This window comes from Spartobacteria bacterium UBA695 (assembly GCA_002298145.1).
GTDB lineage: Bacteria > Verrucomicrobiota > Verrucomicrobiia > Chthoniobacterales > Chthoniobacteraceae > UBA695.
The window spans coordinates 115,344-173,014 of sequence record DBMP01000025.1 but is presented as its reverse complement, the minus strand read 5'-3'; the positions used below and the strand labels follow the sequence as shown (position 1 = coordinate 173,014).

Annotated in this window: 40 protein-coding genes, 1 tRNA gene and 1 pseudogene (2 of these 42 cut by a window edge); 32 read left to right on the top strand and 10 right to left on the bottom strand. The window is 59.2% G+C overall.

Features of this window, described 5'->3' with window-relative positions:
• Together B2828_RS14740 and B2828_RS14735 are read left to right on the top strand one after the other, a co-directional pair.
• Positions 1 to 1,373, top strand: the 3' portion of a protein-coding gene (locus B2828_RS14740) for a hypothetical protein (protein ID WP_479634530.1). Its footprint begins 1,156 nt before the window's first position; the window shows 1,373 of its 2,529 coding nt (coding positions 1,157-2,529); its start codon lies off the left edge, out of view; its stop codon occupies positions 1,371 to 1,373.
• Between the two features lie 125 nt (positions 1,374 to 1,498).
• Positions 1,499 to 2,449 (top strand): glycoside hydrolase family 130 protein, encoded by a 951-nt coding sequence (locus tag B2828_RS14735; protein ID WP_479634529.1) that lies wholly within the window; start codon positions 1,499 to 1,501, stop codon positions 2,447 to 2,449.
• Positions 2,450 to 2,993: 544 nt separating this feature from the next.
• Here the strand turns inward: B2828_RS14735 and B2828_RS14730 are convergent.
• Positions 2,994 to 3,227 (bottom strand): hypothetical protein, encoded by a 234-nt coding sequence (locus tag B2828_RS14730; protein ID WP_479634528.1) that lies wholly within the window; start codon positions 3,225 to 3,227, stop codon positions 2,994 to 2,996.
• A gap of 144 nt (positions 3,228 to 3,371) precedes the next feature.
• Between B2828_RS14730 and B2828_RS14725 the strand changes: the two genes are divergently transcribed.
• From B2828_RS14725 to ligD (B2828_RS14650), 16 genes and pseudogenes are all read left to right on the top strand, one after another.
• Complete coding sequence (locus B2828_RS14725) at positions 3,372 to 4,424, top strand: LacI family DNA-binding transcriptional regulator (RefSeq protein WP_479634527.1); 1,053 nt, start codon at positions 3,372 to 3,374, stop codon at positions 4,422 to 4,424.
• Positions 4,425 to 4,710: 286 nt separating this feature from the next.
• Positions 4,711 to 8,700: a beta strand repeat-containing protein gene (locus tag B2828_RS14720; RefSeq protein ID WP_479634526.1), complete on the top strand. Its 3,990-nt coding sequence runs from the start codon at positions 4,711 to 4,713 to the stop codon at positions 8,698 to 8,700.
• 363 nt (positions 8,701 to 9,063) lie between these two features.
• Positions 9,064 to 10,506: a GDSL-type esterase/lipase family protein gene (locus B2828_RS14715; protein ID WP_479634525.1), complete on the top strand. Its 1,443-nt coding sequence runs from the start codon at positions 9,064 to 9,066 to the stop codon at positions 10,504 to 10,506.
• 17 nt (positions 10,507 to 10,523) lie between these two features.
• Positions 10,524 to 11,540, top strand: coding sequence for a glycoside hydrolase family protein (locus B2828_RS14710; protein ID WP_479634524.1), 1,017 nt, complete (start codon positions 10,524 to 10,526; stop codon positions 11,538 to 11,540).
• A 21-nt stretch (positions 11,541 to 11,561) separates the two neighbouring features.
• Complete coding sequence (locus tag B2828_RS14705; RefSeq protein WP_479634523.1) at positions 11,562 to 12,263, top strand: hypothetical protein; 702 nt, start codon at positions 11,562 to 11,564, stop codon at positions 12,261 to 12,263.
• Positions 12,260 to 12,811 carry a hypothetical protein gene (locus B2828_RS14700; protein WP_479634522.1) on the top strand — a complete coding sequence of 184 codons (552 nt, stop codon included), beginning with the start codon at positions 12,260 to 12,262 and terminating at the stop codon, positions 12,809 to 12,811. Before B2828_RS14705 ends, B2828_RS14700 begins: the two co-directional genes overlap by 4 nt.
• Complete coding sequence (locus tag B2828_RS14695) at positions 12,808 to 13,785, top strand: PulJ/GspJ family protein (RefSeq protein WP_479634521.1); 978 nt, start codon at positions 12,808 to 12,810, stop codon at positions 13,783 to 13,785. The genes B2828_RS14700 and B2828_RS14695 overlap by 4 nt, the downstream gene beginning before the upstream one ends.
• 38 nt (positions 13,786 to 13,823) lie before the next feature.
• The gene (locus B2828_RS14690) at positions 13,824 to 16,841 is read left to right on the top strand and encodes a hypothetical protein (protein ID WP_479634520.1); all 3,018 of its coding nucleotides are present in this window, start codon (positions 13,824 to 13,826) and stop codon (positions 16,839 to 16,841) included.
• On the top strand, positions 16,831 to 17,154 hold the full coding sequence (locus B2828_RS14685) for a hypothetical protein (protein WP_479634519.1): 324 nt from the start codon (positions 16,831 to 16,833) through the stop codon (positions 17,152 to 17,154). The genes B2828_RS14690 and B2828_RS14685 overlap by 11 nt, the downstream gene beginning before the upstream one ends.
• 23 nt (positions 17,155 to 17,177) lie before the next feature.
• Positions 17,178 to 21,299: a sugar-binding protein gene (locus B2828_RS14680; protein ID WP_479634518.1), complete on the top strand. Its 4,122-nt coding sequence runs from the start codon at positions 17,178 to 17,180 to the stop codon at positions 21,297 to 21,299.
• A 100-nt stretch (positions 21,300 to 21,399) separates the two neighbouring features.
• Positions 21,400 to 23,574 carry an alpha-galactosidase gene (locus tag B2828_RS14675; RefSeq protein ID WP_479634517.1) on the top strand — a complete coding sequence of 725 codons (2,175 nt, stop codon included), beginning with the start codon at positions 21,400 to 21,402 and terminating at the stop codon, positions 23,572 to 23,574.
• A gap of 179 nt (positions 23,575 to 23,753) precedes the next feature.
• Complete coding sequence (locus B2828_RS14670; RefSeq protein ID WP_479634516.1) at positions 23,754 to 23,897, top strand: DUF3309 family protein; 144 nt, start codon at positions 23,754 to 23,756, stop codon at positions 23,895 to 23,897.
• Between the two features lie 49 nt (positions 23,898 to 23,946).
• Entirely contained in the window at positions 23,947 to 24,831 is an 885-nt protein-coding gene (locus B2828_RS14665; RefSeq protein ID WP_479634515.1) for a DUF72 domain-containing protein, read from the top strand.
• Entirely contained in the window at positions 24,828 to 25,676 is an 849-nt protein-coding gene (ku, locus tag B2828_RS14660; RefSeq protein ID WP_479634514.1) for a non-homologous end joining protein Ku, read from the top strand. The genes B2828_RS14665 and ku overlap by 4 nt, the downstream gene beginning before the upstream one ends.
• An 18-nt stretch (positions 25,677 to 25,694) precedes the next feature.
• The gene (gene ligD, locus B2828_RS14655; RefSeq protein WP_479634513.1) at positions 25,695 to 27,203 is read left to right on the top strand and encodes a non-homologous end-joining DNA ligase; all 1,509 of its coding nucleotides are present in this window, start codon (positions 25,695 to 25,697) and stop codon (positions 27,201 to 27,203) included.
• A gap of 11 nt (positions 27,204 to 27,214) precedes the next feature.
• Positions 27,215 to 28,108: pseudogene (ligD, locus tag B2828_RS14650) on the top strand (non-homologous end-joining DNA ligase); the annotation flags it as partial.
• A 240-nt stretch (positions 28,109 to 28,348) separates the two neighbouring features.
• On the opposite strand, the gene B2828_RS14645 reads toward ligD (B2828_RS14650), so the two are convergent.
• On the bottom strand, positions 28,349 to 28,603 hold the full coding sequence (locus B2828_RS14645; protein WP_479634512.1) for a VF530 family protein: 255 nt from the start codon (positions 28,601 to 28,603) through the stop codon (positions 28,349 to 28,351).
• Between the two features lie 65 nt (positions 28,604 to 28,668).
• On the opposite strand from B2828_RS14645, the gene B2828_RS14640 reads away from it, so the two are divergent.
• Positions 28,669 to 28,851, top strand: a complete 183-nt coding sequence (locus B2828_RS14640; protein WP_479634511.1) for a hypothetical protein — start codon at positions 28,669 to 28,671, stop codon at positions 28,849 to 28,851.
• A gap of 111 nt (positions 28,852 to 28,962) precedes the next feature.
• Here B2828_RS14640 and B2828_RS14635 read toward each other — a convergent pair whose 3' ends face one another.
• Entirely contained in the window at positions 28,963 to 29,403 is a 441-nt protein-coding gene (locus tag B2828_RS14635) for a 23S rRNA (pseudouridine(1915)-N(3))-methyltransferase RlmH (RefSeq protein WP_479634510.1), read from the bottom strand.
• Positions 29,404 to 29,432: 29 nt separating this feature from the next.
• Positions 29,433 to 30,986: an ArnT family glycosyltransferase gene (locus B2828_RS14630; RefSeq protein ID WP_479634509.1), complete on the bottom strand. Its 1,554-nt coding sequence runs from the start codon at positions 30,984 to 30,986 to the stop codon at positions 29,433 to 29,435.
• Positions 30,987 to 31,134: 148 nt separating this feature from the next.
• On the opposite strand from B2828_RS14630, the gene B2828_RS14625 reads away from it, so the two are divergent.
• The 3 genes from B2828_RS14625 to B2828_RS14615 all read left to right on the top strand — a co-directional run bounded on the left by B2828_RS14625 (position 31,135) and on the right by B2828_RS14615 (position 34,762).
• Complete coding sequence (locus B2828_RS14625; RefSeq protein WP_479634508.1) at positions 31,135 to 33,585, top strand: tetratricopeptide repeat protein; 2,451 nt, start codon at positions 31,135 to 31,137, stop codon at positions 33,583 to 33,585.
• Between the two features lie 121 nt (positions 33,586 to 33,706).
• Positions 33,707 to 33,780: transfer RNA gene (locus B2828_RS14620), tRNA-Gln, on the top strand.
• 124 nt (positions 33,781 to 33,904) lie between these two features.
• The gene (locus tag B2828_RS14615) at positions 33,905 to 34,762 is read left to right on the top strand and encodes a toll/interleukin-1 receptor domain-containing protein (RefSeq protein ID WP_479634507.1); all 858 of its coding nucleotides are present in this window, start codon (positions 33,905 to 33,907) and stop codon (positions 34,760 to 34,762) included.
• Positions 34,763 to 34,812: 50 nt separating this feature from the next.
• Here the strand turns inward: B2828_RS14615 and dinB are convergent, their stop codons facing one another.
• Both dinB and B2828_RS14605 read right to left on the bottom strand, forming a co-directional pair.
• Positions 34,813 to 35,886 carry a DNA polymerase IV gene (dinB, locus tag B2828_RS14610; RefSeq protein ID WP_479634506.1) on the bottom strand — a complete coding sequence of 358 codons (1,074 nt, stop codon included), beginning with the start codon at positions 35,884 to 35,886 and terminating at the stop codon, positions 34,813 to 34,815.
• A 112-nt stretch (positions 35,887 to 35,998) separates the two neighbouring features.
• Positions 35,999 to 39,091 carry an alpha-mannosidase gene (locus B2828_RS14605; protein WP_479634505.1) on the bottom strand — a complete coding sequence of 1,031 codons (3,093 nt, stop codon included), beginning with the start codon at positions 39,089 to 39,091 and terminating at the stop codon, positions 35,999 to 36,001.
• Between the two features lie 271 nt (positions 39,092 to 39,362).
• On the opposite strand from B2828_RS14605, the gene B2828_RS14600 reads away from it, so the two are divergent.
• The gene (locus tag B2828_RS14600) at positions 39,363 to 40,472 is read left to right on the top strand and encodes a sensor histidine kinase (protein WP_479634504.1); all 1,110 of its coding nucleotides are present in this window, start codon (positions 39,363 to 39,365) and stop codon (positions 40,470 to 40,472) included.
• A 30-nt stretch (positions 40,473 to 40,502) separates the two neighbouring features.
• Here B2828_RS14600 and B2828_RS14595 read toward each other — a convergent pair whose 3' ends face one another.
• Positions 40,503 to 42,362 carry a penicillin-binding transpeptidase domain-containing protein gene (locus B2828_RS14595; RefSeq protein ID WP_479634503.1) on the bottom strand — a complete coding sequence of 620 codons (1,860 nt, stop codon included), beginning with the start codon at positions 42,360 to 42,362 and terminating at the stop codon, positions 40,503 to 40,505.
• 193 nt (positions 42,363 to 42,555) lie between these two features.
• On the opposite strand from B2828_RS14595, the gene B2828_RS14590 reads away from it, so the two are divergent.
• From B2828_RS14590 to sufD, 4 genes are read left to right on the top strand one after another with little or no spacing between them, the layout of a single operon-like run.
• Positions 42,556 to 42,993 (top strand): Fur family transcriptional regulator, encoded by a 438-nt coding sequence (locus tag B2828_RS14590; protein ID WP_479634502.1) that lies wholly within the window; start codon positions 42,556 to 42,558, stop codon positions 42,991 to 42,993.
• A complete protein-coding gene (gene sufC / locus B2828_RS14585) occupies positions 42,990 to 43,754 on the top strand; it encodes a Fe-S cluster assembly ATPase SufC (protein WP_479634501.1) in 765 nt (254 codons plus the stop codon). The genes B2828_RS14590 and sufC overlap by 4 nt, the downstream gene beginning before the upstream one ends.
• Before the next feature lie 24 nt (positions 43,755 to 43,778).
• Complete coding sequence (sufB, locus tag B2828_RS14580) at positions 43,779 to 45,188, top strand: Fe-S cluster assembly protein SufB (protein WP_479634500.1); 1,410 nt, start codon at positions 43,779 to 43,781, stop codon at positions 45,186 to 45,188.
• A 24-nt stretch (positions 45,189 to 45,212) separates the two neighbouring features.
• Positions 45,213 to 46,469, top strand: a complete 1,257-nt coding sequence (gene sufD, locus B2828_RS14575) for a Fe-S cluster assembly protein SufD (RefSeq protein WP_479634499.1) — start codon at positions 45,213 to 45,215, stop codon at positions 46,467 to 46,469.
• Positions 46,470 to 46,546: 77 nt separating this feature from the next.
• Here the strand turns inward: sufD and B2828_RS14570 are convergent, their stop codons facing one another.
• Entirely contained in the window at positions 46,547 to 47,467 is a 921-nt protein-coding gene (locus B2828_RS14570; RefSeq protein WP_479634498.1) for a ribonuclease E inhibitor RraB, read from the bottom strand.
• Between the two features lie 88 nt (positions 47,468 to 47,555).
• Here B2828_RS14570 and B2828_RS14565 point away from each other — a divergent pair, with 88 nt between their 5' ends.
• Positions 47,556 to 48,557: a M48 family metalloprotease gene (locus B2828_RS14565; protein ID WP_479634497.1), complete on the top strand. Its 1,002-nt coding sequence runs from the start codon at positions 47,556 to 47,558 to the stop codon at positions 48,555 to 48,557.
• On the opposite strand, the gene hrpA is transcribed toward B2828_RS14565, so the two are convergent.
• Positions 48,528 to 52,481, bottom strand: a complete 3,954-nt coding sequence (hrpA, locus tag B2828_RS14560; protein WP_479634496.1) for an ATP-dependent RNA helicase HrpA — start codon at positions 52,479 to 52,481, stop codon at positions 48,528 to 48,530. The genes B2828_RS14565 and hrpA overlap by 30 nt on opposite strands.
• A 243-nt stretch (positions 52,482 to 52,724) precedes the next feature.
• Positions 52,725 to 53,141 carry a thioesterase family protein gene (locus B2828_RS14555; RefSeq protein ID WP_479634495.1) on the bottom strand — a complete coding sequence of 139 codons (417 nt, stop codon included), beginning with the start codon at positions 53,139 to 53,141 and terminating at the stop codon, positions 52,725 to 52,727.
• A 173-nt stretch (positions 53,142 to 53,314) separates the two neighbouring features.
• Here B2828_RS14555 and B2828_RS14550 point away from each other — a divergent pair, with 173 nt between their 5' ends.
• The 4 genes from B2828_RS14550 to B2828_RS14535 all read left to right on the top strand — a co-directional run.
• Positions 53,315 to 53,926 carry a TetR/AcrR family transcriptional regulator gene (locus tag B2828_RS14550; RefSeq protein ID WP_479634494.1) on the top strand — a complete coding sequence of 204 codons (612 nt, stop codon included), beginning with the start codon at positions 53,315 to 53,317 and terminating at the stop codon, positions 53,924 to 53,926.
• Between the two features lie 14 nt (positions 53,927 to 53,940).
• Positions 53,941 to 55,992, top strand: a complete 2,052-nt coding sequence (gene shc, locus B2828_RS14545; RefSeq protein WP_479634493.1) for a squalene--hopene cyclase — start codon at positions 53,941 to 53,943, stop codon at positions 55,990 to 55,992.
• Positions 55,993 to 56,282: 290 nt separating this feature from the next.
• Positions 56,283 to 57,155 carry a carboxylating nicotinate-nucleotide diphosphorylase gene (gene nadC, locus B2828_RS14540; protein ID WP_479634492.1) on the top strand — a complete coding sequence of 291 codons (873 nt, stop codon included), beginning with the start codon at positions 56,283 to 56,285 and terminating at the stop codon, positions 57,153 to 57,155.
• 20 nt (positions 57,156 to 57,175) lie between these two features.
• Positions 57,176 to 57,671 carry the 5' portion of a biotin--[acetyl-CoA-carboxylase] ligase gene (locus B2828_RS14535; RefSeq protein WP_479634491.1) on the top strand. It continues 302 nt past the right edge of the window, so only the first 496 of its 798 coding nucleotides appear in the window; its start codon is at positions 57,176 to 57,178; its stop codon lies off the right edge, out of view.

Below are 57,671 nucleotides of genomic sequence, written 5' to 3'. Positions count from 1 at the left end.
CGGCAGGCCGATACCGCCTCCGAATTATCGTGGAACTTCACTTGCCCAAATATGCCGGACTCGCCTCAGTTGATTTGAGTAATCTGGCGCTCTCCTACAATATCATTGGCGCTGGTGGCACTCCCTATTCCAACCTTTGGGTGTACCCCTACAATACCACCTCCAACGGCGGCAGCGTCTTTCCTTCATCGCCGGTTCCAGCGTTTAACGCCACCGTAGTCGCAGGCAACCTTACCCTCAACGCAGGGGAATATCGCAAGGTTTCAATACTCTCCCCTTATGAGCTAACCTTCACTACCAACACCGTTACTCACGCCCCCTACACAACGACTGATTTGCAGTGGATTTATGCAACTCTGGCCCTTATGAATGCCGCCAATCCGACTGCGCGGCTTGAATACGTGAATTTGCCAAACTACACCGTCCTCTCCACCGGCGTCTTAGGCCCTGATACCGCGATCAATTCGCTGGCTTCTGACGACCCCTACAATCGGAGCAAAAACAACTGGACTAGTCAGGCACCGGCAAATGTTACCTGGGGTACGATTAACACACACGTCAGCACCCTGGGCAATTCCTCTGGCGTCAATCCTCAGCAAGATACCGATGCCACAGGTTCCATAACCGACGTCGGTCTGCAATTTCCCCAGCTCAAGGGACAGACAGGAAATCTGTACGGCGTCATGGAAAGTGTGGCAGAACTTGGGTTCATCCACACAGGCTACGAATCAAGCACAAGCTACCAAGGGACCCCTTGGCGGACGCTACGCTTACAGCCCAAGAGCGACGGCACCGCAACCCTGCCAGATTGGGCGCTACTGGATCTCTTCACAGTCCCTCCTGACACCAGTTTTTACGCACATCCCACCAGTGCTTCCGATGGAGGCAAAGTTAACCTTAATGCCACGGTCCTACCTTTTGTCAGCGGAACATCCGGGGCCCATTTAACCCGAAGCATTCCCATTGAGGCCGTTCTTCAGGGATCGGGGTCAGCCGCTCTATCTGCTACCAGTGCCACGGTTTTCTCCAGATCCATCACGAGCCACAGCCTTTCTACCGCTAACAGCACCAACCCCGGATGCTCTTATGGTTTATCCCATTACATCATGCCCGGCCAAATTGCAGAAATTCAGGGCATTGCAGACACAGGGGAAGCGAGTGAAAAACTACTGTGCGACATCGTGGATCATTTTACGGTGCGCAGTGGTGTCTTTACTATAATATCCGTTGGTCAATCCATCCACCAATTACCCAGCGGCACGATTCAGGTGCTTGGAGAACGCAGGGAGCGCCGAGTGGTGGAAATAACTCCGGCAGGAACCAGCGGAACATCTCCGTTTCTGAGGACAGTTTCCATCGAGCCTATCCAATAACTTGGATAAATAAGCAAACAACATAGCTATACAAAATAGCTCAGCCGACTAACTCTCCTCTAGCCCAGAAATGTGAGTCCTGTTACCTCTTAAAAAATCCCTTTGTTGATCCTTTGAAACCATTTATGCTTACTGAACCGTTCGGCCTCACGAGATACGAAAACAATCCCATCTTGGCTCCCAAAGATTTTCCCGGAGCCGATGCGATCTTCAATTGCGGACAGACGATGTATAAAGGCAAGACCATCCTCTTGGTTGCCGTTATGCTGAGAAACGACCCCTTGCCCCGCATTCATGTTGCGGAAAGCACTGATGGGCTACATTTCAAGGTTCGCCCCACCCCTTTCATTAAGAAGTCTATTCTCGCACATATTGGACCGCTTGATAACTGGCCCATCGACCCCCGCTTGACCTATTTTCCAGAGGAGGATTGTTACTATATTATGCGACCGGGAAACTCTGAACATGGTTGCGTTGCCATTCTTGGGAAAACGAAAGACTTTGAAACTTACGAGGACATCGAAGTCATTGCGCTGCCGCACAACCGGGTCCCGTGTCTTTTTCCCGAGAAAATCAATGGCTCTTATGCGCGCCTTGATCGCCCTTATTCGCTCATATCGGATCCTCATAATCATCAGCAATACGGCCACATTTGGCTTTCTTATTCCCCGGACTTGATCCACTGGGGACGGCACCGAATTCTGTTGGCGCCGTGGGCTCAATGGAACTCGACCAAAATCGGGCCAACACCTCCCATCAAAACGAAGGATGGGTGGCTTATGATGATCCATGGCGTCAGCACCTCATGCACCGGCCAACGCTATTGCCTCGGAGCCGCGCTTCTGGATTTGGAAGATCCCTCGCGGATTATTGGAAAGGCGAACGGGTATCTCCTTTCTCCTGATGCCGATTATGAATTCATGGGGCGCGTTCCCAATGTTGTCTTTACCTGTGGCGCGATTGCAGACCTCGAGGAGGATCGCCTTCGAGTTTACTATGGTGGCGCAGATACCTGCATCGCACTAGCCACCGCGAAGCTCAGCGAAATTGTCGATATCTGCAAGAAGGGATTGTAGACCAGTTTCCCTCCAGCGTCGGGATGACCTAAATAATTCGATCGCGGCCCTGCCTTTCGAGTTCGCCGTGGCGGCAAGTGACCTTACAATGTCGCAACAAGACAAGGTGGACATGGCGTGGCGGATTAAAGCAGGGATGAGGGTTCGGGATCAATGCGACGATTCTGAGTCGGCACTCCTTCTCTTGTTTCGGGGCCTCGTTGTCTTTCTCACGGCAAAACCAGGCCATAATGGTATGGAGGGGATAATTATCCATCGGCGTGAGCAGCCGTCTCCTCCCGTAGTCCCGTGATGTGGCCCGTCGCCGCGTCACCTTCAACCAAAAGCCCAGCCTTTATCGGCTGGGCTTTTGTCTTTTTACCCAAACCAACACAGAAAGGAGCCATCACCATGGCCGTCATACTAAATCTAACCTATTCAAAAAAGCTGGGACTGCCCAACTGCAGCAGCCACCAGTTCAGCGTCAGCATACAGTCGGAAATTCCCGATCTTACTTGCACAAGAATTCCGGGTTCGTCCGCGAGTTAGTCGGCAATATGGCGATCTATTCGACGGGTGACGGCATCACGCCGCAGGCCCAGTCGGGCAGCCAGGAATGGAATCGCCAGGCCGAGGTATATTTCGCCAATTGGGCCGCCTGTTGCAAAGTTACCCGGCGGTTCTCATTCGAGGAATGCCAGTCGCTCTTATGCCGGGGATCGACGTGGATGGCGAAGACTTCGTCCACAAGACTCGTGGCCGGGACAACCGGCCCGTGCTGCAACTGATCGAGACGCACCGCTTGGCCAGCCCTTGAAAGATCGGATCGAAGAGAATTACCCCAGGTTCTTCCCCGGTTTTGATCTTGTCAATAATCCTCAAAACTAGATACGCTTGCGGATGCATGACCCCTCATGATCAACCGTCTCCATCGGTCCCTACGATGGAGGATATCGCCCGCCTTGTTGGCGTTCATCAAACCACGGTTTCGCGCGCGCTTCGCAACGATCCGAGAATTACCGAAGCCGTCAAAATCCGGGTTCAAGAAGCGGCCAGGCAACTGGGTTATCGCCCCAATCCCCTTCTGTCGGCACTGGGAACACTGCGCCGACAACGCGCCTCGGCCTATTATCAAACGGTGCTTGCCTATATTGTCAAAGGAGGAGCAACGGGAGCCCACCTTTCGGGGGCCCTGGCTGCCGCGGAGCAGCGAGGCTACAAGGTGGAATGTTTCGAGATCGGCCCCCAACTCCATGAGTCCCGGCTCAACGGCATTCTGATCGCTCGCGGGATTCAGGGGATCATTCTAGGACCGTTGCCGGAAGCTCACGGGCATTTCAATCTCGATTGGGAACACTTTTCTACGGTTGTAATCGAATACTCCTTCACTCAGCCTGCCTTTGACCGGGTGATCACGAACAGTTACGACACGATGAATATCGTGCTGGCCGAGTGCCGTCGGCGCGGCTTCACGCGGCTGGGGGTGGCGCTTCATCAAATCGTGGATGAGCGCAATGAAGGGCTCTTGTGCGCCGCTTATGCGCTGGCTCGTGAACGGGATCCCGGCATGGCGCCGCTGCCGCCGCTCTTGATGCCCGATTGGGATGCCGATGCGTTCCTCGAGTGGTTTGAGCACGAAAAGCCGCAGGTCGTTATCTCGTCCAATTTCTTTCTGCCGCATATCGAGGCGTGCCTCCAGAAGCTGAATTTGCGTGTTCCGGATCAAATCAGTTTGGTTAACCTGAACGTCAGTTCCCACCGCCCCAACGACAGCGGTGTTTGCCAGGATGCCCCGGCGATTGGTGGGATCGCCGCACGCCTAGTCATCGAGAAGCTCAATCATAACGACCGGGGCATCCCTGCCTCCCGCCTGACTGTGCTGACCGAAGGCCATTGGTTTGAAGGCTCGACGCTTTTGCAACATTGCCAACCCATCCCATCCCCCCGACCGCCTACCTCGCCTCGCGATGGCGGGCAGCAGCCCCTTTCATCCTGAGCGGCTTGCATAACATGTGAGACAATGTCTCATGGAAGGCGTGCTTTGAGGGAATGCTGCATTCCCTGAAATCGTCGCCTTATGCATCGGCATGCAAGGAGCCATGATTGCCCCTGCATCAGAAGTAAATCATGTTTCGGGGCATGAGACGCAACTGTTTCCCTCTGGTGATGACCCTGGGGCACGCATCTCGTGAACTTTTCCGCTTCTCCCCCCCCATGGTCATTCACCCGGTGTAACACCAAGCGCCAGCTCTCCATTCCAACACAGTACCCTGAACTCTAAAATGAAACCCCGCATTTTGAAGATAACCTCCAGCGTCACTTCCTTGAAGGGACTTAACCATCGCACCCCCGAGTTCTACAGCGCGATTGCCGCGTTGCTTTTAAGCGGGGTATGCACTTCGTCGGCAGCCAACTTCACCTGGAATGTCAGTGGCACCAATGATTGGAACACCGCTGCAAACTGGAATGGTGGCGTGCCGACCGTAGGGGGGGCTGTCTATATCACAGCCGATCCGGGGACCCCTGTTGTGGTGAATTACAACGCGCCGATGTCCGCTGCCAGTATTAGTACCCTTACCCTGGGTTACGGGGATACCAATACCTCCGGCCATACGTCGACCCTCAACCTTTCGGCCGCCGGTTTCAAAACGACGGGGGCTAACCTGATCACTGCCGGAGGTATCCTCAATGTTAATGCCGGTGGTGTTTACAACAACACCAGCACACTTACTCTCGGCAACACCACTGGAACTTCCACCAGTCTTGCCTATCTGAACAATAATGGCGGGTCGCTGACCGTCAGCGGGGCGACCACCGTGAACTACGGCGCCATCAGCCTTGCCTCGGGCACCAGTAACTTGGGGGCGGTTACGTTGTATGGATCGAGCTCGCTGGCCGTGGCCGGGGTTGCCACGAGCGGGACAGTGACGCTGAGCGGTTCCTCCTCCGCTATTAACGTCAATGCAGGCGGAAATTATACCGCCGCGGCCCTCCTGTTTGTCAGCAACACCGCTACGCAGGCCAGCGTTGTCAACAACAACGGCGGTTCGCTCACTGTCACGGGAGCCGTCAAAGACAACTACGCGGCATCGAGTTCCGGGGTGAACCTTAATCTCTTCGGCGGAACATCGACCTTTAGCGGTGGCATCGTACTGAATTCGGGCAGTTCGTCGGTCAAAATCAGCGGCGGCGTCAATTCCCTGGGCGACTTTGCCGACAGCCGTGACGGCAGTGGCAGCGGCGGCTCTACCGTCCATGGTTTGGTGATCACTGGCGGCACAACGACAGCTAACAGCATTTTGCTGGGAGGCGGCAGCACTGGCGGCAACTCCTGGGGCAACTTGAACCTCAGCGCGGGTTCGCTAACCGTGAGCGGCTCGTTTGTCCTGGGTGATGTCACCACCGGCACCGGTCGCGGAGGAAATCTGACGGTCACGGGAGGGACGCTTGTATCCACAGCCTCAAGCGGACTTGTTCTCGGCAATGCGAACATTGCCACTGGCCAGGCAACGTTCACCGGCGGTACATCGACCTTTGAGGGGATTACCCTCTTGTCTTCAACAAGCATCACATCGGGAACCGCCAAGCTGACGCTCAGCGGCGGCGCCGTGTACGTGGGCAGCGGCGGCATCGTGGCCAACACCGGCGGTGCCGGGTCTATGGCAACGATCTCCCTTGGTGGCAACAATGCGGTTCTTGCCGCGAAGAGCGACTGGTCGTCCTCCGCTTCGATGAGCATCGTTTCCGGCTCCATTATTCTCCAGGCTGCGGACGCGTCCGGAGTGGCACACAACATCAGCCTGAGTGGCCCCATTGGCGGTACCGGCTCGCTCGTCAAGACCGGCGCGGGAACGGTGACGCTATCCGGCTCCAATACCTATACCGGGGCCACGACCGTTACCGCGGGCACCCTGGCCCTGAATTCAGGAACCTACAATGGCGCAACCGCGGTTAACGATGGAGCGACTCTGGCCCTGACGGGCACGGTCACCGGCAGTACCGTGACATTGTTCGGCTCCACCTCCAACGTGAATGTCAATGCCGGTGGCAACTACACGGTTAGCAACTTGGTGTTCAACAATACTGCGCAGAGCGGCACGCTGAGCAACAACGGCGGCATTCTTACGGTCACCAACACCGTTAAAGACACTGGGGCCGGTGGCACCAACGGTTACAGCATCAACCTGACTTCGGGAACCTCTATCTTCAACGGGGGCATCACCCTCGACAACAACAACTCTGTCCTCAAAATCAGCGGAGGTGTCAACTCGCTGGGGGTTGTTGCCTCTAGCCGGGATAACGGCGTTTCCAGTTCGACCACGGGGGTGATTATTACTGGGGGGACGAGCACCGCCTCCAGCGTTACCCTAGGGGGCGGCAGCACGAACGGCAACGGTTCCGGGAATATGAACATGAGCGCGGGCTTGTTCACGGTCGGCGGCTCTTTCATTCTTGGCGACACGAATACCACCCCCCGTTTTGGCACCCTGACGGTTACGGGCGGAACGCTCGTATCCACCGCATCAACGGGACTTGTTCTGGCCAACGCGGATAACCAAACCGGTCAGGCGACGTTTACGGGAGGCACCTCGACTTTCGAAAAAATCACCCTCCTGGGATCATCTTCCATCGCTTCCGGAATCGCCAAGTTAACCGTTAGCGGCGGGGCGTTGTATATCGGCAGCGGCGGCATCTTAGCCAACAGCGGTGGCACCAATTCAGTGGCAAGTGTTACCCTTTCGAGCGGGGCCACTATTGGCGCGAAAGCAGACTGGTCCTCCTCGGTTCCCATGACCCTCAACGCCGGAGGCATCACCTTCCAGGCATCCGATGCGTCCGGCGTGGCTCACGACATTAGCCTGAGCGGCGTGTTGTCTGGCACCGGCGGCCTGACGAAAAAAGGCGGCGGCGCTTTGACCCTGGCGGGAAGCAATACCTACACGGGAAGCACCACCGTTTCGGCCGGCACCTTGAATGTCAATGGATCACTTGCCGCCGCAAGCGCGGTTACAGTCAATTCCGCCATCCTTGGCGGCAGTGGCTCCGTGGGGGGGAATGTCACAGTTGCAGGCGGCACTGTTAATGGCTCTGGGTTGAGCATCAGCGGCTCCGGAACGTTCACGGGTAACAGCACCCTTTCCGGCATCAACACGGTCGCTGGTGGGGCGACGGTTTCATCCGGCACATTGACCGCTTCAGGCACCACCATGAGCAACCTCACCGTGATGGGCAATGCTGTGGCCTCCGAGAACGGTTTGTTGAACGGTGCCGTCACTGTGAATGCCAATGGCACGCTCAATGGCAGCGGCATCATTAACGGTACGGTCACCGACAACGGCGCGATTTCCGGAAACCTGACATTCAACAATGATGTGATTATTGGCGGCGGCGCAACGGCATCGGCGGCTGCATTCAACGGCAACGTTATTAATAATGGCACGATCACAGGCTGCCTGACAGTCCAGAGCGGCATGACGCTCAGCGGCTCTGGTTCCGTGAGCGGTGCAACGCATATTAACGGGGGAACGGTCAACGGCAACTTCTTGACTCTTGGGGCCACTACCCTCACCGGTGCCAGCAACCTGAAAGGCACGCTTGGGGCAAGCAGTGTGACGGTTCAGAGCGGAACGACGTCCTTGACGGGTGCGGTAACCACCACCGGCACCTTGTCGGTCAGCGCCGGAGCCACGTTGAGCAACAATGGAACTTTGGACGGCTCCATGAGCGTAGCCGGGTTGTTGAAAGGATCCGGGACGATCAATGGCAACCTCGCTTTGAGCGGTACTTTGGCTCCGGGGAATAGCCCTGGGATCACGAGCATCAATGGCGACCTGACGATGTCCCCAACCGCTACATTGGCGATGGAAATCACCGGAACGGTGGCCGGAATCGGCGGATATGATCAAATCAAGGTCAGCGGCAATGTGACCCTGACCGGCATCCTCGATCTCTCCACGCTGAGCGGATTGGCGTTGGGAAATACCATCACGCTGATCGATAACACCGGCTTGTCGACGACGACCGGTGGTTACTTCTCTGAAATCATCACCAGCGGCTCCACCTATGCAATCACCGGTGTCGGTAAAACGTACGTGTTCTCTATCGGCAGCACGGAGTACTTGTTGAACTATGCAGGCAGCGCCGATGGAGATAGCGTCAACAACGACGTCACATTGACGGTTGTTCCAGAGCCCAGTACTTGGGGAATGCTCATGGGTGGGCTTGGGATGCTGGCATTTGGCCAGCGGATGCGCCGCAAGCATATCCGGTAATCATCTTAAAATATCCGCAACTCTGTAAGGGGTACGAGGTATTGCGAATATCTCATTGCATCGCCGCAGCATCTTCATAGCGAAGAAGGTGCTGCGGCGTATTTATTTTTAGAGGGAGTGGGCTGGGTTTTTGCTTGGGAACAGCGCATTTAAAGCCGATGACTAGTCAAGCGAAAGCACGCGGCGGGTCGCCGTGTAATGCCCATTAAAGCTGGGTTTCGATGGGTGAAAATAATTTGCGTTTGATGCATCGGCATGCACTGCACATCGATTGTTGCGGGAGAAGACTAGTCATATTTTAAATGCATGAGATCCCTCCTGTCTTCTTGGCTGTGTTCGGCGTGCATTTGCGCATCGCTCTCCATGGCTCCCGCAATCGAGCCGCGCCTTGCCTTTGATTTTAACGCCGGAACGGGAACTTCCGCGTATGGTTTGGGCAGCAATTCTGCGGAGTTGGTGATGCACAGCTCAAGCAATGAACCGGTCAGCCTTTACGGGGCCGACGGGAGCGGATTGACCGGAAAACCAGGAGACTTTGCCCTCGATATTGGCCAGACCACCCAAGCCATGGGAGCCGATGGAAAATCCGGTGGAACGGCCAAAATTTCCGATGATTCCAGGGGGCTTGGCCCAATGGCGTCATTTACTGTGACGGGGTGGTTCAAAGCGGCCAGCCCTTTGGGAAAAGCAGCTCGGATCGTGGAGTATACGGATCCCCTGCTCAACGGATTTATCTTTTTCACGGGAGACGGCGGGATGCTTTCTCTTGGAATCAACAGAAAGGCGGCGACGATCCCCTATCGGTCTAAAAACTGTTTCAACCAGAATGCGGATGGACACTGGGTGTTCTTCGCGGTGGCTTATGATAGCACCAAGGGGAGTGCTGTTTTCTACGGAGGAACTCCGACCGCCGATCCGGAGGTCGTTGCCACGGAAAATCTCGATGCGGGAAAGACGGTGGAACTCAATCAGCACGGTTCTCTTACCATTGGAAATAACAGCATCGGCACCCGCCCTTTTCACGGGATGCTTGACGATATCGCCATTTACAGTTCCGAAGCGGATGGCACAGGGGCGTTAAGCCTGGAGCAAATTAAGGAGATCTACAAAGCCAACCTTGGCGCGGTCCCGGCTGCAAAGTCGGTGGCGGTTGAACGGCCTCTGAAAATCGGAATCATTGGCGATTCGACGGTTTGCAATTATCCCGACGACGCTTTGTTGCGGGGGTGGGGGCAGATGCTGCGGCAATATACGATCCCCTCGGTTGCCTTCATCAATGAAGCGCAAGGCGGCACCAGCACCAAAACGTTTCCCCCCGACCGCTGGCAAAAAATCCTGACCGCGAAGCCCGACTTTATTTTGATCCAGTTCGGCCACAACGACGCCCACGGGGCCGACCGGCCCGAATCGACCTCCGCCGCCACGGATTACAAGGATAACCTCCGTCGCTATATCGTCCAGGCGCGCAAAGCGGCGATAACCCCCGTCCTCGTTACCCCGCCTCACCGGCGTTTGTTTTCAGCTGGGCATGTCACGACGGAGTTGGCGCCGTACGCGGATGCCATGAAAGCCGTTGCGGCGGAATTGGAGGTGCCGCTGATTGACCTCTACGAGCAAAGCGGAGCGTGGCTGGATTCCCTGGGAGAAGAGGGGAGCGCCCACGTCACAGCGAACCGCAGGGCCAATCCGGAAGCGGATGATCGCACTCATTTTACTAAAGAAGGAGCTGCTTCTTTGGCCGGGTTTGTCGCCCAAGGCTTGCCCAAGTGTGATCCGCGTTTGGGCAAAATTCTGAAAGCTCAGTAACCTTTTTATTGGCCATTATGGTGAATTCTTCATTTCCATTTTTTCAACGCGTCAAGCGGGTTCCCCATAATACGGGATTTCGCATGGAAGGTTACTGGGTGTGGTGTGGTTCGGTGATTGAGGGAGAAGATGGACGCTATTATATGTTCGCTTCCCGGTGGTCCCGAGCTTTGCCGATGTTCATCGGTTATGTGCTGAGCTCGGAGATTGTCCGGGCTGTTTCCGACACGCCGTATGGTCCCTATCGTTTCTTGGAAAAGGTGATTCCCAACAGCGACCCCAAGGCCTGGGATGGACGCATGGCTCACAATCCGTCCATTCACAAGTGCGGTGACACCTATTTGCTCTATTACATCGGCTCCTCCTTTTCCGGCCCGCTCCGGCCTGATTCGCCGGATTGCTGCCAGGCACAGCGTGATGAAAGCTATGCCAATATCCGGATCGGCCTGGCCACCTCCCGTTCACTGGATGGGCCGTGGAAAGCCATGGATCGGCCCATTCTCGAACCGCGCCCAGACAAATGGGATTCGCAGATCGTGACCAACCCCGCGCCTTGTATTAGAGACGACGGCCGGGTTGTCCTGTTTTACCGCTCCAATACACCCGATGGGTTACGCATTGGGGTGGCCGCTGCCGATACGTTTGAGGGACCGTATTACCGCCTGTCGGACGAGCCGGTTCTCCGTTTCGAGAACGGGGATTTCGTGGAGGATCCCTTTGTCTGGTGGGAGAAAGATCATTACGAAATGCTGGCCAAAGACATGCTGGGCGGCATTACGGGGGAGGTGCATGCGGGTGCCCATTTCCGGTCCGATGACGCTATTCACTGGACTCCTATGGAGCCTCCCAAGGCGTATTCGCGAACGATCACCTTTGAAAATGGGGAAACGACCCAGCTCGGTTGTTTGGAGCGCGCGCAATTGCTCTTTGACCAACAGGGTCGCCCCATCTGCCTGTTCGCCGCCGCAGCGGACGGCCCTGGTGGATTTAATAGAGCTTTGAATACCTGGAATATTGCGATTCCACTGAGATAGTCATAAAATTAAGCACCCCATATGCCCCCCCGCATCCATGTAGGAATTTTTGGAGGCATCGCGGCTTTTACGCTGGTCGAGCTTCTGAGTGTAGTTGCTGTAATTACGATGATGACGGTCGTCTCGGCTCCCGTCATCCAGTCCGTGACGGGTTCGAGCTCCGCATCCAAAACCATCGAGGATTTGTCCGGAGCTTATGAAATGGCCCGCATCTACGCGATGACCCACCATACCTACACCAGAGTGGGGCTTGCCCGGGTTTCAAGCGATTCGAGCGTGATGCAGCCGACCCTCATTGTTGCGACCATTTATTCCGTTGACGGCTCGCTGACAAATGACGACGCCGCCAGCATGGCTGACGATACGAAATGGCGTTTGACCGGGAATGTCCGTGGGTTTGGCAACTTTTGGCTTTACGACAGCTTGCAAGGCGCCTCCCCTTCGACGGCGGACGATTCCAAGCCTTCCGATACCGATATCGATTCCTTTAGCCGCTTTGCAGGCAGGGCGGGAGTCCGTTCTTTCGGCTGCATCGTCCAGTTCAATCCCGCTGGAGAAGCGCGGGTTTTGAAATCCGAGCCGACGCGCTACATCAAAATCGGCGTTGATCAACCTCTCAACCCTAGCGCTCCGGATACCCCCCGCGCCCGCAATCCGTTCATCCTTCGCTTGTCAGGCATTAATGGCAGTGTGAACGTGATCCGCAAAGAGAACATCCTGTGAAGCCAATATCCCCCCAGCAGCAGGCCTTTACCATGGTCGAGATCGTCCTCGCGTTGGGCATCGTCGCTTTTGCGTTGCTGACGTTGATTGCATTGCTGCCGGCGGGGATGAAGAGCAACCAAAACTCCACGGAAGAAACCCAGGCCATCTCGCTTCTCACTACGCTGGAAGCGGACCTTCGCAATACCCACCCGGCGGCGAACAACGGGCTATCGCAGCTTTTTGGCCTCGCGCTTCCCTATCAGATAGGGAGCAATAACCGGCTCACTGTTAATACCACCCTGGAAACCAATAGAGTCTCCTCGCTCTATTCCGTGGGTGTCAAAGACGATGGAACCACGATTGACTACACCAGCACCAATCTGCGGCTTCGCTACCAGGCTTCCATTATCTACACCCAGGTGCCCGCAGCCAACAGCCTCACGCCGATTCATGCCCGCTTGATTGTCAACTGGCCTCCGTGTAATGCGACGGAACCTTCGGCGTTGATCTCACCGGGGAAGGTGAGGGGATTTGTGGAAACCTACGTCACCTTTCCGCAGCCATGAAGAGCCGTGCGATCCATAACCGGAATGGTTTTACGCTGATTGAGATCATGGCGGCGATATCCATCCTGTCGATTTTGGCAATCATCATTGTCCAGATCACCGGCACCATTACACACACCACCAAACTGAGCAATCGTGCCATTGACGCCGCCATGCAAGCGAGGTTGGCTTTCGACCGCATCGGTCTGGATCTGGAAGGCTTGGTCAAACGGAGCGACACCGACTTCATGGCTCAAAACGCCGCTTCCGGAACCAACACCTCGCTCTTGCTGTTTATCTCCTCGGTTACATCGCCTGCATCATCTCCAACCAATAATCGTGGGCTTTCCATCATTGCTTATCAGGTGAATGTTCATGCGGATAACAACGGCTTGCCTTGCCTGATTCGTTCCGGTCAATCCATTCCGTGGAGCAACGCTGGTGGCACCCTTGCCTCTGCTGGCTTCATGGGGCTTCAGGCCAACGGATTGCCGCTTTCCTTCAGTTCTTCTGCTTTCGACGCATTCCTGCCCAAAACCGCCGATTTTGACGTGCTGGCCGAGGGGGTGATCCGGATGGTCATTGGCTTCCAGCTTTATCCCGATAACCTCGCGGTAATGCTCGCGGACGGAACGACGATCGACAACGCCCGCGGGCAAATTGTTTACAGCCCGCCCATTCGCGCGCTTACCCCCAGCGGCGGCGGTGCAGCGGTGAACTATATTGATCTCTCCCGCATCAGCGCATTGGTCATTGGGCTGGTCGCCTTGGATCTTCCCACGCTACGCCTGTTGAACGCCACGCAGATCGCCAACCTCGGCAATGCCTTCCCCGTCCCGGCCAACAAACTCTCCCCGCTGCGGGCGTGGGGAAGCAAGGCGGAGCAGGCGGCTTCCGACCCCGCATTTTCCACCATTCCGCTTCCGGTGCGTCAGGCCGTCCGCGTTTTCGAGCGCAGTTATCCCGTGACCCCTTTTGCCACCCAATCCCTATGAAAAACGCTCCACGCCTTCTTCCTCAGAACGGCCGGGGTATGGCCCTTGTTATCACGCTCGCTTCGCTGGTGCTGCTCACCGTTCTGGTGTTGGCCTTCTTTTCCAGAGCTCAGAGTAACCGGCAGATTTCCTATTCGAGCACCAGTCTCCTGAATTCCAAATTCGCCGCCCGTTCCGCCATGGATATCATCACGGGCGAACTGCGTGCGGAGATCGCAGATTCTACCCGATCCATACCGAGTGGAAGCAATGGCGTTTGGCTTTACCAGCCGACATCTGCCGCATATCTGCTCCCTGCACAACTCGGCGTTTCAGGTGCCAGCGGGCCTTTGGCCAAAGTCTCCGCGGATTCAACTCCCATCCGCCCGAATGGCACGATCCAGGGGTCTTCCGTGTCAATATCTACCCCCGGCCTTAACGGACAATCAATATCTGCGGCCCGATGGTTTACCGCGAGGGGCAGCAGCCCCATGCTGGGCTCGCAATCGACATTGCCCACATGGCTCTTCCTGACACGGGGCAATGGCGTAAAAACGCCAGGCAGCCTCGCCGATGCCCGGAATGCAGCGAATAGTGATTATGTCATCGGGCGATTTGCCTATACCGTCTACAACATAGGGCAACTCCTGGACGCGAACCTCGCTGGCTACCCTTCCACGGCCGCCGCCGATGCGGCCCTTAAATCATCCTGCGCCTATGCCGACCTCACCGCACTAGGGCTAACTTCCGCTAACATCAGCAGCTTGCTCTCGTGGCGCAACGGCGTAACAGGAACCGATGCGCAAACATTTTTCGAGTGGGCTTCCGGGATAGCTCCGACGTCAGGTCCCTCCAGCCAACCCGCCCTCAACGCCGCCCGCTCCGGGCATCTTTCAATAGCCAACGGAGACAATACCGTCTGCTCCCGCCGCGACCTTCTCAATAACCCTAACCTCGGCGCGGCCGCGAGTTCCCTGACGCATTTTTCCCGCACAATAAATGCCCCTTCCTATGCTCCGGCAACCGTCACGGGGACCAATCCCAACTTTGCCAACCTTCGTTTCCAAGGTCCGGCCAACGTGACTCACTATCAGGACGACGGAAGCGTTCAGACGTATAGCGTTCAGGCCGGGGACTTCTTGCTCCAGCGGCGCTTTTCACTCGCCAGGATCGCGTGGCTCACCCACACAGGCCCGCTCGCCGGGATTTCAGACGATGCCATCAAAGCCTGCTTCGGATTGAAATGGGACAGTTCCATGAACGGATGGATTTACGTGGGAGACTCGGACTCGGTGCAATCGACCATCAAAACGCTGGCGCAAGTTGCCGCGGCCAATCGCGAGCCCAATTTCTTTGAATTGCTGCAAGCTGGGATTTTACAAGGCTCATTGGGCCAGAGCAGCGGGAACACAGGCATGTCCACGGGAGGACTCGACGGAGTATCCATCAACAAAGCCTACCAAATCATACGCATCGGCGCGAACATCATCGACCAGTACGACTCCGACAGCTACCCCACCGTCATCAACTTCAACAATTATCAATTCTACGGCATCGAGGATATTCCCTATTTTAACAAGATTGTCTTCAAGAACTACGCTCCCAATATCGTGGGCGGTCACTTTGCCCCACCCTACCATGTTTATTTCCTGTACGAGTTGTGGAACCCGCACCAACTCGTCTCTTCGGACACGACCGGACGTCCGACGCGGTTCCGCGTTCGTGTCGGCTCCAGCGCAAAATACCAGCTTGTAGGCGTTAAGTCCTACGGTCCTCCAACCGTGACAACTACGCTTATGGCTTCCTCGTCGCTGCTCAGCACCGCTGACAGCAGCCTCATGGAGTTCGATGTCGACAGCGTCAACTCAGATCCCAAGTTCAGCTACCGCGAACCCCGGCTGATCCGGACGGGCGATTCGCCCAAGCTGTGGCCCGAGCTCGCGGACCCGACCCTGGGCGCCTGCAACGCGCTCCGGCTCCAGGATGTGACTTCGCTACCCAGCGGAGAGACCACCATGGTCGGGATGGTCTACACTCTTTCCTCCGGCATTTTTGTCCTGGAATATAAGGACGGGTCTGTTTGGAGGCCCTACACCACTTTCACGGGCCATGAAGAATCGGGCGGGACGGGGATTGGCGGGGCCGGATCATATGTGGCGGCCTTACCGTTCACGGCAAATATAGGAGTCAAGAATCTCACGTTCACGTGCAAATCCGATCCGCGAACATTTCGCCTTGATGCGGTGGACTGTATCGGCAGCGATCAAACGGAGGGGGACAATTCCCTGCACTCCTCCGCCAATGCCTATCTTTATAACAACCACATTCAACCCAGCTTCATCCCCAAAAACACCGTTACCTATATGTCGATGCTGGCCATCAACACCAGCACCGCCAAAGACCCGAATAACCGCGCCCTCTATTACACGGACGGCGACAACATTGTGCGGCCGGCCGATGCAGCCTACGGGGGCAACCCGTATGAATTGGGCGACAGCGCATCCCGCCCGGTTGTGCTCAATCGCCCCTTCCGGAACGTGGGCGAACTTAGCTATGCCTTCCGGGACCTTCCCTGGAAAACGCTCGACTTCTTTTCAGACAAAAGCGCCGACGGAGCGCTTCTGGACCTCTTTTCCGTGAGCGATGAACCCGCCTGCACGGCCGGAAGAGTGAGCCTAAATTCTTCTCAACCCGCCGTCGTACAAAGCCTCTTTTCGGGAGCGCAATACATTACGAATGCTTCGGATCTTGCCTCATCGTTTGTTGCATATAGCGGCGCCAACACATTCTCAAACATCGCCCTTTTGCCCAACTTCGTTGCCACCGGACCGGCAAACCTCAGCTTCATCAAGACCCAGCGCGAAGCCCCTGTCCGAGCCCTTGCCACCAGCAGCCAAAGCCGGACATGGAATCTGCTCATCGACGTGGTAGCCCAAACCGGCCGTTACACGGCGCGATCCAACTCGCTCAACGACTTCCTGGTCGAAGGGGAAACCCGCTACTGGCTCTCCGTCGCAATCGACCGCTACACGGGGAAAATCATCGACCAGCAACTGGAGAACGCCAGTGAACATTGACGGAAAAAAGCAGAGAGAAGCACGCGGAGGCCGAATGAGCCAATTAAGAACGGCGCTTCTGCTGCTCGCATTCCTTCCGGTCTTTTGCGTTGGAGCCTGGGCGCAACAAAGCCACCCCGCCGCATCCCCGGCAAAAGAATACGAAGCCTGGTTTGATGTGCAAACGGGGCTGCCCACGGGTTGCCGTGAGGGAGGAAAAGCGTTTGCCTTTCAGTTTTCCGCAACACCGGAGGCCCTGCAGCTTCCCCTCGAATATCAGTCCGCAGTGGAAAAGTATGAGGCAGAACTGCGTCATGCGGGTCTCCTGCCTTAGCCTCTCATTGCGCAACTATTTTATTGAACTATACCATGCTGAAACGCTCCTTTTTACAATGCCTTGCCGCCCTGCTGATGATCAGTGCAGGGGCGATTGATGCCAATGAACCGGCGCTTCCCAAGATGCCTTTGACGCCTCCCCCTGTTCCGTTTTTGGCAAAACAGACCGGCAACGAACCTCGGATTTTCAAGCCTGAATGGGTCGGCAAGGAAATAGTTGCAGGCAACAAGCGCATCGCTATGAACCAGGAGGGAGCCATCCTTTTTTATGTAGATGGTCTGGAAATCGGGAAATTCCAGCTTCCGTTCTCGCTTGAGGACAAGCGAACAGGGAAGAACCAGTGGCTGGAGACTAATATTAACTGCCCCCGGGAATATTTCGACCTTGCCAAGTCCGCCATCGTCAAAGACCCCGACGCCCTTGTCTATTGCAAAACATTTGTTTACGGCGGCAAGAGCGCCGAATGTATTACCACGGTTCGCCTTCAGCCGGATGGTAAAGTTTTGGTTGCTTATCGTTGGACTTCATTGGACTCCCCCGACTTCCAACTTGTTCCAAGAAATCTCCGGCTCATCATTCCGATGCCATCGATTGGTGGGGAAAGTTTTCAGATGGATGAGGAGACCCAAACCATTCAAGAAGGAGTCGAGAGCCAGAACTGGACTAAGCGCCAATTTAAAAGCCTCGTTGTATTTTCCAGCGTGCCCGGAAAATCCATCTCCATCCTCGGCACGGCCAATTCAGGGGACTTGATCGTCGATCAGCGCAAAGACAACGTAGCCTTCCGTGTTTTAAATAGGAAGGATCAAACCAGCATCGAGATTTTGCTCGATATCAGCAAAGGATTGGCTGCCCGTGTCGCAGGGAAGATTCAAGCGGGGATCGACTTCAAAGCCGTTGACGCTCTCGAATTGCCCGATTTCACCTCATCGAAAAATCTCATTCAGAACTCGTCGTTCGAACAGGGGCTCGATTCTTATTGGGGAGAAAATGCGCCTAAGTATTACGAAGGTCCCGCCACATGGGACAAGAAAGCGTTCGCAGTGGACGGGACGCAATCGATGTTTGGAACGCACAGCCTTAAACTATTAACCGGCCCCAAAAGCAAATTAGATTTCCGCTTCATTGGCTATCCCTTCAAAACATTCCCCGTGCCGCTTTCGCCTGGTTGCTACACGTTTAGCTTTTACGCCAAAGGTGAAGCCGGGGATGCCCAGCGATTGAGCGTCTGGTTTCCGAACTCGGCCTGGACGGGATCGAGAAATCGGTTCTTGCCCATGGGCTGGAAAAGCTGGTCGGAGGCGGGCGCGCAGCAGGTCTTCGAACCCACAGCGGAATGGAAACGCTACGCCTTTACATTTGAGGTTCCCGAATCCATGCCGGTGTTTGCCCACATCAGCGCGGATTCCATAAGCGGAAAATCCTCCGTTTGGCTGGACGGGTTGCAGTTGGAGGCGGGCGAAAGTGCCACGGCATACGAACCAAGGCGGGTGGAAGCAACGCTGCTGACGTCAAAGACGGACAACTTCCTCGCACCCTCAGATCCCATCAACGCACGCCTCGAAATCTCAGCCGCTCCCAACGCCGCAGGCAACGCAACGGTGCGTGTAAAGGATTTCTTCGATCAAGAGCTATTCCTAAAAACGGTTCCCTTTATTTGCGACGCGGCGGGCAAGGCTCAAATTAACCTGCCGCTGGAAGGGAAACTCCCACGGGGCATATTTGTTGTCCGGGCGCAGTACGACCTTAAAGACGGCACCTCCAGCTACAGCTTGCATCGGTTCTCCATCATGGATTCGCTGGGAAACAGGCATCGCCTCAAAGCGCTTTTTTCCGAAGACTATATTGATCAGGATGCCCAGCGTTTTAACTTCCGCGAAATGTTGGAGCGCCACCGCAAGGTTGGTTTGGGCGGCAAGTGCCATTCCTATCTCTGGAATCGCGAAATCTGGGAGGAGTATGCGAAATACGGCATCGATGCTATGGACTCGATGATGTATTCCTTGATCGCCCCCTATTCAGGCATCAGCAACCCGTTGAAAGGTTTCGGAATCATGCGCACGCCAAACCTCAACGGCTTGGCTGAAAACGATCCCCGCTTCTTGATCAGAGACTTTCATTATGATGCCAACGGGGAAGTCACGGAGGAGTATCTCAAAAAATTCCAGAACACGGTCAAAACGATCGCCAGCGAAAACCCGTGGGTTCCCATGTGGACCTTCGGGATCGAAATATTCTCGAAATTTCCCGTGGATTGGTGGTCGAAAGACGGTTCTCCCGCGAGCGCTTATCGCAAATACGCCCAGCTCTCAAAAGCTTTTTACCTCGGCGTCAAAGAGGGCAACCCGAAGGCTCTGGTTTACCAGCAAGCGCCATCCAACATGTCGCCAGAGCGGGGAATTCCGGAAACCGGACTCCTCCTGGAGGAAGCCAATAAACTGGGCGGCTTCAAGTTTGACATGATTGGAATTCACCCCTACCGCAAAACGCCGGAAAGCCCCGACCTCGATGCGGACACGCAATCGTTCCTGTCCGTATTGGAAAAAAACGGCTACGGCAACACCCCCATCTTCTGGCCCGAAGCCATGCACTACGGCCCCTACACCATTCCCAAATGGGGCGTGGTCTCGGAGAGTTGGCTGCCTCCATCCTGCTGGTATTATGGAACATTATCTTACGATATGGGATGGGCGGAAAAAATATCCGCTGCGTGGCGTGCGCGCAGTTGGTTGGTGGCGCTAAAATATCAGGATCGGGTGAAATCCATGATGTCGAGCGCCTTTATGAACAACTTCGAAATGGATCTTAACCTGACGCCATTCGCTACGCAAAAAATATCCAATACACTGGGCCGATTGCTTGGTAATGCCTACTTCAAAAAGGACATCCGGTTTGCTCCCTATATCCGCTGCTACGTTTTTGAAGATGAACTGAAACGACCGGTGGCAGCTGTCTGGTGCCACCATCCCAAAGTGGATGCGGGAACCATGGCGCCACCGGAAGTCACGATTAGCGCCAAGCAAACGCTTCAGCAAATTTTTGATCTCATGGAAGGCGAACGAACATTTTCGCTGGATAAAAAAGGGAATATGAAATTTGAATCCTCCTCCTTCCCGCTCTTTTTCCGGGGAAAACCCGGAACGCTTGATGCCTTCATCCAGTCATTTGAAAACGCCGTGGTGGCCTCTGCCGAGGGAGCCTCGCCACTCATGCTGAGCGGCAAACCTTCCGCGCCGGATAAGATTGAGGTCGCTGCAAGGAATGCCCTGTCCAAAGCATTTGAAGGTGAACTGAATAACGGTGCGGAAAAAATGGCGCTGAAAATTCAACCCTCGGGCGCTGCCTCTTTCCAGGTCAGAGCTCCTATACCCCTCAGCGCCCGGGAGATCGTGGATGAAAAATTGCCTCTTTCGATCCGCTCCCGCACGAGTGCGTTCAACGCAACCCTGGGTTTTTCCGGATTCCTTTGCCCCAAAGCGCCCGGCCCCATCAAAGTGGACGGAGAAATTGATGATTGGGAGGCCATTGCTCCCATCCCGTTCAAAAACCGCTTTCTGCGCGACAAAACGTTGAAATCGGTTTCGGATGCTGATTTCTCCGGCTGGTTTAAAACGGCATGGACCCCGCAGGGGATCTATATTTGCGTCAAGATCACGGATGACAAATTTGTCGTTAAACCGTTCTCCCGCCCCGGAGATCGCTGGAATAATGACGCGCTCCAAATCTTTTTCGATTCATTCTGCGATGCGCGTTCCAAGCTACAGCAGGTCTGTGATGAAAATGACTACGAGTATGCTGTGCTTCCCTCCGCGGACGGTCTGCAATCTGAAGTCTACCGTCGACGCACGCCGGATCCTCAGCTCGGCCTTGCCACGCAGGCACCGCAAAACAACACCATCGCCAAAGACATCCCATCGGCATTCAAGCAGACTGCAGACGGCTATGTTTATGAGGTTTTCTTCCCTGCAAAATATCTGCTGCCCATCCGGTTGGAAAAGGGGAGTGCTGTAGGCTTTGGGTTATCGGTAAACGACCGCGACGATTTGCAGGGCGATGCCAAGTCGTCTCTCACGATCTCTCCCGATGGCACCGATTGTTCCAATCAGCCTCAACTATGGCCTGCAATGCTCCTCTGGGAGTAATCCATCCTGCCTAAGCATCTCAGCCGCGTCCACACCAGATGCCCTTCGCATCAGTCCGGCCCTGAGCTTGAGATAGCTATGTATAGACTGCGATCTTTTTATGATTAACTTTGACGGCACCCTTTTTCACCTTCGCACCCGCGGGACCAGTTATGTATTGCGGGTTTTGGATGGCCACCTCCTTCATGCCTACTGGGGATCCTCTCTGCGGCAGCCCGAGGTTCTGCACCTTGGGGTGAAGCGGGATGGCTCATTCGCCCCTATTTTTACTTTGGACGGCGAAACGGTTTCTCTGGATTCGCTTCTCCGTGAATACCCCGACTATGGCCGAGGTGATTTTCGCTCCCCCGCATTTGAGGTGGAGGGCTCCGACGGCACGACCGTGAGCTGCTTCCGCTACGTCAAGCACGCCATTCAGCAAGGTAAGGCGCCGCTGGCCGGGCTTCCTGCTACCTATGTGGAAGCTCCAGAAGAAGCGGAAACCCTGGAGATCCTTTTGTGTGATGAGCTGACGGGTATTGAAATTATTTTATCGTATTCAGTGTTTGAGAGTTTCGACGCCATTACCCGCTCGGCCCGGTTTGTTAACGCCGGAGCCGCCCCGGTCCGCCTGCTGCGGGCTTTGAGCGCATCGGTAGACTTCCCTGAGGCCGACTTTGACTTCTTGCAACTGAGCGGCGCCTCCGCGCGCGAGCGGCATATTGTTCGCCAGCCCCTTCGTTCTGGCGTCCAATCCGTCGAAAGCCGTCGTGGAGCCAGCAGCCACCAACAGAGCCCGTTTGTCGCCCTGTTGGAGCCCAGTGCCACGGAGGATCGAGGCCGCGTCTACGGCCTCAGCCTGGTCTATAGCGGCAACTTCCTGGCCCAGGCCGAAGTCGATCAGCTTTCTCAGACGCGCGTGGCCATTGGCATCAATCCATTCAATTTCACTTGGCGGCTGAATCCCGGTGAATCGTTCCAGACTCCCGAAGTCGTGCTCATTTTCTCCAATGAAGGACTCGGTGGCCTCTCCCAACGCTACCATCGGCTCTACCGTCAGCGGCTTTGTCGTGGCGTTTGGAGGGACAAAATCCGCCCCATCCTTATCAACAACTGGGAAGCCACCTACTTCAACGTCAATGCTGAAAAAATTGAAGCCATTGCCGACACTGCGGCCCAACTCGGCATTGAGCTCTTTGTTCTCGATGACGGCTGGTTCGGCAAGCGCGATGATGACCGCTCCTCGCTCGGCGACTGGACGCCCAATCTCAAAAAGCTCCCCTCCGGCCTGCCCGACCTCGTCCGCCGGATCAACGCCAAAGGGATGGAATTCGGCCTCTGGTTCGAGCCGGAAATGATCTCCCCCGACAGCGATCTCTACCGCGCCCACCCCGACTGGTGCCTGCACGTTCCCGATCGGGCTCGTACCGAGAGTCGCCAGCAGCTCGTCCTTGACTACTCCCGACAGGACGTGTGCGATGCCATGGTGGATAGCGTCTCCGCCATCCTCGCCTCAGCGCCCATCAAATACGTCAAGTGGGATATGAACCGGCACATGACGGAAGTCGGCTCTGCCCGCCTCCCCGCCGAACGCCAGCGCGAGACTGCCCACCGCTACATGCTCGGCCTCTACAGCGTGCTCGAGCGGATCACCACTGCCTTTCCCGAAGTCCTCTTCGAGAGCTGCTCGGGTGGCGGCGGACGCTTCGACGCGGGCATGCTCCACTACATGCCGCAGACGTGGACGAGCGACGACAGCGATGCCGTTGAACGGCTCAAAATCCAGTACGGCACCAGCCTCATTTTTCCCACCATTACCATGGGCGCGCACGTCTCTGCCTGCCCAAACCACCAGGTCGGCCGCAACACTTCCATTGAGATGCGCGGCCACGTGGCCATGTCGGGTAACTTTGGCTACGAACTTGACCTAAACCGCCTGAGCGACGAGGAACGGGGAATCGTCCGGAGGCAGATTGCCACTTACAAAGAACTGCGAGGACTGCTGCAAAACGGCATCTTCCATCGGCTGCGCAGTCCGTTCGAGGGGAACACTGCGGCATGGATGGTGGTCAGCGAAGACGGCTCGGAAGCGGTTGTCTTCCACTTTCAGGTTCTTTCTCGGCCCAACCCACCCAGCGCCATTTTGCGGCTGCGCGGACTGGATCCCGAGGGCCGCTACCGCGTGGCTGAGTTGGACCGGACCTTTGGCGGCGACGTGATGATGCACGCCGGGCTCCAGTTTCCCGACGCCACGCAAGACTTCAGCAGCCACATGTGGCACCTCACGCGAGAATAGAGTTGAGTTGCCAATGATCTGGGTCGTGCGGGAGGGCCCGCTTGATCAAAATGCTTCGTGAGGCGGCATGATTTGCCTAGATGGATCGCAGCCCTCATACGGGGAGAAACGCTATCGGGATCTTTGATCCGTAACTATAAGGAGCCGCCCTTGGATGTGCTCTTTAATTTTAAAACGCCATGGCCACTGTTCTGTTTGTTCTTCTGCTCCTGCTTCTGCTCGGTGCGTTGCCGAGACGGCCCTACAGCACGGGGTGGGATTATTATCCGAGTGGTGGTTTGGGGGGGCTTCTGCTGATCTTGATTTTACTGGGGCGATCATAATAGATCGTTCCATTCGCCGCTGAAAAATATTTTTTGCCGCCAAAAACCAATGGCTCTGCGCATCGGCATTTCAGGATGGACTTTTGCTCCGTGGCGCGGCGTTTTTTTCCCAAAGGGGCTGCCGCAAAAGCAAGAACTGGAATACGCGTCGCGGCAGCTGAATTCCATCGAGATCAATGGCACTTTTTACGCGTTGCAGCGGCCCGCAAGTTATAAAGCCTGGGCCGCCGCCACGCCGGACGATTTCCAGTTTTCCGTCAAGGCCAACCGCTACATCACCCATATCCGGCGGCTCCGGGATGTGGAAGAACCGCTATCCCATTTTTTCGCATCCGGCCCGCTTTGCTTGAGGCATAAATTAGGACCGATTCTGTGGCAGTTCCCTCCCAGTTTTCGGTTTGACCCGAAGCTATTACTCGCTTTCTTCGAGATGCTCCCGAAAGATACAGCCGCCGCCGCTCGCCTGGCCCGGCTTTACGAAAACAAATTTGGCGAAGAAGGGGGGCCGGAAAACCAGGACGATCGGCCGCTGCGCTATGCGATGGAAGTCCGGCATTCCTCGTTTGAAACAAAGGAATTCATCGAGCTACTGCGGGAATATGGAATAGCACTGGTCGTCGCGGATACCGCCGGGAAATGGCCTTTCATGGAGGATGTCACCAGCGACTTTGTTTATCTGCGTTTGCATGGAGACAAGGAGCTTTATGCCAGCGGCTATACGGAAGCGGCGCTAAAAGAATGGGCTCGGAAGATTCGGACCTGGGCCGACGGCGGCACGCCTATTCGGACTCATTGTATTTGCCCAGGCGGCAAATCCGCGCCTAATGGACGCGATGTGTTCGTCTATTTCGACAACGACATCAAAGTGAAGGCTCCGTTCGATGCCATCGCGCTGGCGCATCGGCTTGGGCTCAAAGAAAGGAGCGAAGAATGAATGCCATTTGGAAGGGCTCGATCAGTTTTGGCTTGGTGAATATTCCCATCGCGCTTTATTCTGCCACGAAAACGGAGGAGATAAAATTTCGTCTTTTGCGCAAAACAGACCATAGTCCGGTTAATTACAGGCGCGTGGCTGAAGCGGACGGCAAGGAGGTGCCGTGGGATCAAATCGTCAAAGGCTACGAGTATGAATCTGGAAAGTTCGTCATTCTAAAGGATGAGGATTTCAAGCGCGTGGATGTCGAGGCGACACAAACCGTGGACATCGCCTGTTTTGTAAAGCTGGCGGAAGTGAATCCCGTGTTTTTCCAAAAGCCGTATTACATGGAACCGCAAAAGGGGGGCGATAAAGCCTATGTGCTGTTGCGGGATGCATTGCAGGCCAGCAATAAAATTGCCATCGCGCGAGTCGTGATCAAAACCCGCCAGCACCTGGCTGCGATCAAGCCGCAGGAAAACGGCCTCATGCTGGAGTTGATGCACTTTGCCGATGAGTTGCGCCATGTGGATGAATTCAAGGTCCCAACGACAACCGCGATCGGGAAAAAGGAGCTGCAAATGGCTGAGTCGCTCATCGATTCCATGTCGGAGCCGTGGAAGCCGGACGCTTTTGAGGATGAATACCGAAAAGCGCTGGAAGCCGTTATCAAGGAAAAGATCGAGAAAGGCGAACGGGCCGGCCCGCATCCGATACATCGGATCAAGCCGACCAATGTGATCGATCTGGTCTCCGTATTGCAAAAGAGTCTGGATGAGTCGGGGCGGAAGCGTGTTGCCCGGAGAAAGCGTGTGGCGCGTTCCCCAAGCCCCGCCAAGCCATCGCGCACAAGAAGAGCTTGAGCGAGCCAAGGACATCTCATGTCGATTCGCAGCTATACCCATAAGCGCGATTTTTCCCGCACGGCTGAACCGAAAGGCCGCGCGAGCGAAAAACGCGCTAATGGAGACACCGGAAAGAAAAGCCTTCATCATTTTGTCCTCCAAAAGCATGATGCATCGCGCCTTCACTACGATCTCCGGCTTGAGCTTGGCGGGACACTCAAATCATGGGCCGTTCCTAAAGGAATGCCCTACAAGCGCGCGGAAAAACATCTGGCTGTTGCCGTGGAAGATCATCCGCTGGCGTATGCTGACTTTGAAGGCGTGATTCCCAAGGGCCAATATGGTGGCGGCACGGTGATGGTTTGGGACAAGGGTACCTACGATGTGCCAAGCGGTCATCCCGCAAAAGATTTGGCTGCGGGGAAATTACATTTTGTCCTTCACGGCGAAAAGCTGAAAGGGGAATGGACCCTCATTCGACGCGATGCGGAAAACTGGCTGCTGATCAAAAGCGGCGAAAGCATGCGCCCGGTCTCGCAGAAAAAGGAAAATGAGTCGGCGATCACTGGCCGGACGATGGAGGGGATCGCCCGCGAGCAACAACGACAAAAAGCGCGCATATCATTCCACCCGCCCATGCTGGCCACGCTTGTTTCAGAACCGCCGCGTGGTGATTGGCGGTACGAACTGAAATTTGACGGTTACCGGGCGCTTGCCCTGAAAGACGGAACAAATGTGCGGCTGCTTTCTCGCAATGGCAAACCATTGCACTTTCCAGAAATCGCCGAGGCGGTCGCCGCGCTCCCCGGCGAAAGTATGGCTCTCGACGGCGAAATCGTAGCGTTGGATTCGCAAGGGCGGCCGTCTTTCCAGCAATTGCAATCGAGGGAAATGGGCAAAGAACCCCCGGCATTATTTTTCTATATCTTCGATCTTTTGGCGGAAGCGGGAGCGGATTTGCAAAAAGAACCGCTTCATCAACGCCGCACGCGCTTACAGAAAGTTCTAAAGGGAGTCGTCGATCCGCTGCGCTTTTCCGCGGAAATTCATGGCGATCCCCGGGAGTTGCTGAGGGAGGTCCGAAACCGTGGACTCGAGGGGATCATCGGCAAGAAAGCCGATTCCATCTATGAATCGGGCCGACGAAGCCGCCAATGGATCAAACTCAAATGCGTGCAGGAACAGGAATTTGTCATCGGCGGCTATACGCCTCCGGCTGGCACCCGGCTGCACTTCGGCGCGCTCCTAGTCGGGTATTACCGAGGAGGATATCTTCAGTTTGCAGGCAAAGTTGGCACGGGATTTACGGCGAAGACATTGGCGAAACTTTACCATAAACTTCAATCGCTAAAGTACGATGCTTGCCCGTTTCAGGCTCTCCCCAGCGCCGTGCGGAAGGCGAACTGGGTGGAGCCCACGCTGGTATGCCAGATCCGCTTTTCCGAATGGACCCGCGACGGGAAGTTGCGGCAAGGCGCTTTCCTTGGGCTCCGCAATGACAAAAATGCAAGGGAAGTCATCCGTGAAAAGGCCGCCCCGATATGACACGCAGGCGCATGCAAGTATTGGAAGTTAATGGGTGCAGTGTTCCGGTATCGAATCTCGAAAAAGTGATGTACCCGGAGGTCGGGTTCACCAAAGCGCAAGTCATTGATTACTACATCCGCATTGCTCCCGTTTTGATGCCTCACTTGCACGATCGCCCCATCACTTTGAAGCGTTATCCCGACGGCGTGGAAGGCCTTTTTTTCTACGAAAAGCAATGCCCGTCCCACCGCCCCCAATGGGTGAAAACCGTCAGAGTTCCCACGGATGAAAAAGGGCCCATTCATTACTGCGTGCTGAACGATCTTCCCGCTTTGTTGTGGGCCGCCAATCTTGCCGACCTTGAATTGCACCCTTTTTTGCACCGCGCTCCGGCCATGGAGCGCCCCACGGCTCTGGCTTTTGATCTCGACCCCGGCCCGCGCACCGACATCGTGCATTGCTGCCAGGTGGCGTTGTGGATCAAAGAACTGCTGGACTGCCTTGGAGTGAAGAGCTTTCCCAAAACATCCGGCTCGAAAGGATTGCAGATTTTCGCCCCCCTCAATACCGCCGTCAGCTATTCCAATACAAAGCTATTTGCCCGCGCAGTGGCCGAGCATTTGGAAGGGAAACATCCCGAGGCGATTGTCTCCCGCATGCAAAAGCCGTTGCGGCGCGGCAAGGTGTTCATCGACTGGAGCCAAAACGACGACCACAAAACGACCGTTAGCGTTTATTCGCTACGCGCAAATTCCAAGCCATCCGTTTCCACCCCCGTGACATGGTCCGAAGTGACCCGCTGCCTCAAGACAAATAGGGCGGACTCCCTGCGCTTTCTCTCAGACGAAGTGTTGAATCGCGTCGAAAAGCAAGGCGATCTTTTTGCCGATGTGCTAACACTTAAGCAGCACCTGCCTTCGCTTTCCTCTGTTACGCCAAACAAACACAGAAAAGCGACCTCACAATGTGCACTACTTCCTCAAACGATCCGACCTAAACCTTGGGTCTGCGCCCCGTGGCATCTATTATTGCCCATCCCTACGTCATTTCGGCATTTAAGCGGGCTGTAGGCTGAATCGGGAGACTGCTGTCCCGCTTGCCGCGAAGGTGGGGCAGGCGGCGGAGCGACTGGCGCTTGAGCGCGGGGCAGAAACGGTGACTGCTTAAGCGTCATCCCGAGGTGATGCTTGTCGGGCAGAGAGCCGAACATATCGCAGATACAGCTCTTCCACTTTTGTTCTGGCCCATGGAGTTCTGCGTAAAAACTGTAAACTCGATTTGATGCTCGGGTCGAAATTGAAGCACCGGATATTTATCCTTTGGCCCATTTCCTCCCAACCGTAATAGTCGACCAGTCGCGTGAGGATCATTTCCAGCGTCACGCCATGAAGTGGGTCTTTGGATTGGGAATCGGTCATGCTGAGGGTAGAAGCTCCACGGTTTATATCTGAAGGTCAAGACGATGTAAGCTCCCTTTGACGTCGTGGAGCGCCGCATTGCCCGCGACGAGGCGAACCCCTACCATTATTTCCCGCACCTGACTTTCCCAATGGTCCGTTTTGCTGGGGTTTCCAGCGGAAGGCGTAACTTTGCGGTCATCAGCGGCGGGCTTAAGGAGAACGAGGCGCTGGAGAACGAGGCCCGCACGTTTACCCTGGCGACATAAAGGTAGCGAATCATGAGGTTGTTTTCACGGTAGGGCCCAAGAAAATTGTGACCCTCGCGGTCACTTTATAAGTTCACCGCCTTGTCAAATGAGCGCTGGCGGCGCTGTCCCCTAATCCCGGTGGTAGGGGAGCCCCGCCTTAATGGAGTAGGCGCGGTAGATCTGCTCGCAGAGGACCACGAGGGCCAGCTCGTGCTGGAGCGTCAGTTTGCTCAAGGCCCAGGTCCAGTTGGCTGATTGCCGCAGCTCCGGCGTATGTCCGTCGGCCCCGCCGATCAGAATAGCCACTGATTTGACGCTCTCGCGCTCCCATAACGCCACCTTTTGGGCCAGTTCGCGGCTCGTGGGCTCCTCGCCGCGTTCGTCCAGGACGATGCGGAAACATCCCTCACTGCGCTGGCGTAGCAGGGCGCTCTCGGCCTCGCGCGTGGAGGCCTTCAGGTAATCGATATTCACCGGTGCAAAGCCCTTCATGCGCTTTGCATACTCCTCAATGCCCTCCTTCGCGTAGGCGAGCTTCGGTTTGCCAATGGCCAGGAGATTCCAGTGCATCGGGCGCGGTAAGGGCGCGGTTGGGGCCCCTAGAACCGCCGGGGCCCGGGCGTCCAGACGCAGAAGCTCTCGTTCTCCAGCCGCACGAACTCCTTCTTGCCCGGGGGCAGATTGGCGATGATGGCGGGGGCGTCCTCGTCGCCCATCCAGACAATGCCGCCCATTTCAGTTCCCTTGTTCTCCTGGATGTACGGCTTCCAGTCGCGCGGATCGGCGAGGTTCGGGGCCATTTCGCGCTCGGCGTAGTACAGGAGGTGCGGCCCGTAGTAAGGCATGAAGTTGCAGAGCACGCGGGTCTTCGGGGAGAAATGCTTACGGATCGCCGCGCCAAGCTGCGGGATCAGGGTTTCCGGCTCCGTCTTGTTGCTTGCCGGGTCCAGGATGCAGAAGCGCCCGGCCATGGAGGTCGTTTGCGCCTCGCCCGCACCGATGGCGGCGATGGTGAAGATCCAGACGCACGCATACCCCAGCGCGCGCCATTTGCCGAGGCGTTCCGCAGCGAGCGAGGCCTCGTTGAGCGCGATGCCGATCATCACGGCCACGGGCATGATGAAGTAAAAGGCGATGTATTCGTGGATGTACGAGTCGTTCTGGAATACGCCGACGAAAATGGCGTCCATGGCGGCGACGGTAAAGGCCGCCCAGCCCATCCAGCGGAAGCCTTCCTCATGGCGGCGCTTCCAGGTGATTACCGACCCGATTACTGCCGGGATAATGCCGATCCAGAGGTAATGATTGAGCGCGCTCCGGCTGACGCGGCTCAGCCACTGGGCGAAGGTGAATTTATATTTCTCGTCGGAAGCCACCCGGACCAGGAACGTATTTTGCAGGTCCTTGAGAGCGTCGGGCCGCAGGATCTGCGTATGGATCAAGTAAAGCGCGCCGGAAATGGCCGTGACAATCAGCACCGCCCAGGCCAAGCGGCGCTGAGGCCGCCCCGGGCGGGTCATCCACCAGGCGAAAATCACAATCGCGAAGAGGTGCATCGCCCAGTCCACCCACATGCCCGTGAGCAAGGCTCCGAAAAAGAGGTATTTCCACAGCGCCCGGCCAGTGGTCTCCCAGTAGCGTAGCGAGAGCAGCGCCAGCAGGATCAGCGTCAGCACCATCGGCTCAAAATTAACCATCGGGCCGTAGCGCAGCGTCATCGGCAGCCCCACGAACGCCGCCGCTGTGAACGTCGCCGTGCGCGGCCCCATCGTGTGATTCACCAAGAGCCAGAGCAGAACGACGCTCGCCATCATGCAGGCGATCGGCACAGCCCGGGCCGCCCATTCGTGCTCCCCGAACACCGCGAACATCGCCGCCACAGCCAGGTGCAGAAGCGGCGGATGGTGGAGGTAGTACCCACGGTTGGGGATCGGCAGCGGGCCGAAGTAGAAAGCAGTGGAAGCCCCCTGCGTCTCGAAAAGCCCCGCGCGCAGGATGTTATGGGCCGCCTGGGACCAGACCGCGCCGTTGAAGTCGATCTGGTTGACCCACGGGCGGTCGATATCCGTAGTTAACGAGGAGGCGAAAAAGATCAGAATCGCGGCAAACGCAATCAAGTAGAGCGTCTTGGAACGGACGGGAGGGAAATTCATATTCTGTTCTAGGGAAGCGTAAGGGAAAATGCGGGGTTTTCTCTTATAAAGAATTTAGTAACGGGAATCAAGCTTTCACTCTTTTAGACGGAGCCAGCGCGTTTCCCTTCATTTTTTTAGAAAACTGGAATATGGAAAGGGCTGTCTCATGACTTTGCCCTGTTTCCATCCCCGGCTTCGGCTGGCTCTGTTACTCTTTAGCGCCCTGGTCGCCAGGGGGTTCGCCTCTCCATTGGACGAAGCCGTCCGCGCCCTGGATGAAGGCGTGCCCGAAGTAGCCGTCGTAAAGCTCCAGGCGCAGTTGAACGCCTCCGCCCCCCTCGCCCCCGCCCTCCGCCGCGAGGCGAAAACCCGCCTTGCCGAGGCCTTCCTAGCCGCGGGCCGCGTGGACGAGGCCCTCAAACAATCCCGCGACCCCGAAGTGCAGGCCCCGCTCCTGGAGGCGCGCATCCTCGCCGCCGCCGGAGACTGGAATGCGGCCCTGAACCTTTATTCGCTGCCCGATCTCGCCCGAGAGCCCCGGGCCATCGCAGGCAAAGCCGAGTGCCTCCAGGTGCTGGGCCGTCCGGCGGAAGCCATCGACGCCCTCAAAAGCATCGCCGCGGGAGCCCCCCCGGAAGTCTCCCTTCGGCTCGCCGAGCTGCTGCTGGAAACCGGCAACGACAAAGACTGCCAGGGCGTCCTCAACAGCCTCAAGCCCCCGCTCGGCGACCGCGAACGGAAGTGGAAAGACTACCTCGAAGCCCGCATGCTCCTCAACGCGGGCCGCAACGCCGAAGCCTTCACCCGGTTCGAAGCCCTCCAGCAAGCCCCCCACAACCTTTCCAACGACATGATGGTCGGCGCTGCCCTCGGGATGACCGAATCCCGCACGGAACTCATCGGCCTCACCGCCGCCGACGACATCCTCGAACAGTACATCTGGAAACACGAACAGAGCCCCTCCCTCGACGCCCTCTTCCGCAAGCTCGACATCATCTACAGCGGCGAAAGCAGCGCCTCCCTAGGCGAACTCCAAAAATGGGCCCAGCGCGAGCCCTCGCTCCGCGCCGGTTACGCCACCTACTACTGGGCCAAAGGCCTGCTGCGCGACGAAAAACCAGACCGCGCCCTGGAAGTCCTGCGCGATTTTCCGACCCGCTTCCCCCGCCACCCGCTCCTGGCCGAGGCCCTGCTCATGCGCGGCCGCCTCCTCACCGACACCGGCAAATTCGCCGACGCCCAGAAAGCCTTCGACGAAGCCCTCCGCACCGCCCCCTCCAGGGAACTCCAGGCCGAAATCGAAATGGCCTCCGCCCAGGCCCACTTCAAGGCCGGTGAATACGTCCTCGCCGCCACCATCTACCGGAGCGCCGGAGACCACGCCCCCGACCTCGCCGAGCTCGCCCGCTACAACACCGCCCTCTCCTGGCTCCACCAGAGAAACTTCACCCGCTTTGGCCAGGACTACCAGGAATTCAGCCGCCTCTACCCCGAGAGCGCCCTGCGCCCCGGCTTAATCCTCGAAGAAGGCCTCCTGCGCGCCCGCCAAGGCGACCCCAAAGCCGACCAGGCCCTCTGCAAATTCATCCACGACTTCCCCGGTAACCCCCGCACCGCCGACGCCCAGCTCGCCCTGGCCGAACTCCACTACGCCGGAGGCCAGCTCGGCGAAGCCGCCCGCTACCTGCGCGTCGTCAACGACTCCCCGGCCCCCGTCAGCACCGCCGAAGGCGCCGACTACCTCGCCATCTTCGTCGCCGAAGCCGCCAACCCGCCCAAAGACGAAAAAATCATCGCCCTCTGCCTCAGCTACATCGAGCGCCACCCTCAGGCCGCCCTACAGCAAACCGGCCACCTTGCCGAAGTACGCATGAAACTTGGCCAAGTCTACTTCCGCATCGGAGACTTCGCCAGCGCCCAGAGCCAGTTCCAGACCCTCGCCGAAGAGAACCCCAACTCACCCCTCGTCGAAGCCGCCCTATTCCTCGCCGGGCAAGCCTCCATGCAGCGCATCAACGGCATGGACGACGCCATCCGGCTCTTCAGCGACGTCGCCTCGCGCAACGGCCCCTTCAAACTCAACGCCCGCCTGCACCTGGCCGAAATCCAGAAGCGCCTCGGCAACGAATCCGACGCCGTCAAAATCTACGAAGACATCCTGAGGGCCAACCCCCAGAGCGAAATCAAATGGGCCGCCATCGCAGGCGAAGCCGACAACCTCATCCTCCTGGCCGCCAAAACCAAAGACCCCCAGCGCAACGAACAAGCCCTCGCCCTCTACGAGCGACTGGCCGCCGAACCGGGCATCCCCGCCACCGTCCTGCACCGGGCCCTCTACAACAAAGGCCAATGCCTCGAACTCCTTGGGCGCCTGGACGAAGCGCTAGCGGCCTACTACCAAGTCGTCGACATCGGCTCAGCCCACCCGCAGGAGTACTTTTGGTTTTACAAAGCCGGATTCGACGCCTGCCGCCTGAGCGAAAAGCGCGAACAGTGGAAAAGCGCCATCGCCATCTACCGGAAAATGGCCGGAGTCGAAGGCCCGCGAGCCGAAGAAGCCAAACGGCAAATGGAGCGCCTGCGACTGGAGCACTTCATCTGGGACGACGGAAAATAGGGGGAATTTTTTAGAGAAAGAGCCCGTAGAGGGAGGGGGAAAGCCGAAATTTCTATTGCAGCCGGAGCGGATTCCGGCTACTAATCCAAACCCTTCCCGCAACCCGGGAGGAGACGCCAACTGCCTCATGGTGTAATGGTAGCACAGCAGATTCTGGATCTGCTTGTCTAGGTTCGAGTCCTAGTGAGGCAGCCATTCTCGCTCCTGCGTCCCGCCGTGCCAGTTCGTGCACGCCTCTTGGTGTTTTAATCAGGCAAGGTCTTAATTTGAGTGAAACATTGATTTTCGGTTTCGTTAGGCCTAATGAGTTGCGGTAAATATGGCCACGATACGGGAATATTTTGACACAGATATCAAGTGCATGTGCTTGCAGACTGAGTGGCAACTGCACAACGGAATGGGTGAAAATATAGAAAGCGTTTTTGTAAAGATAGCCCTAGAATATGATGCAAATGCAAAATACTTAGCTCTCTATATTTCTGAAGGATCCAATATTCTGGAGAAAGCGCGAGCCATTTTTCGATCCCAGGAAGCAGCCCAATGTGTGCTTACATCATCAGGCGACGGTATCGAAATAATGACAGGATTTGCTGATTATCCCGAAAAGGCATCATCAACAACTCTTGTTTTTACCAAGCGAATATTTCTCTATATTAATGAGAGTCTGAGCCCGGAAGAAAGGGGGAGAATTGCAGATGAAGGAGGGCTGCATGGGTTCCATGTTTTAGTTCGGGATAGATGCTATGCAGAAATAAGATCCGGATTTGAAAAACCCTTAGCATTTATATCACACGATTCCAGAGATAAAGATGCCTTGGTTCGAGATTTGGTGGTCGATCTTTCAAAAAACATGTGCCCTGTATGGTATGACGAATATTCGTTAGCTGTCGGTGACGATCTCCGAGAGAGTATCGAAAAAGGGCTACGTGAGGCAAAAAAATGTATTCTAGTTCTATCGCCGAATTTTCTATCGAACGAGGGGTGGACAAAGGCCGAATACGATTCCATCTTTACAAGAGAAATAATGGAGAAAAACGACGTTATTCTGCCTGTCTGGCATAATGTAACAGCCAAAGACATATACGAATATAGCCCGCGACTAGCAAACAAGGTTGGCATTCCCTCCTCGGTCGGAATTCCTGAAATTTCAAAGAGACTAGCAAGAAAACTAAAATAACCTTGGGGTCAACTCCGACTGTTTTCCTGATTTTTGAGGCCTGTTATTTGCTAAAACGGCAGCATGAGTTGCGAGGCGGGCGGGACCATGCGCGAGACTCCTAGGCCTAGCAGCCGCAGGGGGCGCGTGACGAGGCGGTCCCGGCGCAGGAGGCTGCAAGCCAGGAGGTAGAGGGTCTCGGCGTCCTCCACCGGGTCTTCGATGCTGATCTGCCGCGTGAGGGTCTTGAAGTCGCTGTAACGTACTTTGACTTGGACGGTTTTGGCGGCGAGTTGCTCGCGCGAGAGTTTGCGCGCGATTTCCTCGGCCTGCGCTTTGAGCGTGGGGACCAGAATGCGGCGGTCTTCGGTGTCCCGCTCGAAGGTGTCCTCGACGCTGATGCTCTTAACTTCGCCTTCGACTTCCAGCGCCCGGTCGTCCTCGCCGCAGGCGTAGCGTTTGAGGGCCGCGCCGAAGGAGCCGACGAGCGCGCGCAGGTCCCCGGGGTGGTCCTGGATGTCGCCGATGGTGCGCAGGCCCGCTTTGGTGAGGACTTCGGCGGTGACTTTGCCCACGCCGTGGATGGATGAGGCGGGCAGGGGGCGCAGGAAGGCTTTTTTCTCGCTCTCGGTGATGCAAAAAAGGCCGTCGGGTTTGTCGTAATCGCTGGCGATTTTGGCGAGCAGTTTGTTGGTGGCGATGCCGATGGAGGCGTTGAGCCGATGTTCTTGCCGGATGGTTTCTTTGATTTCCCTCCCCAGGTCCATAGCGGCGCGGATGGCATCGTCCGCGGGGAGGTCCTGGAAACGGCTGCTCATTTCGAGGTACGCTTCGTCGATGGACATCGGCTCGATGGCGTCGGCGTAGCCCGCGAGGCGTGCCATGATCTGGCGCGATACGTCCCGGTAGGCGCTCATGCGTGGGGAGACGAAGATCCCCCCGGGGCAGAGCCGATAGGCCGTGCGGGAGGGCATGGCGGAATGAACGCCGAAGGCCCGGGCCTCGTAGCTGGCGGCCGAGACGACTCCACGACGGTCCGGCGGCGCGCCGACGATCACCGGCTTGCCTGCAAGCGCCGGGTTGTCGCGCTGTTCGACGGAGGCGAAGAACGCGTCCATATCGAGGTGGAAGAGGACTCTGGCCATCGGAGAGCCACGTTAACGGCGGCTCTTCGGCGAAACAAGCCGGGGATTGCGGCTCGTTCGCCGGGGCTTCCCGTCGCATTCCTCTTCCACCTCGCGCGCGGTGGACCTGCGGTTATTTTGTGAACCGGATGGTCTTGATTTCGAAGGGCCGGAATTCCAGAGCGAGCGATTTGCCGTCGAAGGGAAGCGGGGTCTGGTTCTCTTCGATCAGGTTGGTCAGCGTGGCTTGCTGGAAGGGGTGCTTTACTTCCAGTTGGGTCCGGGTGGCGGTGCGGGCGGATTCGTAGAACCGCGCGATGAGGTCGCCCGAGCCGTCTTCGGCGGGCTTGAGGGTTTCCAGGATGATGTTGGGCGCGGTGAGCGAGAAGAGGCTGCCGGGCTCGGCGGCACCGGGGGCGCTCAGGAGGGGCGAGTTGAGCTCGTAGCCCTGCCGCACCAGGCCGGATTCGGCGAAGCCGCGGCCGCTCCAGGCGTAGAAGGCGTAGGTGAACTGGTGCGAGCCCTGGTCGGCCGTCATGTCGGGAGCGAGCGGGGCGCGCAGCAAGGTGAGGTTGATGCTATTGCCCTCGACGTTCACGCCGTATTTGCAGTCGTTGAGCACGGCGGCACCGCGAGCGGATTCTGCAAGCGCGGTCCAGCGGTGCTGGCAGACTTCGAACTGCGTGGCGTCCGAGGGGCGCGAGGTGTGGGTGGGGTGGGCGACGTGGCCGAACTGGATTTCGTTGAGCGCCGTCTCCGAACGAACCGTGACCGGGAAGTTCACCTTGAGGAGCTTGTGCTTCTCCTGCCATTCCACCTGCGTACGGAATTCGATGCGGCGGCTTCCGGCGGTCAGGACAATGTCCTGGACGAGCTGGGAGGCGTGGATCTGGCGTTTGACGCGCACGATGGCCAGCAGCGAGCCTGCCGCGATGACCTCGATTTCGGCAGGGTGATCCAGTAGTACCGGCGTTTGCTTGTAGTTGCTGGCGAGGTCCCAGGCGTCGAAGCTGTTGGGGATGTCTTTGTACATCCGCAGGGAGTTGCAGGCTCCGGCTGCCCATTCCGTCTGGGTTTCTTTGTCCCAGATGCTGGTGAGCTCGCCCCGGTTGTTGAGGGTGACGCGGAGGAACTCGTTTTCCAGCGAGGTGGGCGTGGCCGTGAGCGGGCTGGCGGGGACGGCGGTGGGCTGCTTGGCCCCGCGCCGTACGGTGGTCCAGCCGGTGGCGGGAATGGCCGGGGTTTGCGCGAAGGTCTTGCCGCAAACCTGCTGGGTAACGAGCGCGTTGCCGGAGAGGTCGGTGGCGGCATCGAAGCCCTCGGGCAGCTCGATGACTTCCTGGCGCTCCCATGATTGCGAGTTGAAGAGGGTCAGCGCATCGGCGTCGGTGTCGCAAAGGGTGCTCAAAGTCGAGGCCGTTTCGCTGGCGGTTTCCTCAAGCACGCGGGCGTAGGCGAGCGCGGCTTCTTCGTAGACCTGGTGTACTGAGGAGCCTGGGATAATATCGTGGAACTGATTGAGGAGAACCTCTTTCCAGAGCGCCTCGACGTGCTTGGCGGGGAAGGCTTTCCCGCGCAGGATCGTCGCCGCGCCGCCCCAGAACTCCAGGTTGTGCAGGGCGTGTTCGCACCGGCGATTGCTCTTTTTGACGTGGGCCTGGGTGGTAAAGGTGCCGCGATGGGCCTGGAAGTAGAGCTCGCCTACCCAGGTTGGCACTTGGGCGAGCGATTTTTCATCGGCCACCATTTCCTCGAAGAACGCTGCGGGCGCTTCGATAGTGCAGCGCGGGCTGCCCTCCAGGTCGCGCTGGCGGCGAAGGTATTCGACGTGATCGCGCACGGGGCCGCCGCCGCCGTCGCCCCATCCGAAGGGCTGGAGCCGCTTGGTGTGGAAGCCAGCTTTCTGCGGGCGCTCTTTCCAGCGGTTGGCCAGCGATTTGGGGTCGGTATGGCTGTTGTAGTCGTGGTGCAGGTAGCTCAGCACGCGGCTGCCGTCGATGCCTTCCCACCAGAACCAGTTGTAGGGGAAAATTTCGCCGCCGTCGTAGATCCAGAAAATCTTCTGTGTGGAGAAATACTCGACGCGGCAGCCTTGCATGATCTGCGGCAACGCCCCGCTGTAGCCGAAGACGTCCGGCAGCCACATGAGACGGCTGTCGACGCCGAATTCATCTTTGAAGAATTGTTTCCCGTAGAGGAACTGGCGGACGAGGCTTTCGCCGCAAGGCAGGTTGGTATCGGCCTCGACCCACATTGCGCCGTCGGGCACCCACTGGCCGCGCTTGACGGCGGCGTGGACCCGCTCGTAGATGTCCGGGAACTGGCGCTGGGCTACCTGGTAAAGGTAGGGCTGGCTTTGCAGGAATTTATACTCCGGGTACTCCTCCATGAGCGTGAGCTGCGAGGAGAAGGTGCGCCCGCACTTCCGGTCGGTCTCGGCCAGCGGCCAGAGCCAGGCGAGGTCGAGGTGGGCGTGGCCGAAGCAGTGCATCTCCGGCGCGGTGGAGCCGTTGCGGGCTTGGAGCAGCGGCTTGAGCAGTTCGCGGCCCTGCCGGACGGTTTCCAGCAGCTCGGCGCGCGGCAGCTCCGGGTCCACCACGACGGTCATTTCCTTGAGCGCGTCTTCGATCTGCGCCAGCCGGAGGGATTCGCGGTCGGCCAGGGACTCGGCGAGCAGAGCGAGGGTCTCGACGTCGAGCCAGAGCTGGTAGACTTCTTCGTTCCAAAGGCCGAATTCGCTTTTCTCAATCGTGGCCTGGCACTCCGGGGTGGGCGGCACGGTGAGAACCCCGTCGGGGACGGGGCCGGTGCCGCATTCGCGCGTGCCGTTGCCCGCGTAGGATTGCAAGAGAATGTCGATGGTTTCGCCGCCTTGGGCTTGATGGGTGAGGGTGATTTCCCGCTCCGACCAGCTGCGCGAACCGACGGGCTTCCCGTCAACCCACACCAGGCTTTCGAGCCCCGTCTCGGGCCGGATGACGACCCGTTCCCCGCGCGCGGATTCGGGAATTCGGACCGATGTGCGCAGCCAGGCACATTCATTGTGCGCACCCCAGCGGGTTCCCTGTGGGAAGGGACGCAGCGGGTTCGCGAGCGCCTGGCTCGGGGTGAGCTGCTCAAAGGTGGTGAACCCTTCGAAGGCGACTTCGCCGAGGGGTACGAAAAAGAGTTTGGGGAGGACTTTGCGCCAGTTGTCGAGGCGGTTACGCCATTCGAGAGTAATCATGATGGAGGCTGTTTACCAAATGCACCCCCGATGCGGAAATGCACCGGTTTGCGTTTCGGATATGCACTTTTTTGCGAAACCATGCCGGAAAGTGAATAGGTGGGGTTGTCGTTGGCGTTACCTGGGAAGAGCGGGAAGAATCCGCAGACGAACGCCGCTTTTTGGCTTATTAAAAAGATTTTTTTGGGCGGTCTGGGCAAGCTTGGCAGCCTGGAGAGGATGATCAGGATTACCCTGAATCCTGCGCTCTTCGCAGAAACGTATAGCAAGCATGGATTTGAACACCGCGAGCCGGGCTTACTATGGGAGGCTCATTCTATCGAAGAAGGAGCGGATTTTCGCTGTTTGGATACGCGAGGCGAGGCGTATTTTTGGGCCAGAAATCAAACAGCTGCTCTTGGAGAATAGAATGTTGGCTCTCCTGGATGTAGTTGCGGAAGCTCTCGGTACCGATGATCCCACCCCTTTCTCTGTGCAGGACGAGGTCGAGCGGGCGACGGAGCACGGATTTCTGCGCGCCGAACAGGGTTTTGATGCCGGGCAGGTGGTCGGGGAGTTTCGTGCGTTTCGGCAGGCGATTCGCGATGTTTGTATCGAAGAGGGCATGCCGTTGACAGAGGAAGCGAGGCTGATCATCGAGGAGGTCATTGATTCCGCCGCCGCGGTCGGGTTGAGTCGTTTTAGCGAGAAACAAACCGATATCATTAAAGAAGAGGATGCCCGCCAACTGGCGTTTTTAGTGCATGATTTTCGAACGCCGTTGGGCGCGATTGCTTTGGCCGTGGCGGACGTCATCGAGACCCTTCCCCCGGAGGCGAAAACCCCTGAAACCCTGGAAGCTCTAGATACGATCGACCGAAATGCGGCACACCTTGCCGTTGCGATGGAGAAGGCGATGAGAGAGCTTGCGGACGTGATCTCGGGGGTTGGAAAGTTGGAAATTACAGAGGTCCGACTGTTCGATTCCGTGGCGAATGTCATGGAGCAACTGAAGATACTCGCCCGCGCGAAACAGGTCATTCTCTCCAACCGGGTTGACCCGTCGGTGGTGGTGGCCGCCTCACAGGACGCGCTGCATCGAGTCTTGATGAATTTGATCGGTAACGCGTTGCGCTACACCCGGGCTGGTGAAATCACGGTCACCAGTTCTGAAAAAGGAGACGAGATTGAAACCGTCGTCCAGGACACAGGCAGCGGCATTATTCCTGAAAAGCTGGCTCGTATATTTGAACCGGGAGAGAAGGAATCCGGAAGCCCGGGGATGGGCTTTGGGTTAGCCATTGCGAAGTCATTGATTGACCTCCAAGGCGGCCGAATTCGGATCAAGAGCGCGGTTAATAAAGGTACAGCGGTAATTTTTACGCTGCCACGGCTGCAATAGCGCGCTTGCGGAGCGGTGCGCAAGGTTCGGTTAGTCCTGCTCGTCTTCTGCCGCGGGAGTGGGCGTGGGCTTGGCGCGTTTGCGCTGTTTCTGGGTCTTCTGTTCGTCCTGGAAAAGCTCGCGCAGGACGTTGCCGATGAGCGGCGCGGCCACGGTGCCGCCGTGGCTCCGTTTTTCGTGCGGATCGCTCTCGTAGAGTGCTGCGAAGGCGTATTTCGGATTGTCGGCGGGGGCGAATCCGGCGTACCACGCGGCGTTGCGGCCCGAGGCTTTGGGGCCCCATTCGGCGGTGCCCGTTTTGCCCGCCACGTCCACGTTATTGACCGCGCCGCCGCCGCCGGTGCCATGCCCGCCGCTGGTGGCGTCAATGAGGCCCTGTTTGACCGCGGCGAAGGTCTCTTTTTTCAGCTCCAGCTCGTCTTTTACGCGGATGTCGTAGGCCGTGACAATCTGCTCATCCAAGCTCTGCACCTGGAGCACCAGGCGGGTCTGGTAAAGGATGCCGCCGTTGGCCACCGCGCCCATGGCCTGGGCGTTTTGCAGGGGGGTGACCATCAGGTAGCCCTGGCCGATGGAGAAGTTCGCCAAGTCGCCGTCGGTGAAGCGCCGCCCCTCGCGCTTTTTAAGCAGCTCGGGTGTGGTGACGAGGCCCTCAACCTCGGCGCGCAGCGGAATGCCGGTTTTCACGCCGAAGCCCATCCGCTGAGCCCATTCCACCATCGGCTTGGAGCCGGTCTTGATGCCCACTTGGTAGAACCACGTGTCGCATGAGCGCTCCATGGCTCCAGCGAAGTTGAGCATCCCGGCGTCGTACTTGCTCCAGTTGCGCATGACGATGTTGCCGATTTGCAGGGAGGGCGGGCCGGAGAATTCGTCGTCGGGCTTGATCGTCCCGCTTTCGAGGGCCGCGATGCCGACGTAGGTTTTCCAAGTCGATCCGGGCGGGTAGGCGCTGCGGAAGGCGCGCGAGAGCATCGGCAGGCTTGGGTCGTTGTTCAGCTGGTTGTAGCGCTCGGGGGTGATCGACGGGCTGAAGTCGTTCGGGTCGAAGGTCGGCACCGAGGCCATCGCCAGGATGTCTCCGTTGTTCGGATCGACAAAAACGATGGCCCCGCGCTTGGCTCCCTTGGATAGGGACTTTTCGCAAAGCTGCTGGACCTTGAGGTCGAGCGTCGTGATGACGTTGCAGCCGGGCGTGGGCGGGACGGTGATTTTCTCGTAGACCTTCTTGCCGTTGGCGTCGAAGCGGATGGTCATCTGCCCCGGCTTGCCGGTGAGCTGTTCGTTGAAGGTCGCCTCCAGGCCATCGCGCCCCTCGGCGTCGGGCCAGATGAGGTCGTTATTCTCGATGGGAGCGTCTGGCGGAGCGCCCGAGCGGGTGGCGTAGCCAATGATGTGGGCGGCCGTCGTGCCGTGGGGGTAGAAGCGGGTGTAGACCGGGTGCAGGACGAGCCCGGTGCCGAGTTCCCCCTTGAGGGTCTTCTGGAGCGCGGGCGAGACATCCTGGATGATGTCAAAGGGGAGGATGCCCCGGTTGCGGTAAAAGCGCTCGATGGATTTGTCGGAAATGTTCAGCTTGCGGCCGGTGAGGCGTTCCACCTTGGCGATCTGTTCGCGGGCAAAGGCCGAGGCCTTGGAGTCCGGGTAATCGAGCGGGGTGGGGAAGGAAATGCCGAGGTTCTGGCAAACGCGAGTGACGGCCAGCGCCTCGCCATTGCGGTCCAGGATCTGCCCCCGGGGCGCGGGAATCTTCAGTGTATAAGTGCGCGCGAACTTTTCCGTAAGCCACGAAGGCTTGATATTTTCGCCATCATCCTGAGCGGGCGCGGTGGCGGTAAGCGCCAGGGAAAGGGCGAGGAAAGTATAGAGGGCGGTCCGGCAGACGTGCATGGGAGGAGCATCCTATCCCGGGTGCGCCGTTTTCTCAAGGATCGTGTCAATCCTCTGCCTTTCTCTCCGCGTCCTCCGTGCCCTCTGAGGCGAATTTCCCCGTAGAAGTATTCCTTATTGAGACCAATCTCGATTTTGTTTTAGAATAATTCTTGATCTCATATCTCAGGGCCCCGATACTGTTAATCGACCCATGAAAGCGCACTCGGCTACTTCTGAAGACGCCATTACAAGCCATGGCATTCGGCTGACGCCCCAGCGGCGCTACGTGTACGAAGCGCTCATGGAAAAGCGGGACCACCCGACCGCCTCCGAGGTCTTCATGCGGGCCAAGGCACGGATGCCCTCCATCTCGCTCGCCACCGTCTACAACTGCCTGGATGCGCTGACCGAAAGCGGCCTCATCCGGCAGGTCTACTGCGAGCGGGGGTCCTCCCGTTACTGCCCTAACCTCGTTCCCCACGGCCATTTTTTCTGTAAAACGTGCGGCGTCGTTTTCGACGTTCCCATCGACCCCGCCCAGGAGGCGTCGTGGGAGTTCCCCGAAGGCACGCAACTCGAACACGTCGAAATCACTCTGCGCGGCCTCTGTCCCGCCTGCGCCCAAAAACAAACAACCTCACTGCTATGAAGTCACTCGTCATCAAGGACCTGCACGTCAATATCGGCGACCGCGAAATCGTCAAAGGCCTTAGCCTGGAAATCGAACGCGGCAAAGTGCACGCCATCATGGGCCCCAACGGCTCCGGTAAAAGCACGCTTTCCAAAGTGATCGCGGGCCACCCGGACTACACCGTGACCGGCGGCGAGATCCTTCTTGATGGCGAAAACATCCTCGGCCTTGAGCCCGACGTCCGTTCGCGCAAAGGCATCTTCCTGGGCTTCCAGCATCCGATGGAAATCCCCGGCGTCACCGTAGCCAACTTCCTGCGCGCCGCCGTCTCCGCCCGTCTTCCCGAAGGAGAAGAGCTGGAGGCCACCGAGTATTACTACAAGCTTTACGAGAAAATGGACATTCTGGAGATGGACCGCTCGTTCACCTCCCGGCCGATCAACGTCGGCTTCTCCGGCGGCGAGAAAAAGCGCTGCGAAGTCCTGCAAATGGCCATGCTCGAGCCGAGCTACGCCATCCTGGACGAAATGGATAGCGGCCTGGACATCGACGCCCTGCGCATTGCCTCGGGCGGCGTCAACAAGCTTCGCGGCCCTGACTTGGGCATCCTTCTAATTACCCACTACCAGCGCCTGCTGGACTACATCACGCCCGACGTGATCCATGTGATGGTCAACGGCAAAATCGTCATGAGCGGGCCGAAGGAACTCGCCCTCGAACTCGAAGCCAAGGGCTACGACTGGGTCAAAGACGAGGCCGAAACCGCCCCTGTCGCCTAAATCCCAAAACCGGAGGACCACGCCATGTCTCAACCGAAAACCGAACTGAACCTGGACCGAAGCGTCGGGGATTTTTCCTATCCCGAGCACCACGCCTTCGACGCCGGAGTCGGACTCAACCGCGACACCATCAACTACATCACCGACGTCAAGGGAGAGCCGGAATGGATTCGCGAATTCCGCCTCAAGGCGCTCGACATTTTCAACAGCAAGCCGCTGCCCACCCACTGGGCCACCAAGGACCTCGAAAGCCTCGACTTCGACAAAATCCGCTACTACCTCTCCAACGGCCAGAAGCCGACGCGCTCCTGGGAGGAAGTGCCCGAGGACATGAAGGAGACCTTCGAGCGGCTCGGCATCCCGGAACAGGAACGCAAATTCCTCGCCGGGGTCGAGGCCCAGTTCGACAGCGAGGCCGTCTACTCCAACATCAAGAAAGCCATCGGCGAGCAGGGCGTCATTTTTGTCGGCCCCACCGAAGGGCTCCTCAAGCACCCGGAGATTTTCCGCAAATGGTTCGGGAAAGTCATCCCGTCCGGCGACAACAAATTCAGCGCCCTTAACTCCGCAGTCTTTAGCGGCGGTTCCTTCATCTACGTCCCGCCGGGGGTGAAAGTGAAGCACCCGCTCCAGGCCTACTTCCGTATTAACGCCGAGAGCTTCGGGCAGTTCGAGCGGACCCTCATCATCGCCGACGAAGGCTCCGAGGTGATGTACATGGAGGGGTGCACCGCGCCGAAATTCGAGACCGCAACCCTCCACTCCGCCGTGGTGGAGCTGGTCGCCCTCAAGGGGGCGAAAATCCAGTACGTCACCGTGCAGAACTGGAGCAGCAACGTCTTCAACCTCGTCACCAAGCGGGCCATCGCCCACGAGGACGCCGAGGTCAAGTGGATCGACTGCAACATCGGCTCGCGCCTGACAATGAAATACCCGGGCGTCGTCTTGAAAGGCCGCAAAGCGCGCGGCGAAGTCGTCTCCATCGCGCTTGCCAGCAACGGCCAGCACCAGGATACCGGGGCGAAGATGATCCACCTGGCCGACGAAACGACCTCCAACATCGTCTCCAAGTCGATCTCCGCCGGAACCGGCCGCGCCACCTACCGCGGGCTCGTCCACGTGCCGAAACACCTGAAAGGGTGCAAAAACAACACCGTCTGCGACGCGCTCTTGGTCAACACCGACAGCCGCACCGACACCTACCCGGCCATCACCGTGCGCGGCACGGGCAACGCCGTGCAGCATGAGGCGAGCGTCAGCCAGATCAGCGCCGAGCAGATCTTCTACATGCAGCAGCGCGGCCTCACCGAAGGCCAGGCCATGAGCCTTTCGGTCAACGGCTTCGTCAACGACCTCGTGCGCCAGTTCCCGATGGAATACTCGGTGGAGCTCAAGCGCCTGATCGACCTCGAAATGGAAGGCTCGGTCGGCTAATTCCCAAAAAATTTCATTACCCAAATGAGCCAGACTTTATTCATTGACGAACCCTCCCGCGCCGCCGCGAGAAAACGCTTTGAGACGCTTCCGATGCCGACGCGCCTCAACGAGGAGTTCCGCTTCAGCAACCTGAAGGCGCTGGACCTCACCGCTTTCTCCTCGCCTACAGCCCCCTTCGCAGGCGACCGCGACCGCATCATCAAGGGCTCCGTTGGCCTCGCCCAGTCCGCAGGCCGGATGATCTTCGCCAACGACGGGTTGCTGGCCCGCGAGCTCTATGGCGACACCCTTGCCACCAAAGGCGTCATCTGGAAGCCCCTCGACGTGGCCGCCCGGGAACACCCCGGCCTCCTGGCCGAGCACTTCATGGTCCAGGGCGCCCCGCTGGGTAGCGAGAAATTCGCCGCCCTCCACGCCGCCCGCGTCAAGACCGGCACCCTCCTTTACGTCCCGCGTGGCGTCGAGATCGCCCTTCCCGTCGAGACCTTCCACTGGCTCTCCGGCGAGGCCAACTCGGTCTTCCCTCACACCCTCTTAATCGCGGAGGAGGGGAGCAAGGTCACGCTGATTGATTACTTCATGGGCGCCACCTCCGGCACCTCCGGCCTGGCCCTCGGCTTCAACGACCTCTACATCGGCCCGGGCGCGCGGGTCGACTACGTCTGCGTGCAGAACTGGAACCTCAAAACGCTGGCCCTGCAGGTCAACAACACCGTGGTTTCAGCGGGCGGCGAGGTCAAAAGCCTCAACGTCAACCTGGGCGGCCGCTACGCCCGCACCGAATCCATGAGCCGCCTTTCCGGTGAAGGAGGCCGCAGCGACATGCTGGCCGTCACCGTCGGGGCAGGCGAACAGGAATTCGACCTGCGCACCTTCCAGGACCACGCCGCCCCTGGGGCCGCAAGCGATCTGCTTTACAAAAACGCCCTCGATGACGCCTCCCGTGCCATTTTTGCGGGCATGATCAAGGTCGAGCCCGACGCCCACCGCACCGACGCCTACCAGAAAGTGCGCAACCTGCTCTTAAGCGAAGACGCCGAGGCCGACTCAATGCCCGGGCTGGAGATCCTGGCCGACGAAGTGCGTTGTTCCCACGGCGCGACCTCCGGGCAGATCGACGCCGATGAGCTCTTCTACCTGCTGGCGCGCGGCATCCCCAAGCACATCGCGCTGGAACTGATGGTCCAGGGCTTCCTGCAAGAGGCCATCGACCGCCTCGGCAACGAAGTGCTCGGCGCGAAGCTCGGCGAACTCGTCCGAGCCAAGCTCGGAGCGTAGAAAAGCCCGCTGTTTTTCCAAACAAAAAAGGCGCAAGGAGAAAGCTCTCTTTGCGCCTTTGGTTTAAGGTAAAAAGCTTACGCGTTTTCCTGCTCGTGGTCTTCGATCATCTTCTTAAGGATGCCGACCATATCGCGGTTGAGCGGGAGGGCCGAGCTGCCGGGGTTGAGCACGCCGCCCGCGCATTCGGGCTGGGTCAGGATGAAGTCCCAGGCTTCCGGAGCGGTGAGGACCATCGCGGAGACGTTCTCCTGGGTCCAGGCTTTGAGCGCGTTTTCGTCGGTGAAAAGCGGAAGGTATTCGTCGTTATTTTCGTCCGTGCAGACCAGCACTTGGATGGCCTGGTCGTCGGTCGGTTCCGTATCGAGGCGGCCTGAGAAAACCGGAACCAGGTAGAGCCCGCGCTGCAAGGCGAGCGTCATTTCGCGCTGGGCGTCCTCCGAACGATCCGTGGCGATGCGCTCGATGGCCTCGAGAATCTGAGGGTTCTCGATCGGCTCGCCTTCGTGGTGAACGTGGCGTCCGCAGCACCCTTCGCCGCTGCCGCCGCAACATTCGTGCTCTTCCTCCTGGGACTCGGAGCCGTGGCCGCAGCCGCAGCCTTCCCCGCCGCCATGGCCGCCGCAGCAGCCGTGGCCGCCTTCGCCTTCTTCGAGCGAAGCGTCGCCATCCAGTGCGTTCACGTCCATGCCGTCATATTCCACGCCAGGGAACTTCGCGGCCAGAGCTTCGAGTTCGGCGTTGAGGGCAAAAAGGGTTTCCGGCGTCTGTTTTTCAAAGCGTTCGGCCTGGAGAATAAAGAGCGGCTCCTCGTCGCTCTCGAAAATATCGGCGACGTCGTAACCAAGTTCTTCGAGCGCCTTGGCGACCGGCTCGAGGGCATCGGCTTCAGGGGCCGTGAAGTAATAGCCCCAAAGCATTTCACCGTCGATCGAGTTGTCTTCTGTTCGCAGGGAGGCGAACATTTCCTCAAGTTGGGCCAGCGGGATCGTTTGCATGCCGAGGAAAAGTCGCAGCCCCCGGGGCAAATAGCAACCGGAAAAGCGAGGCTGGACTTGTGAAAAGGGCCCGGCTAGAAAGGGCCTCATGTCGAACGGACTCTCCCCCGAAACCCTCACTCTTCCCAAGGAAAAAACCTACCTTTTCCTGGTCCTCCTCGTTTCCCTCGTTTGCTGGCTGGCTCTCTTGATTTCCATCGTCGGAATCCTCTACGCCCTGGCCTTTGGCGTGTTTCTCTGGTTTGGCCACGGCCTCTTGATCGGGCATCTCCGCTCCGAGGGCGTGCGGGTGAGCGAAGAGCAGCTCCCCGGCTTGTACCACACGTTCCTGGAGGTCGCTTCCGAGCTTGGGGTCAGGCACGTTCCCGAGCTTTACATCCTGCAATCCGGCGGGCTCCTTAACGCCTTTGCCACCCGCTTTTCGGGGCGCGATTTCGTGGTGCTTTTTTCTGATATGCTGGAAGCCCACGGCGAGGACTCCCCGCGCATCCGCTTCATCCTCGGCCATGAACTCGGACACATCAAACGCGGCCACATCGTCAAGCAGCTCTTCCTCCTGCCGGGCAGCCTCGTGCCGCTGCTCGGTGCGGCTTACCGCCGGGCCTGCGAGGCCACCTGCGACCGCCATGGGGCCCTCGCCTGCGGCAATATCGACGGGGGCATCGAAGCCATGATGGCCCTTTCCGGCGGCAAGGTGGCCGGGCTTTGCATGAGCCCGGATTCCTTTGCCCGGCAGCACCGGGAGCACCGCGGCTTCTTTGTTTCGCTGCACGAGCTGACCTCCGGCTACCCGACCCTTTCCCAGCGCGTCGCCCAGTTGATCTCCTTACGCGACGGCTCCCCCATGGTCCGGGGCGGGCGGCATCCGCTGGCCTATTTCTTCGCCATTTTCACCGCCGGAGGGCGCGGCGGCGGGGCGAATGTCCTCGTGACTGTGGCGATTGTGGCCATGCTGGCGAGCCTGGCCGTGCCCGCCGTGGCGCAGGCTCAGAAGCGGGCCAAGGAAATCCAGGCTCAACAAAAAGCCCTGCACTCGCAAACGATCCCGGGCGTTCCGACCTCACCGAACGGCTCGACCGGCGTCCGCTAGCGCACTCAACCGCTGGGCTGAGGCGGGCTGGGCCGTGCCGAGCTCCTGGGCGAAAAGGCTGACCCGGAATTCCTCCAGCAGCCAGCGGTAGGCTTCCCGGTTTTCCGGTGGGATGGTCTTTTCCACCTCGCCGCCGGGTAGAAATGGAGCCAGCGAACGGGCTTTTTCCCGGTCTTTGGTCAAATAAAGTGGGCTGATCGAGGCGCGCTCCGCCCGGAGCTGGACGGCCCGCAGGTAGCGCGGGAGGTGGTGGAGCTGGGGATGCGGCGTCTGGTCGAGGAAATCGGCGGGCACGAGGCGCTCCAGGTCCTCCTCCAGGCCTGGGTAGCGCTTGGGCGAGGCGAGGATGGTGGCGCGGGCTTTGAGGACCGTCCCGGCCAGGTCGCTGACGCGCCGGGCAAGCAGCGGCAGATCGCGCCGGGCGGTTTCGAGCATCGCCTTGAAGCGCGCCTCGGTGAGCGGCCGCAGCGGTTCAAGCCGCAGGGCGTGGCGGGTGAGGTGCCGGTAGGCGCTTTGCGGGAGCGCTTCGGCGGAGGCCGGGGCCTCTGCGGCGGCGTTTTTGGGCGCACCGGCCTTGGGCGCGCTGAAACGGACGGAAAGCTGGTCGAGCGCCGCGCCAAAGGAGACCGGCTTATTCGCCGCTCCGGGCGTGGCGGTTCCCCCCACGTGGCGGGCCATGCCGCGCAGCTCTTTTTGCAGCCAGGCCAAGTCCCGGCCCAGCGCGGCTTCGGCTAGGCGCCGGACGCCTTCTGGGGTCACGGCATCCGCCTCGGCCCGGGTGCGGAAGAGCCGCAGATCCGCCGTTCCCGGCGCATCGCCCGGAGCGAGCCCGGGGTAGGCGAGCAGCGGCGCGCCGCCGATTTGCTCCACCACGGTCGATTCCGGCAAGTCGCCGAAGGACCACGCTGTTAGGGCCGGTTTTTCCCAGCGGCGCGCGGCCTTTTCCCAAGCGTCGGACTGTACATCCTGCGAATCGAGCGTGGCGCGCACGGCATGCAGATCGCGCCCGGCGGCCAGTGGCTGGTTCTTGCGGTCCACCACCTCCACGCGGGGGCGCAGATAATCGGGGAGCGATTTCCAGTCCTCGGGCTGGATATCGACGCCGTATTTGCGCCGGATGAGCGCCGCCAGCGCCGCCGGGAGGTCGTTCCCCTCGGGCCGGAACTCGGCGACCAGCGCGGCCACCTTCGGCTCCAGCGGCATGAGCTGCTTGCGGACGCTCTTGGGCAGCGAGTGGAGCAGCTCGCCAATCTGCTCCGTGCGCAGCCCGGGCACCATCCATTGCAGCTCCGCCGGGGTCAGGCGCTCGGCCAGCGGCAGGGGGATGCGCACCGTCACGCCATCCTCCTCCTCGCCGGGGTTGTAGGCGTAGGCGAGCGGCAGCACGGAATTGCCCAGGTCAACGTGATCCGGGAACGCCTCGCGGTCGTAGGCGAAGTGCTCGGCGTCCATGAGGTCCTCCTCCGTGGCGCAAAGAAAGCGCGGCTCGGCGGTGATGCGTTCGCGCACGAGGCGGTTCAAATCATGCACCGAGGAGACGCCTCTGATTTGCTCCGCGTAGAAGCGGAAAAAGGCTTCATCCAGGTCGTGGACCCGGTGGCTGCGCACCTTGGTCAGCGCCGATTCGATGCGTTCGCGCAGGGCCTGGTTTTCCGAGAAAAAGCGCTGGTTCAGCCGGACGTCGCCGCCGACGAGCGCCCCCCGGATGAAAATTTCCGTGGCCGCCGCCGGGTCGATCCGCCCGTAGTCGACCTGCCGCTTGAAGACCTCCAGCCCGTGCAGCAGCACCCGCTCCCAGACCAGCACGCGGCCCGCCTTGGCACTCCATTGCGGGTGAACGTAGCTGAATTTGCAGAGATGCCCGCCCAGGTCCACGATCCACTCCGGCTCGATCCGGGCCACCGTCCGGGCGAAAAGCTGCGAGGTCTGCACGATCTCCCCCGCGACGATCCACTCCGGCTGGCGGCTGCCGGGGGGCTTGGGAGCGCCGGGCCGGGCGGCGGGCGGCGCTTTGGGTTTACGCTTCTGCATCCGCTCGTAGAGGCCGGAGCCGGGGAAGAGCGTCACCGCGCGGCTGCCGCAGGCTTTGTAGGCGTTGCGCTCCTCGCGCTGGGCCACCTGGCCGATTAGGCCCGCGAGGATGGATTCGTGGACCGCCGCGTAGCGTTCATCCTCGGGGCTGATGCGCGGGTTACGTTGGTCGCGGTCCCGGGGCTCCCGCTCGCGGCGGGGCAGGGGACGGCGTGCGCCGGTTTCGCGCATCGTCTCGGAAAGCTGGCGGTAGATGTCGCGCCATTCGCGCATCCGGGAGAGGGAAAGGTAGTTGGCCTTGCAGAACCGGCGCAGGGCGTTGCGGCTGGTGTGGACGCTCGGGCCGTCGGCTGCCGGAGCGGCGTTCCAGAGGTTGAGCAGCGTCAGGAAATCCGACTCGGGGTGCTCGAAGGTCTTGTGCGCGGCGGCAGCTGCTTCGCGGGCATCCTCCGGGCGTTCGCGCGGATCGGGAACGCTCAGGCCCGCCGCCACGACCAGCAGCTCGTCGAGCGCCCCGCGCGTGCGGGCTTCCAGCAGCATCCGGCCCAGCGTTGGGTCGAGCGGCAGGCGCGCCAGCTCGTGCCCCAGCGCGGTGAGCGTCCAGCAGCCACCCTCCCCCTCCAGCAGCGCGCCCAGCTCCTGCAAAAGCTGGTAGCCGCCCCGGATGGCCTGGCCCAGCGGCGGGTTGAGGAAGGGAAACGTCTCCACATCGCCGAGCCCGAAGGCCTTCATGCGCAGGATGACCTCCGCTAGGTTGGCCCGCTGGATTTCCGGCTGGGTGAACCGGGGGCGTTTCTCAAAGTCCTCCTGCGAGTAAAGCCGGATGCAGAGCCCCTCGCGCACGCGGCCCGCGCGGCCCGCCCGCTGGTTGGCGCTGCTCTGCGAGACGGGCTCCACCGGCAGGCGCTTGGTGCGCGTGCGCGGGTTGTAGCGGCTGACGCGTGCCAGGCCGGTGTCGATCACCACGGCGATGCGCGGGATCGTGAGCGAGGTTTCGGCGATGTTCGTGGCCAGCACCACGCGGCGCTTCGGCCCCGGGGAGAAAATCCGCTGCTGATCGCCCCCCGCGAGGCGGCCGTAAAGCGGCAGCACCTCCGCCGCGGAGCCGAGGCGATCTTCGAGCAGCTCGCGGGCCTCGCGGATGTCCCGTTCCGTCGGCAGAAAGACCAGCACGTCGCCGTCGTCCGTTTCGATAAGGGCATCCTCCGCCGCGCGGGCCGTTCCTTCGACGTAGCTCTCTCCCCCGGCGTCTTCATTTTCCTCGGCGCTGGCTTCCCCGAGGGGCTGGTAGCGGATATCCACCGGGAAAAGCCGCCCGGAGACCTCAATAATCGGCGCGTTGCCGAAGGCCTTCGAAAACGCCTCCGTGTCGATGGTCGCCGAGGTGATGATCACCTTTAAGTCGGCCCGTTTTTCGAGCACCCCCTGCAAGTGGCCCAGCAGAAAGTCGATATTCAGCGAACGCTCGTGGGCCTCGTCGAGAATAAGCGCCGAGTAGGAGCGCAGCAGCGGGTCGGACTGGATTTCCGCGAGCAAAATGCCGTCCGTCATGAACTTGACCTGCGTTTCGCGCGAGGTGTCGTCGTTGAAGCGCATTTTGCACCCCACCTCGCGGCCCCAGGTCACTTTAAGTTCCTCCGCCACGCGGCGCGAAATGCTCATCGCCGCCACGCGCCGGGGCTGGGTGCAGCCGATCCGCCCCTTCTGCCCAAGGCCCGCCTCCAGGCACATTTTGGGGAGCTGCGTCGTTTTGCCCGAGCCGGTCTCGCCCGCGACGATCAGCACGCGGTGCCGCCGCAACGCCGCGACGATCTCCTCCCGCCGGGCCGTAATGGGCAGGTCCGGTGGATAGGCGATGGCTGGAATGGCGGGCGTCGGGTGCAAGCCGGTCACTCTACCCCCGCCGTGGGAGGATGAAAACCTGGAAAAGCGGGGTAAATTAAAGCCGAATTTTTATCAGATCCCCATGGCCCGCAGAGGGGGCTCCACGCAACATGAAAAAAGGGGGGATTCTATTCTCACGCAAAGGCGCAAAGGCGCAAAGAGGGGAAACTCTTGTTCTGGTCTTTTTTGCGCCTTTGCGGCTTTGCGTGAGCCCTCTGCCTTTTTTATAGGATACCTATTCCCTTTTTGCGCCTAAACCTGCCCCGCCGCCTGCCGTTTCCGCGCCCCGGCCAGCAGGCGTTCGGAGGAAACTCGGGCCCGTTTGTGCGTGGCCCGGCCGATTTCGCCTGCCGCATCGGTGGCGACGACGTGGAAAACGTAGAGCACCCCGTCGCGGCCGACATACCTGGCTTGGATCGTGACTTTGCCCCCCGCGAGCGTCGCGGCAGTGTGGGTCATGTCGATCGTGGCTCCTGCGGAAAGTTCGCCCGGCCCCAGGATCGGTTTCATCACCCGGGCACAGGCCAGCTCCATCAGGCCGATCAGCTTCGGCGTGGCGAACACCGCGGGAAATACGTCTGAGGGATCGGGGGCCAGGGAACTGGCGAGGTCGCCTTCGCCCACGGTCCATTCGACCCGGGCTGAATCGTTGAATTGCAGTTCGCTCATGGCTCATTGTAGGCCGATCCGCGACGATTTTTCACCCTTAATCCGCGTCTAAATACGGGCCCGGAATTCCGCCCCCGGGGGAACCCTTAAAACAGCCTCAATCTCCTGCCGCTGTGATGGTTTTAATTGACACTCGGCTCAATCTTAAAGAAAAGAGCGAACGTTCATTCTCCATGCCAACCCACGTGATTTCCACTGACGAACGCCGCTTTGAAAAGCGCCGGGCCATCCTTGATGCCGCCCGGCGGTGCTTCATTCGGCATGGATTCGACGCCACCGGAATGGCCGAGATCTGCGAGGTGTCGGGAATGAGCCCCGGAGCCCTTTACCGCTATTTCCCGAGCAAATCGGCCATCATCCTGGCGATTGTCGACGAGGCGGGGAAAGTGCTGCTTCCGGTTTACGAGGAGCTGCTGGAAAGTTCCGACCCGCTGGAGAGTGTCATCGGGTTCGTGCTCAGCAGTATCCGCTATGTTTGCAGGCCCGTGGAGGGGCGGCTCTGGCTGGAGATCGCGGCCCAGGCCTCCCGTAACGACGAGATCCGCCGGGCGTGGCTCCTGGTGGACCGACAGATGCGCAGTATCCTGAAACGCTTGTTGCACGCCTCCATGCAGCAGGGCCAAGTCTCGCCCGGGCTGGATCTGGAGACCTGCTCCATCTGGCTCAATGCCCTCATTGACGGCGCCATCGCACGGAAAGCGGTGGACCCCGCCTTTGATTTGGAGTCGACCTTGGGCGCTTTGGCTGACGGAATTCGGAGCACCTTATCTTCCTCCAGGGCGTGAAAACTTCCCTTTCTATGAATTACACCTGCAATTTGCGCGATGCCGCCGAGGCATCGGATGCCCCGGAGCTTACCGAGGCCAGCCCGATCCGGTCCACGGTCGACGGGACCATCGGCGAGGCCCTGGAATGGCTTAAGGACGAGCAGCAGAAAGACGGCTTCTGGGTCGGCATGCTGGAGTCCAACAGCTGCATGGAGGCCCAATGGGTCCTGGGGATGCATTTTCTGGGCATTAAAGACGACCCGAAGCACGAGGGCGTCCTGCGCGCGATCCTGCGTGAACAGCGCGAGGACGGTTCCTGGGAAGTCTTTCACCACGCCCCGATGGGGGACATCAATACCACCGTGGAGTGCTACGCGGCCCTGCGCTGCTCCGGCTACGCCGCGGACGCCGCCCCCGTGCGCAAGGCCCGGGAGTGGATCCTTTCCCACGGCGGACTGCGCAAAATCCGCAATTTCACCCGGATCTGGCTCTCGCTCATCGGCGAATGGCCCTGGGAACACACCCCGGCCGTGCCGCCCGAGCTGATCTGCGTCCCGGTCGGCGCGCCCTTTAACCTTTACTGGTTCGCCAGCTGGGCCCGGGCCACCATCGTCCCCTTGGCCGTGGTCTCCGCGCGCACGCCCGTGCGGCCCCTGCCCGAGGGGTGTCGCCTGGATGAACTCTTTCCGGGAGGCCGGGAGAAGTTTGACTACTCCATGCCCAAGCGGCTCAAAGGCTTCTGGCCCACGTTCTTCCGCTTTGGGGAAAAAATGCTCCACGCCTACATGAAGAGCAGCTGGAAGCCGGGCCGGGAGGAAGCCATCAAGCTTTGCCTGGAATGGATCATCAAGCACCAGGACGCCGACGGCGCTTGGGGCGGCATCCAGCCCCCGTGGATCTACAGCCTCATGGCCCTGCACGTAGAGGGCTATCCGCTTTCCCACGCCGTCATGCACCGGGGCCTGGACGCCTGGAATCACCACTGGTCCTACGAACGCAACGGCGCCATCTACCTCCAGGCCAGCGAATCGCCCGTGTGGGACACCGTGCTCACCATGCAGGCGCTCCTGGATTGCGGCGAAACCTTTGAGACCTTCCCGGGCCTCGCCCCCGCGCTCGATTGGGTGCTGGAGCACCAGATCCTCGTCAAGGGGGACTGGGCGCTGACGGTCAAGGGCGTCGAATGCGGCGGCTGGGCCTTCGAGCGAGCCAACCTGTACTACCCCGACCTGGACGACACGGCGGTGGCGCTCATCGTCCTCGTCCGGATTCTGAAAATCGCCCCCAAGGAGTTCCATCGCCGGATCGAGCGGGCCATTCTCCGTGCCGAGGTATGGGTCAAGGCGATGCAATCCTCCAACGGCGGTTGGGCTGCGTTCGATAAGGACAACGACAAGTGGGTTCTTACCCGGATTCCCTTTTGCGACTTTGGCGAAGTGCTCGACCCGCCGAGCGCCGACTTGACCGGCCACAAGCTCGAAGCCCTCGGCCTCATGGGCTACACGCTCAAAGACACGGTCGTTAAAGCAGCCGTCGATTTCGTCATGAGCGAGCAGGAGCCCGAAGGGAGCTGGTTTGGCCGCTGGGGCGTCAACCACCTTTACGGAACGGCCCTCGTGCTGCCGGGCCTGCGCGCCGTCGGCTTTGACATGAACGACCCGCGCATCCAGAAAACCGCCGCATGGCTCGCTTCCAAACAGCGGGAAGACGGCGGCTGGGGCGAATCGTGCGAATCGTACATGGACGACTCGATGCGGGCCTCCGGGCCGAACACCCCTTCGCAGACCGCCTGGGCGTTGATCGGCCTCCTGGCCATCGGCAACCCCAAGTACGACGCCTCGATTCGCCGCGGCGTGCAGTGGCTCACCGATCACCAGCACGACCGCACCTGGGACGAGCCCTACTACGTCGGCTGCGGCTTCCCCGGCTACGGCGTCGGCGAGCGCATCAGCATGAACCGCGACACGGCGCTGCTGGCCCAAGGGCGGGAGCTTAGCCGCGGCTTCATGATCAACTACAACATGTACCGTCACTACTTTCCGCTTCAGGCCCTGGGGCGCGCCCGGGACTATTTTTCAGAGTAACCGGGGGGCGAAAATCCGCGGGTCTGTGGGTCCGGAAAAATATTTTGAACAATCGTCTTTTATTTTGAACGAACCGCAAGGGGCCCTGTCTTAATTACCGTTGAGGGGGTGATTCGGGCCGTGCGCGGGTTTTTAAATGAAGGGGTTTGTTTTTACCGTGCGCGGCCCGAATCCATTTTCTCCTAAAAGCTGAATTTCGCGGAGCATCCTAAGTGCTCCGCTTTTTTTATGCCGTTTTACCCTGTTTTCCGGGTTGCGATGCGGCCCGCTCCAAGGTAGGCAATGGAGGCATGCCAGATTCTCACGCCTCCAACCCCGCCATTGCCCAAGTGATTCGCGCCGCGCTCGCCGAGGATATCGGCCCCGGTGACGTGACGTGTGCCTACTTCGTTGACCCCGCCCAGAAGGGGCGCGCCCGCATCTTTGCCAAGCAGGAGGGCGTGGCTGCCGGGGTGGCGCTCGCCGCCGAGGTCTTCCGGCAGGTCGATCCCCAGTTGGAGGTCCAGATCGTCAACCCGTGCGGCACGAAAGTAGCGCCCGGCACCGTTGTGCTGGAAATCGCCGGTTCCGTCGCCTCCATCCTGACCGCCGAACGGACGGCGCTCAATTTCATCCAGCAGCTCTCCGGCGTCGCCACACTCACCCGGCATTTCGTGGACGCCGTGGCGGAGGTTCCCGGAGCCCGGGCGAAGATCCTTGATACCCGCAAGACCACTCCCGGCCTGCGCCTCATCCAGAAGGCGGCGGTCAAGGCGGGCGGCGGCACCAATCACCGCATCGGCCTCTACGACATGGCCATGGTCAAAGACAACCACCTGGCCGCCCGGGACGACCTCGATTTTTTGCGCAAAGCAATCACCCGGCTGCACGCCGACCACCCGGAGATCCGCGTGGAACTCGAAGCCGACACCGTGGAACAGGTCCGGGGCTTCCTGACCCTGGAGGGCGTGGCCGTCATCATGCTCGACAACATGTCCATTGAAGAGATGAAGACCTGCGTGGCCCTGGGGGCGGGGAAAGTCGTCTTCGAAGCCAGCGGCGGCGTCAATTTAAAGACCGTCCAGGCCATCGCCTCCACCGGGGTGGACTTTATTTCCATCGGCGCGCTGACCCACTCCGCCCCGGCGGTCGACTTCTCGCTGGAGTTGAAGCGGGAGCGGTAAGCGCCTATAAAACCTTCCCTATGGACACCCCCCTTTCTCCCGAAGCCATCGCCGCGCGGTTGCCCTCCTCCAGGCGCATTGGGCGGGAAATCCAGGTGCTTGCGGAAACCACCTCCACCAATGACGTGGCGGCCCAGCTCGCTCGCGCCGGAGCCCCCGAGGGGCTCGTCATCTTTGCCGAGACCCAGAGCGCGGGTCGGGGCCGGATGCAGCGCAAGTGGGAGTCCGCGCCGGGCGAGGGACTCTGGTTTTCCGTGCTGCTGCGCCCCACGTGGCCCTTGGCCGACTGGGCCCGGCTGACCACCTGGGCAGGCGTGGCCGTCGCCCGGGGGCTGGAAGCTGCCCTGCCCGGTTGCCATGCCGGGATCAAGTGGCCCAACGACATTCACCTCGGCGGACGGAAAGCCGTCGGCATTTTGGCCGAAAGCGCACCGGGCCCCGAGGGCTGGGCCATCGTCGGCATCGGCGTGAACGTCAACCAGACCGCCTTCCCCGAGGAAATCCGCGGCCTGGCCA

Excerpts from the sequence above, each read along its gene's own strand:
- B2828_RS14625 (WP_479634508.1), top strand. The coding sequence starts at position 31,135 with ATGACTTTGCCCTGTTTCCATCCCCGGCTTCGGCTGGCTCTGTTACTC.
- B2828_RS14565 (WP_479634497.1), top strand. The coding sequence starts at position 47,556 with ATGTCGAACGGACTCTCCCCCGAAACCCTCACTCTTCCCAAGGAAAAA.
- B2828_RS14670 (WP_479634516.1), top strand. The coding sequence starts at position 23,754 with ATGGCCACTGTTCTGTTTGTTCTTCTGCTCCTGCTTCTGCTCGGTGCG.
- sufD (WP_479634499.1), top strand. The coding sequence starts at position 45,213 with ATGAGCCAGACTTTATTCATTGACGAACCCTCCCGCGCCGCCGCGAGA.
- sufB (WP_479634500.1), top strand. The coding sequence starts at position 43,779 with ATGTCTCAACCGAAAACCGAACTGAACCTGGACCGAAGCGTCGGGGAT.
- B2828_RS14675 (WP_479634517.1), top strand. The coding sequence starts at position 21,400 with ATGATTAACTTTGACGGCACCCTTTTTCACCTTCGCACCCGCGGGACC.
- ku (WP_479634514.1), top strand. The coding sequence starts at position 24,828 with ATGAATGCCATTTGGAAGGGCTCGATCAGTTTTGGCTTGGTGAATATT.
- B2828_RS14595 (WP_479634503.1), bottom strand. The coding sequence starts at position 42,362 with ATGCACGTCTGCCGGACCGCCCTCTATACTTTCCTCGCCCTTTCCCTG.
- nadC (WP_479634492.1), top strand. The coding sequence starts at position 56,283 with ATGCCAGATTCTCACGCCTCCAACCCCGCCATTGCCCAAGTGATTCGC.
- B2828_RS14605 (WP_479634505.1), bottom strand. The coding sequence starts at position 39,091 with ATGATTACTCTCGAATGGCGTAACCGCCTCGACAACTGGCGCAAAGTC.
- B2828_RS14705 (WP_479634523.1), top strand. The coding sequence starts at position 11,562 with ATGCCCCCCCGCATCCATGTAGGAATTTTTGGAGGCATCGCGGCTTTT.
- ligD (WP_479634513.1), top strand. The coding sequence starts at position 25,695 with ATGTCGATTCGCAGCTATACCCATAAGCGCGATTTTTCCCGCACGGCT.
- B2828_RS14555 (WP_479634495.1), bottom strand. The coding sequence starts at position 53,141 with ATGAGCGAACTGCAATTCAACGATTCAGCCCGGGTCGAATGGACCGTG.
- shc (WP_479634493.1), top strand. The coding sequence starts at position 53,941 with ATGAATTACACCTGCAATTTGCGCGATGCCGCCGAGGCATCGGATGCC.
- B2828_RS14695 (WP_479634521.1), top strand. The coding sequence starts at position 12,808 with ATGAAGAGCCGTGCGATCCATAACCGGAATGGTTTTACGCTGATTGAG.
- B2828_RS14570 (WP_479634498.1), bottom strand. The coding sequence starts at position 47,467 with ATGCAAACGATCCCGCTGGCCCAACTTGAGGAAATGTTCGCCTCCCTG.
- B2828_RS14635 (WP_479634510.1), bottom strand. The coding sequence starts at position 29,403 with ATGCACTGGAATCTCCTGGCCATTGGCAAACCGAAGCTCGCCTACGCG.
- B2828_RS14665 (WP_479634515.1), top strand. The coding sequence starts at position 23,947 with ATGGCTCTGCGCATCGGCATTTCAGGATGGACTTTTGCTCCGTGGCGC.
- B2828_RS14645 (WP_479634512.1), bottom strand. The coding sequence starts at position 28,603 with ATGACCGATTCCCAATCCAAAGACCCACTTCATGGCGTGACGCTGGAA.
- B2828_RS14715 (WP_479634525.1), top strand. The coding sequence starts at position 9,064 with ATGGCTCCCGCAATCGAGCCGCGCCTTGCCTTTGATTTTAACGCCGGA.
- B2828_RS14550 (WP_479634494.1), top strand. The coding sequence starts at position 53,315 with ATGCCAACCCACGTGATTTCCACTGACGAACGCCGCTTTGAAAAGCGC.
- dinB (WP_479634506.1), bottom strand. The coding sequence starts at position 35,886 with ATGGCCAGAGTCCTCTTCCACCTCGATATGGACGCGTTCTTCGCCTCC.
- B2828_RS14600 (WP_479634504.1), top strand. The coding sequence starts at position 39,363 with ATGGATTTGAACACCGCGAGCCGGGCTTACTATGGGAGGCTCATTCTA.
- B2828_RS14630 (WP_479634509.1), bottom strand. The coding sequence starts at position 30,986 with ATGAATTTCCCTCCCGTCCGTTCCAAGACGCTCTACTTGATTGCGTTT.
- B2828_RS14615 (WP_479634507.1), top strand. The coding sequence starts at position 33,905 with ATGGCCACGATACGGGAATATTTTGACACAGATATCAAGTGCATGTGC.
- sufC (WP_479634501.1), top strand. The coding sequence starts at position 42,990 with ATGAAGTCACTCGTCATCAAGGACCTGCACGTCAATATCGGCGACCGC.
- B2828_RS14590 (WP_479634502.1), top strand. The coding sequence starts at position 42,556 with ATGAAAGCGCACTCGGCTACTTCTGAAGACGCCATTACAAGCCATGGC.
- B2828_RS14735 (WP_479634529.1), top strand. The coding sequence starts at position 1,499 with ATGCTTACTGAACCGTTCGGCCTCACGAGATACGAAAACAATCCCATC.
- B2828_RS14710 (WP_479634524.1), top strand. The coding sequence starts at position 10,524 with ATGGTGAATTCTTCATTTCCATTTTTTCAACGCGTCAAGCGGGTTCCC.
- B2828_RS14725 (WP_479634527.1), top strand. The coding sequence starts at position 3,372 with ATGGAGGATATCGCCCGCCTTGTTGGCGTTCATCAAACCACGGTTTCG.
- B2828_RS14720 (WP_479634526.1), top strand. The coding sequence starts at position 4,711 with ATGAAACCCCGCATTTTGAAGATAACCTCCAGCGTCACTTCCTTGAAG.
- B2828_RS14690 (WP_479634520.1), top strand. The coding sequence starts at position 13,824 with ATGGCCCTTGTTATCACGCTCGCTTCGCTGGTGCTGCTCACCGTTCTG.